The following is a 56643-nucleotide window of genomic DNA, read 5'->3' on the forward strand; positions in this document are numbered from 1 at the left end:
GTCGAAGGCCACGATCTCGTAGGAATGGTGATCGCCGACGCTGAAGACGCCGGTGGCGACGGTGCGGCCGTCGACTTCGGTCTCCTCGCAGTCGTCGTCCTTGTCGCCTTCGCAGCTCAGCAGGTACGGCTCGGGTCCGGTAGTCTCCGGCGCCAGGCCGGGGAGCCAGCCCCCCGGGAGCGTGTACGTGACGTCGACGCCGACCGGGACATCGGCCTCGTCGGCGATCGGCAGTGTGAAGGCGCCTTCGTAGACGCGCAGGACCGACCCTTCGGCGTCCCCGCGTTGGCCTGCCGCCGCATCGTGCTGCTCGACCCCCGGGTGCAGCGCGTCGAGCTTGTCCTCGACCTCGTCCATGGTGGATTTCGCGTCGTCGTGGGCCTCGAATGGCCACGACCCGTCCCGGGGCCAGCCGGGCGGGATGTCCAGCAGCTCGTCGACCGGCACGAGTTCGCTGGTGTCGTACTCGATCTGCGGCATCGCGAGCATCGCGTCCTTGAGGTCCTCGACGTCCATCTCGCGGCCCTGGTCCTCGCAGTCGAGGTCCCATGAGGACCGCAGTGCGGAGCCGTTGGGGTACACGACGGCGGCCTCCAAGGCGCAGCCGTGGTCGGCGACCATGAGGGTGCGGCCGTCGTCGAGCTCCTCGGTGGTGAACTCGGGCGCCTCGCCGGTCCAGGACGCCTCGTCGGAGATGAGGTGCTGCGGGAACGCGACGTCGCCGGTCGGCCCGGGCTCGGCGGTCCAGCCGCCCGGAGCGAGCGCGTTCACGGTGAACGAGGACCGCTCGGCCTCCTCGTCGCCGTCGCGGGAGACGAGGCCGCGCAGGTAGACCTGGCCGGAGTTGCCGGTGTCGGTCCAGGGTCCGAACTGGAGCGGCAGGTCGTGGTAGCCGAGTTCGCTGAGCGCGCCGTAGTAGCCGGTGCCCTCGCCCATCGCGTCCCGGATCTCGTCGTCGGAGGGCCGGTCGTATTCGAGCTGGTCCTCATCGAGGAAACCGGAGTCGACCGCGAGGTCGCCGAAGGCGTCGCGCAGGGCCTCGTCGAGTTCCGGCTGGCGCCGGTCCCAGGTGTCGGCGGCCGGGCCGAGGTACCCGGCCATCGCCGGGTCGAAGCCGAGCGGGGCCCCGGCCGGGAACTCCTGGCGGCCGGGGACGCCGCCCAGGGAGAAGACGAGGACGGCCGCCAGGCAGGCGATCGCGGCGGTCGCGGAGCCGAGGGCGGCGCGGGAGCGGCGGCGGGCGCGGTAGCCCGCCTTCACGACCGCGTCGAGGTCGAGGGGCGCGTCTTCGGCGCCGGTGTCGGGGCGGGCCCGCCGGAGCAGGGTCGCGGTGTCGTCGTGCTGGTCCATCGGTTGCACTTCCCTTCGTTCAGGCCCTGACGGGTTCGGATTCGGATTCGGCGAGGAGGCCGCGCATCTTCGCGAGGCCCTTCGCGCACTGGCTCTTCACGGTCCCGGTGGTGCACCCCATGGCCGCGGCGGTGTCCTCGATGGACAGGTCCTCCCAGTAGCGGAGCACGAGCGTCGCCCGCTGGCGCGGCGGCAGCCGGTCGAGCGCCGCGACGACCGCGAGCCGCTCGTCCACGCCCTCCTGCGGGTGGTCGGCAGGCAGGTCGGGGAGGTCGTCTCCGATGCGCTCGCGCCTGACCCAGGCGAGGCGCCGGTGGGACAGGTAGGTGTTGACGACGATCTTGCGCACGTACGCGGGGGCACCGACCGGGTCGACGCGCCGCCACACCGCGAACGCCTTCGCGAGGGCCTTCTGCACGATGTCGTCGGCCTCGAACCAGTCGCCCGACAGCAGGTACGCCTGCCTGCGCAGGTTGCCGCGATGGGCCGAGGCGAACGACCGGAACTCGGCCTCTTGCTGCTCCTTGCTCTTCACTGGGCCTCTCTCGAACGACGGGTGCGGGCGGGCCGGGCCCCGTCGCGGTGGTGGATGCGGGGGCCCCTGCGATGTACATAGGCGGGCGGGGGCGCGCGGGGTTGCCCGGAATCGCGACGTGTTCCAGGTCTCCGTCCCGGGCTGTCACACTCGGGACGGCTGCCCCGTCATAGTTTCGGACACAGTCGACCGAAGGAAGGGAACGAGACGATGGACATGCAGCGTGAGGCGGACGGGACGGCGATCCGGGGGCTGTTCGGATCGATCGTGGAGGGGTTGCGCGCCAAGGACCTCGACGCGATCGGGCGGCTGTACTCGGAGGACGTCGTGTCCTTCGACGTCGAGCCGCCGCTCCAGCACGTCGGGATCGACGCGAAGCTGAAGAACTGGGCGAACGTCTTCGCCGTGTTCGCCGAAGTGGACTACGAGCTGCGGGACCTGCGGCTCACCGTGGACGAGTCGATCGCGTTCGCGCACGGCTTCGGGCGGCTCAGCGGGAAGCTGAAGAACGGCGCCGTCGCCGAGGGCATGTGGGTGCGGGCGACGTTCTGCCTCGCGAAGTCGGCGGAGGAGTGGCGGATCGTGCACGACCAGGTGTCGGTGCCGTTCGACATCGCCACCGGCAAGGGAGTGGCCGACTTGGAGCCGTAGGGGAGTCGCCGAACCGGCTCAGTGCCCGGCCCACTGCCATTCGAGGATCTGCGCCCGCATGAGACGGGCCGCGGCGGACAGGCGGTCGCCGTCGGTCCAGTGGAGACTGAGGGTGCGGTGGCAGTGAGGGTCGTCGATGGCCGCCCACGCGACCTCCGGGGTCGTCCAGGTGACGCGGGCGATCGCGGGGAACAGGCACACGCCGATGCCGGAGCTGACGAGCACGAACGTGGCGGCGGTCTCGTCGGTCTCGCAGACGATCCGCGGCTCGCGGTTGCGGTCGGCGAACAGCCGGTCGAGGAGGCGGCGCTGCCATAGACCGGGCCGGGTCGTGACGAACGGCTCGTCGGCGAGGTCGTCGGGGGACACGCGCCCCGCGGAGGCGAGGCGGTGGCCGGGCGGGGTCGCGAGCCAGACCGGTTCGACCGCGACCACGGCCGACTCGGTGCCGGGAGCGGCGACCGGCTGCGAGGCCAGGCACAGGTCCACCTCCTGCGCGAGCAGGGCCCGCTCCATCTCGGCGGGCGCCATCTGATGGAGGTGCAGCTCGACCTCGGGGTGCGCGGCGGTGAACGCCGCGATCGGGCCGGTCAGCGGCAGGAACGTCTCCGAGGCCAGGCGCACGCTGCCCGCGCCGCCGCTGAGGGACTCGGCGACCGCGCGGCGCCCGGCCTCCAGTTCGCCGACGGCCCGCTCGACGTGGTCGCGGAAGAGGCGGCCGGTGTCGTTGAGCTGCAAGCGACCCGCGCGGTCGAACAGGGGCGCGCCGAGCTCGGCTTCGAGGCGGGCGATGCTCCGGCTCAACGAAGGCTGGGCCACGCGCAGCTCGGCGGCGGCGCCGCTGAGGTGCTCCAGGCGGGCGACCGCCAGGAACTGGCGCAGGGTGTTCAGGTCCACGAGTGCTCCTCATGCCGTTCGAATCATAACATCATAGCGATATTGGTCTTTGAAGTATTAACCGCATCGTCATAACGTTGGCGGCATGCAACGAGAACTGACGATCGACGCCCCGGCCGCGGCCCCCGCGACGCCGGAGCCGCCGGCGGAGCGGACCGCGGCCAGCGGCTGGGTCCTGCGGGGCGTGTCGACCGCGTACCTGGTCGCCGGGTTCGCGCAGCCGGTGTTCGCCGGGGTGTACCTGAGCGGCGACTTCGACGGCCTCGCCTGGCACATGCGCGGCGCGGACCTGGTGTCCTACATAGCGATCGCACACCTCGTCACCGCAGGCGTCGTGTGGGCGAGAGCGCGCCGGGCCTGGCCGTTCTGGGCCTCGCTGGCGCTCGTGACGGGCGTGACCGCGCAGTACTTCGCGGGGATGTGGGGCGAGCTGTGGCTGCACTTCCCGCTCGGCGTGGCCCTGGTCGCCGGGATCGCCGGGATGTTCGCGGCGGTGTGGCGGCGCCCGCTTCCCAGGCGCCGCAAGGAGGTCCGGTCCGATGGGTGAGTGGAGCCTGCCGGTCTCGCGGCGCCGGGCGCTGGCGATCGGCGCCGGGATCGGGGCGGTCGCCGCGGGCGGGCTGGCCCTGTCCGCCGGGTGGGCCCGCCGCCCCGCCGAGACCGGGGACCAGCTGCGCAGCGCCGTGCCGCTGCCCGAGCCGTTCACGGTGCCGCTGCCGGTCCCACCCGTGCTCGCGCCCGTCGAGTCCACTGCGGACGGCGACCGGTACGAAATGGTGCAGCAGGAGATCGACGCGGAGATCATCCCCGGGTTCGCGACGCGGCTGTGGACCTACGACGGCGTCTTCCCCGGCCCGACGATCGAGTCGCGGCGCGGAAGGCACACCACTGTCCTGCACCGCAACGAACTCCCGGTCCCCACGGTGCTCCACCTCCACGGCGGCCGCACCCCCGCGGCCTCCGACGGCTACCCGACCGACCTCGTGCTCCCCGACGCCTGGACCGGCCACGCGGGACACAGCATGGCCGACGACCGCGCCGCGGTGTCGAACGTGCAGCGCGAGTACGGGTTCCCGCTCGACCAGCGCGCGGCGATGCTCTGGTACCACGACCACCGCATGGACTTCACCGCCCCGGCGATCTGGCGCGGCCTCGCCGGGCTCCACTTCGTGCGCGACGACGTGGAGGACGCCCTCGACCTGCCGCGCGGCGACCGTGAACTGCCGCTCATGATCGCCGACCGGGCCTTCGACGAGGACGGCCAGCTCGCCTACCCCGCAGTCGACCCGAGCCTCACCGGCGAGCACGGCGTCACCGGGCCCTACCTCGCCGGAGTCCTCGGAGACGTGGTCCTCGTCAACGGCGCGCCCTGGCCCGAGCACGAGGTGGACACCGGCCTGTACCGGCTGCGGGTCCTCAACGGCTCCAACGCGAGGCACTACGAGCTCGAAGCCGTGGCCGACGACGGCGGCACCGTGCCGCTGGTGCAGATCGGCGCCGACCAGGGCCTCCTCGCCGCGCCCGTACGCCACGAGCGGCTGCCGATCGCGCCCGCCGAACGCTACGACCTGCTCGTCGACTTCGGCGGCCTGCCCGTCGGTTCGACTGTGCGCCTGCGGAACCGGCTCGGGAGCGGCGGCACCGCCGACATCATGCGGTTCCGCATCGCCCGCGAAGGCGCCGCCGCCGCGATCCCCGAGACCCTCGCCGACGACCTCCCCGAGTGGGATCGTTCGGAGGCGGCCGTGGTCCGCGACCTCGCGTTCCGGGCGGGCCGCATGGACGACGGGCGGCACGGCTGGCTCATCGACGGCCTCCCGTTCGACCCGGCCCGCACCGACGTCACGGCCCGCCTCGGCGACGTCGAGGTGTGGCGGCTCGTCGCCGACGTGCACCACCCCGTCCACCTGCACCTCGTGGGCTTCCGGGTCCTCTCGCGCGGCGGCGGGGCGCCGCTGGCGCACGACGCCGGGCTCAAGGACACGATCTCGCTGCGCCCCGGCGAGTCGGCCGAGATCATCACCCGCTTCGACGGCTACCGGGGCCGGTACCTCTTCCACTGCCACAACGCCGAGCACGAGGACATGGGCATGATGGCGAACCTGGAGATCGTCTGACCCGGACCCAGGGGCGGCACCGGCACCGCCTGAGCCACCACCCGAACCGGGACGCCGCCCCGCGCGGCGCCCCGGTTTTCCCGTTTGCCGCAACCGTTCCCGCATGCGAGGATCGGCGGATGTCCGACGCTGAACCGACCGACCGCATCGGCCTGCTCCGCTGGCAGTTCGACCTCACCTGGGCCCTGTTCGAGTACCACCTCGAACGCCTCGAAGACGAGGACTTCCTCTGGGAGCCCGCCGCCGAGACCTGGACCCTCCACCCCGTCGCCGACGGCTGGGAGCCCGACTGGGCCGACACCGAGCCCGACCCCGTCCCGGTCCCCACCATCGCCTGGCTCACCTGGCACATCGGCTGGTGGTGGACCACCGCCACCGCGCACGTCCGGGGCCGCGCCCCGCGCGACCGCGCCGACGTCAAATGGCCCGGCCCCGCCGCCGGCGCCGAATGGCTCCGCGGCCACCGCGACGACTGGCTCGCGGCCCTCGACGCCCTCGCCGACGCCGACCTCGACGCGCCCTCCGCGTACCCCTGGCCCGGCGACGCCGGACTCACCGTCGCCCACCTCGCGGCCTGGGTCAACGCCGAGCTCATGAAGAACGCCGCCGAGATCGGCCAGCTCCGCCTCGTCCGCGCCGCCGCCTGAATCCGTGGGGCGGATGGCACACTCTGGGGATTCTGGGGAGCCCGCGCCCTCGTAGAGTCGTCATCAGCAACCCAGCGACACATTCAAGCGGAGGATGAGCACCATGAGCGAATACGACGTGACCCCGGACGAGACCGACGCCGGCGTCGAGGACGAGTACACGACCGAGGACGAGAGTCTCGGCGGCCTCCCCGGCGTCACGGTCGAGGAGACCTTCGACCTCGACGGCGACGGCTACGCCGACAGCACCATCACCGCCGACGGCGTCACCTACATCGACTCGGACGGCGACGGCCAGGCCGACGGCATCGCGGTCGACTACGACGGCGACGGCGTCTCCGACGAGCTCCTCGTCGACATGGACGGCGACGGCAGCTTCGAGACCGCCGTCTACGACACCGACGGCGACGGCGTCGCCGACACCTTCGAGTCCGACACGGACGGCGACGGCGTCGTGGACCAGGTCTCCTACGACACCGACGGCGACGGCTACGTCAACCAGGTCGTCACGGACACGAACGGCGACGGCTACGCCGACGTCGTGGCCACCGACTACGACGGCGACGGCCTCGTCGACGAGATCGAGATCGACTCGGACGGCGACGGCGCCTCGGACACGACCCTCATCGACTCCGACGGCGACGGCTTCCTCGACACCGTCTACACCGAGACCACCCCCGAGGGCGACTCCTTCCAGTCCCAGACCGGGCAGGTCATCTAACCCTTCCGGCCACGCGCCGGAACCGCTTGAATCCCGGGGGCCGCACCCGCGGCCCCCGGGGCCCGCCGAGAGGACCCGAATTGATCCCCGACCCCACCGTCCTGCACCCGATGGCCGGACAGCCGCGCGTCGTGTTCCTGAAGCCGCTCATCGAATCCGAGAAGATCGAGGTCGGCGACTACACGTACTACGACGACCCCGACGCGGCCACGGAGTTCGAGGAGCGGAACGTCCTCTACGCGTACGGCCCGGAGAAGCTGCGCATCGGCCGGTACTGCGCGCTGGCGACGGGCACGCGGTTCATCATGGCCGGGGCCGACCACCCGATGGTCGGGGTCTCGACGTTCCCGTTCGCGATCTTCGGCGGCGACTGGACCGAGTCGACGCTCGACATCGTCATGAACGTGGAGAGCCGCGGCGACACCACCGTCGGCAACGACGTCTGGCTGGGCTACAACACCACCGTGATGCCCGGCGTGACCATCGGCGACGGCGCGATCATCGCGAGCGGCGCCGTCGTCACCGCCGACGTCCCGCCTTACACCATCGTGGGCGGCAACCCCGCCAAGCCGATCCGCAAGCGGTTCAGCGACGAGGAGATCGAGCTGCTGCTGCGCGCCGCGTGGTGGGACTGGCCCGTCGAGCTCGTCACCGAGCACGCCCGCACGATCATGTCGGGCACGCCCGCCGACGTCTTCGCGATCGCCGAGGCGAACGGCCTCACCTGACGTTCGCCAGTAGATCCGCGATGACCTCGTAGCCGCGATCGCGCGCATGGTCGAGTGCGGTGCGGCCGTTGCGGTCCCGGATCGCGGCGTCCGCGCCCGCGTCGAGGAGCAGCGCGACGATCTCCTGGTGCGGCTCGCCGCCGTCGCCGAGCGCGACGGCTTCGAGCAGCGCCGTCCAGCCGTTGTAGTTGACGCGGTCGACGACCGCGGCGATGTCCGTGGCCGCCAGGACCTCCCGCACGTAGTCGGCGTGGCCGCGCTCCGCGGCCGGGTGCAGCGGGCTGCCGCCGCGCCGGTTCGGGACCTCCAGGTCCGGGGCCGCCGGGAGGATCGCCCGCATCATCGCGACCGACCCGGTGACGCCGCACGTCACCCACGGCGTGTCCCCGAGGTCGTCGCGCGCGTCCGGGTCCGCGCCATGCGCGACGAGGACCCGCGCCGCTTCGACCCGGTCGGCGAGCGCCGCGAGCATGAGCGGCCCGCGACCCTCCTCGTCGCGCACCTCGACTTCCGCGCCCAGGCCCAGCAGCCGGGCCGCCTCGTCGGCGTCCCCGGCGTCGGCGGCTGCCAGCAGCCCGCGGTTCCAGTCCTCGACGTCCCCGGGTGCGGGCCGCGCGGAGCGCCGCGTCTCCTCGACCGACCGATGGCGCGGCTCGGGGACCAGCGCGCAGGCCGCCAGCGAACCGGCTCCGGCCGCGAGCACGAGCCTGCGCCCGATCCCCTTGCGCGCCTTCACTAGCTGTCCAGGTCTTCGAGGGCCGCGAGGCCGGCGAGGGCGATCTCCTCGTCGATGTCGCCGCTGGGGGCGCCGCCGACGCCGATGCCCGCGATCGGGGCGCCGTCGTAGGTCACGGGCACGCCGCCCGCGAGGAACAGAGTCCCGGGGATGTCGGCGATCGTGGCGCCGTTGCCCTTGGCCGCGTTCGTCAGGTCGCTGGTGGCCTGGCCCCACGACACCGCGGTGTACGCCTTGGCCTCGGCCGAGTCGGGGCTCTGCGGGCCCGCGCCGTCGCCCTTGACCATGGCGATCGTGTTGCCGTTGCGGTCGACGATCGCGACGGTGACGCGCTGGTCGAGCTCGGCGGCCTTGTCCTGGGCGGCGTCGAGGACGGCGAGGGCCGCTTCGTGGGTGAGGGCGTTCGCGCCGCGAACGCCGCCGTCCTGGACCTCGGCGACCGCGACGGCCTCGATCGGCTCGGCCTCGGCGACCGGCGCGGCGTAGGCGCTCGCGCCGACGATGCCGCCGACGACGGCGAGTCCGGCCACGGCCCCGACGGCCAGGCGCTTGCGGAGGTTGATCGCGTTCATTGGTGCTCCTTCGGTTCTCGCGGCGGCGGTTCCGCCGCGGCACTCGGCCAAGTCTTCGGCCGCGGGCACCCTGGTGCATCGAGCGGCGGTTCTATCCCGTCTCCATCCTTTGATCGATGCGGCCGTCGGACCCGCCGGGCATCCTTGCAGCGAAGCGCCCGCGGCCGGGCGCGCGCGGGCCTACGCTGGCCCCCGGGGAGGAGGAAGGGGCCGTGGGAGAGCGCTCCTGGCTGAACGGCGCTATGCACGCCGGGTTCTTCCTGCTGCTCGCCGCCTCCGCCGCGCGCGTGGTCGCCCGGCACGAGCTCACCGACCGGCTGACGGTCGCGGCCCTCGCGGTGGCCGCGCTCCTCGCGCTGCTCTACGGCGCGGGCGTGGTCCTGTGGCGGCGGCTCGGGCCCGCACTGCCGGTGTGGCTCGGCCTCGTCATCGGCGTGGCCGTCGCGCTGGTGCTCCTGGCGCCCTCGTTCGCGTGGTGCGCCGTCCCCCTGTACTTCCTGTGCCTGCGGCTGCTCCCGACCATCGGCGTCGTCAACGCCGCAGTGCTGCTCACCGCGGCCGTCGTCGTCGGGCAACTGCGCATCGCGAAGGTGGCCGACCCGAGCCTGGTGCTCGCGCCGATCGGCATCGCCGCCGTCATCACCGCCGTGTTCTGGGCCCTCCAGTACGAGATCCGGCAGCGCCAGCGCCTCATCGACGACCTCGTGGCCGCCCGCGACTCCCTCGCGGCCTCCCAGCTGCGCGCCGGGGCGCTCGAAGAGCGCGGCCGCCTCGCCCGCGAGATCCACGACACGCTCGCGCAGGGGCTCTCCAGCATCAGCATGCTGCTCCAGGCCGCCGACCGGTCCTGGGGCACCGACCGTTCCCGGGCCCTCGCCGCTCAAGCCGCCGCGGTCGCCGACGAGAACCTGGCCGAGGCCCGCCGCTTCGTCCGCGACCTCACCCCCGCGCGGCTCGAAGGCCGCAGCCTCGCCGACGCGCTCCGCGACCTGTGCGCCGACACCGAGCGCCGCGCGGGCCTGCGCACCGTCTTCCGCGAGGAGGGCGAGCCCGCCGGGACCGGCGAGGCCGCCGCCGCGGTCCTCCTGCGCGTCGCCCAAGGGGCGCTTGCCAACACCGTCGAGCACTCGGCCGCCTCCGAAGCGGTCGTGACGCTCTCGCACCTGGGCGACGCCGTCGCCCTCGACGTGCGCGACGACGGCCGCGGCTTCGACCCCGACGACCTCGACCCTGACGGCGCCGCCGCGTCCGGCCGCGGGTTCGGCCTGCCGGGAATGCGCGAGCGCCTCGCGCGGGTAGGCGGGAGCCTCGCGGTCGAGTCCCGTCCCGGCGAGGGCACCGCGCTCGCCGCGTCCGTCCCGCTCGGTGAGGAGCCGTGATGCGCCTGTTCCTGGTCGACGACCACCCCGTGGTCCGGGCGGGCCTGGCCGCGCTGGTCGACGGCGAGCCCGACATGGAGGTCGTCGGGGAGGCCGCCGACGCGGCCGCCGCGCTGCGCGGCATCCGCGGGTGCGCGCCCGACGTGGTGCTCATGGACCTCCAGCTCGGCGGCGGCCCCGACGGGTTCGCCGTCGCCGAGGAGGTCGCGAGGCTCCCCGACGCTCCGCGGGTGCTCGTCCTGACCACGTACGAGTCGGACGCCGACGTGCGCCGCGCCGTCGCGGCCGGCGCCACCGGGTACCTGCTCAAGGCCTGCCCGCCCGAGGAGCTGTTCGCGGCGATCCGCGCGGCCGCCCGCGGGGAGTCGTCCCTGTCGCCCAAGGTCGCCGCGCGCGTGATGGACCAGGCCAGGTCCGGTCGCCCGGCGCTGACGGCCCGCGAGTCCGAGATCGTGGGCCTCCTCGCCGAGGGCCTGGGGAACCGGCAGATCGCGCAGCGCCTGTTCGTCACCGAGGCCACCGTCAAGACCCACCTGGTCCACATCTTCGCGAAGCTCGGCGTGGACTCGCGGACCGCGGCCGTCGCTGCCGCCGTCCAGCAGGGTCTGATCCGGCGCTGACCTGGGATTCGGTTCGTGTCCCTGACATGGGCACCCTGCCGTTATACGCTCGGGTGACGATCGGGGGCGGTGGCCGACGTGGCACCAGGACAGCACGATTCGGGGCGCGCGGACTACCGCGGACTCGCCCCGCTCTTCACGGAAATGGCCGGACTTGAAGCGGACGACCCGCGCCGCGCGGAGCTCCGCGAGCGGCTGATCACCGGGCACCTGCCGCTCGCCGAGCACATCGCGCAGCGCTTCTCCGGCAAGGGCATCGTCAAGGACGACCTCCTCCAGGTCGCATCGATCGGGCTCATCCACGCCGTCGACCGCTTCGACCCGTCCCTCGGCAGCGAGTTCCTGTCGTACGCCGTCCCCACGATGATGGGGGAGGTGCGGCGCTGCTTCCGCGACACCGCGTGGCCGATGCGCGTGCCGCGCCGCCTCCAGGAGCTGCGCCTCGCCATCAACCGGGCCGCCGGGGACCTCGCGCAGGAGCTGGGTCGCCCCGCCACGTGCGCCGACCTCGCCGCGCATCTCGGGCTCACCGAGGCGGAGGTGGACGAGGGGCTCGAAGCGCGCCAGGCGTACTGGTCGGTCTCGCTCGACGAGCCCGAGTACCGCGACCCGGGCCGTGCGCCGCTGTGCGAGACCATCGGCGCCGAGGACGTCGCGCTCGCACTCGTGGAGGACCACGAGGCGCTGCTGCCGCTGCTGTCCGACCTGCCCGAGCGCGAGCGCCGCATCCTGGCGCTGCGGTTCTTCGAGGAGAAGACCCAGGCCCAGATCGGCGAGGAGATCGGCATCTCGCAGATGCACGTCTCGCGGCTCCTCAAAGGCGTGCTCGAAGAGCTCCGGGAGCGGCTGGAGACCGCGCCGCGGTGAACGCTGAAGATCGGAAGTTTCAGCGGACTTCCGGCCTTTTAAATCGAAACATTTCGATGTATTGTGATCGGGAACATTTGGAACTTCCAACCTCCTGGAGGAACGATGGCATCCCGCTCCGACGACGCCCGCGCCCCGCGCCTGGGCCGCCGCTCCCTGCTCACACTGGGAGCGCTTCCGATCATCGGCGCCCCCCTCGTCGCCGACGCGGCCTCCGCGCAGACCACGGTCCTCATCCAGCCCTCCATCGGGCAGCAGACGATCCAGGGCTTCGGGGGGATGAACCACACGGTGTGGATCAGCGACCTCACCGCGGCCCAGCGGGACACGGCGTTCGGCAACGGCGCGGGGCAGCTCGGCTTCTCGATCCTGCGCATCCCCGTCCACGAGGACCGCAGCAACTGGAGCCGCGAGGTCGCCACCGCCCAGCGCGCGGTCGCCCTGGGCGCCAAGGTGCTCGCCTCCCCGTGGAACCCGCCCGCGTCCATGACCGAGACCTTCTCGGGCGGCAAGCGCCTGCGCTACGACCAGTACGGGGCCTACGCCCAGCACCTCAACGACTTCGTCGTCTTCATGCGCAACAACGGGGTCGAGCTCTACGCGATCTCCGTCCAGAACGAGCCGGACTACGCGCACGACTGGACCGCGTGGACCGCGGCCGAGATCGTCCGCTTCCTCAAGGAGAACTCCGGGGTCATCAGCACCCGCGTGATGGCGCCGGAGTCATTCCAGTACCGCAAGAACCTCTCCGACCCGATCCTCAACGACGCCGCCGCGCTCGCCAACATGGACATCCTCGGCGCGCACCTGTACGGGACGCAGCCCGCGGACTTCCCCTACCCGCTGTTCCAGCAGAAGGGTGCGGGCAAGGAGCTGTGGATGTCGGAGGTGTACTACCCCAACTCCAGCGACTCGGCCGACCTGTGGCCCGGCGCCCTCGACGTGGGCGAGCACGTGCACCGCGCGCTGGTGAACGGCCGCTTCCAGGCCTACATCTGGTGGTACATCCGCCGCGGGTACGGGCCGATGCGCGAGGACGGCCAGATCAGCAAGCGCGGCGCCAACCTCGCCCACTACTCGAAGTGGGTCCGGCCGGGCTACCAGCGGATCACCGCGACCGCGAACCCGCAGTCGGGCGTCTACATCTCCGCGTTCAAGAGCGGGTCCAGGATCGTCATCGTCGCCGTCAACAAGAACGCCTCGGCCGTGTACCTCCCCTTCACCCTCGAAGGCGGCGGCACGGGCTCCTTCGCGACCTGGGTGACCACGTCGAGCCAGACCCTCGCGGCCTCCAACGCGGTCCCGATGACCAACGGCTCCTTCGGCTCCCAGCTCCCCGCGCAGAGCATCCGCACCTACGTCCTGAACTAGTCCCCGCGCGCGAGCACCGCCAGGTACTCGTGGTGCCCGCGGAGCATCCCGGCGTCTCCGGCATGGTCGGCGGCGAGGTCCAGCGCCTCGCCGCCGGCCACGATGGCCTTGAGGACCAGTCCGGTCCCTTCGAGGAGCAGCATCAGGTCCGCGGGGCTGTAGCAGCGCAGCCGCTGGGTGATCACCCGCTCGGGCTCGGCCGCGTCCCACCACGAGTCGACCGCGACGGCCGCGACCGGGTCGTACGCCATGCGCTGGCGCAGCTCGTGCCGGTAGCCCCGCTCGGGCGCCGGGTGGAGGGCCTCGGTGTCGCCGTCCCAGCGGGCCCAGACGAGGGGGTTGCACACGTCGACGAGCGCGTTCCCTTCGGGTGCGAGCCATCCGGCGATGCGGCGCAGGAGCCTGCGCTGGTCCGCGTCGGTGCCGATGCCGAACCCGTTCCAGTACGTGACGGCGTCGAACGGCCCTGCGACGGCGACGTCGTAGAAGTCCCCGCGCACGACCTCCAGCCGCCCGCCGCTCCGGGCGGCATGGGCCTCGGCGTAGTCGGCGCGGTCGCTCAGCTCGACGGCCGCGACCCGGTGGCCCGCTTCGGCGAACGCCGCCGCGGTGTTCCCGTAGCCGCACCCGAGTTCGAGGACCCGGTGCGGGCCCGGCCCGCAGATCGCCTCGAACCGCGCGACCCTCGCGCGGTCGCGCTCGCCCACCGCCGATTCGGCCTCGCCCCACCACCGGCCGGTGCGCGAGTAGAAGTCCTTCGCCCATTCCATGAGGCGAGGTTAGGAAGCCCTGGGCTGCAAGGCAAGCGCTTATCGACTCAGGCGAGGTCCACGGGCCGGACGCTGAGCTTCTCGGCGATCCGGGCGAGGGCGGCGTGGTCGTCGGCGTCGAGGAGGTCGAGCGCGGCCTCGCGGACGGCCCGCACGTGGACGGGCGCGGCGGCCTGGACGAGCCCGTACCCCGCATCGGTGAGGGCCGCGATCGTGTAGCGGCCGTCCTCGGGGTCGGGCGAGCGCTCCATCCAGCCGCGCTGCTCGAAGCGCTTGACCACGTTGGACAGGCGCGAGAGCGAGCCGTTCGCCAGGAACGCCAGCTCGCTCATGCGCAGGCGCCGCCCGGGGGCCTCGGAGACGTGGCTGAGGACCAGGTACTCGAAGAGGGTCAGCCCGCACTCCTTGTGGAGCGGGCCTTCGAGGCGCGGCGGGAGCATGTAGACGAGCGAGACGAGCCCGGTCCAGGCGTCCTTCTCGGCCGGGTCGAGCCAGCGGACCTGCTCGGACGCGGCGGTTCGGGGAGTCTCGGCCATGGCCGCAGTCTAACCGGCGGCCGTGACTTCACGCTTGAAGTCAAACCTGCTACGATGACTTCAAGCATGAAGTCAATCGGAAGGGGTCGCCATGAGCGAGCCGCAGTTCTTCATCACCCCCGGGGCCGGCGAGAAGCTGCACGGGATGCTCGGCTACAGCCAGGCCGTGCGCATCGGCGACCGCGTCGAGATCTCGGGCCAGGGCGGCTGGAACGACGACCTCGAATTCCCCGAGGACCTCGAAGATGAGATCGTGCGCGCCTTCGACAATGTCGAGCGCGTCCTCGCCGCGGCGGGCGCCACCTGGGCCGACGTGGTCCACGTGAACTCCTACCACCTGCCCGACGACCCCGCGTACATCGGCGAGCGCCCCGGCCGCGTCATGGCCGAGCAGTTCCGCAAGCGTATGAACGGGCGCGCCCCGATCTGGACCGAGCTCGGCGTCGCCGCCCTCGGCGCCCCCGGGATGCGCGTGGAGATCCGGGTGACCGCGGTCGTCGCTTAGCCCGCGAAGGTCCGGCGGTACGCGCTCGGCGTGACCCCAAGGGCCGCTTGAAAGTGCAGGCGCAGCGACGAGGCCGAGCCGAACCCGGCGCCGGCCGCCACGCGGTCGATCGGCTCGTCGCTGCGCTCCAGCAGGTGCCGCGCCCGCTCCAGGCGCTGGTGCAGGAGCCACCGCTGCGGCGACGTGCCGACCTCCTCGCGGAAGCGCCGCGTGAACGTGCGGACGCTCATCGCCTCGCACTCGGCGAGCTGCCGCAGCGTCAGCGGCTCGTGGAGGCGGGCGAGCGCCCACTCCCGCGCCCGCCCCGTCGAGGCCGACCCCGCCTCGGGTACCGGCCGCTCGATGTACTGGGCCTGGCCGCCGTCGCGGTGCGGCGGCACCACGGCCCGCCGCGCCACCCGGTTCGCCACGGCCACACCGAAATCGAGCCGCGTCATGTGCAGGCACAGGTCGAACCCGGAGGCCACGCCCGCCGAAGTGAGCACGCGCCCGTCCTCGGTGTACAGCACCTCCGGCTCCAGCCGCACCTTCGGATAGAGCCGCCGGAACCGCTCGGCCGCGTCCCAGTGCGTCGTCGCCGACCGCCCGTCGAGCATCCCCGCCGCGGCGAGCACGAACGACCCCGTGCAGATCGACGCGATCCGCGCCTCCGGCCGGATGCGCTCCAGCGCCGCGGCCACGTCGGCAGGCAGCCGCCCCGCCGTCCACGACTCGTCCGACTCGTGCGCCGAGGGCACCACGACCGTGTCGGCCTCCGCGAGCGCCTCCGGCCCGTGCTTGACGTTCACGGTGACGTCGGCGTCGGTGCGGATCTCGCCCGGCTCGGGCGCGCAGGTGACGACCTCGTACAGGTGCTCCCCGCCGGACTTCGCGGAGCCGAACACGCGGTGCGGGATGCCCAGCTCGACGGGGAGGAGCCCGTGCCGGACCAGGACCGCCACGCGGTGCCGCCCGGGATGCCGAAAGACGCTCATGGCCCGATCTTCGCACATGTTGGCCTGCGGGCCACTGGCCGCCCGGCCGCGGCTCGGCGAAGCTGTATCCATGTCCATCGCAGCCCCGGAAACCCCCGAGCAGACCAGACGCCGCACCGTCCACCGCGCGTGGTGGGTCGCCGCCGTCAGCTTCGTCGCCCTCGTCGGCGCGGCCGCCTTCCGCGCCACCCCGAGCGTCTTCATCGAGCCGCTCCACGCCGAGTTCGGCTGGTCCCACGGCACGATCTCCGCCGCCATCTCCGTGAACATCCTGCTCTACGGCCTGTTCTCGCCGTTCGCGTCCGCGCTCCAGGAGCGGTACGGGATCCGCCGCGTCGTGGCGATCGCCCTGGGCCTCATCGCCCTCGGCGGCGGCGCCACGGTCTTCATGACCGCGTCGTGGCAGCTGGTCCTGTGCTGGGGCTTCATCGTCGGCATCGGCACCGGGTCCATGGCGATGGCGTTCGTCGCCACGATCACCAACCGCTGGTTCATCGCCCGCCGCGGCCTCGTCAGCGGCATCCTCACCGCCGGCGGCGCGGCCGGGCAGCTCGTGTTCCTCCCGCTCGTCGGCCTCCTCGTCGAGGGCCCGGGCTGGCGCGCGGCCTCGCTCCTGGTGGCCGCCACCGCACTCGCGATGGTCCCGCTCGTCCTCCTCGTCGTGCGCGACCGGCCCGAGGACGTGGGCCTCACGCCCTTCGGCGCGGGCCCCGACTACACGACCCCCGCTCCCTCGACGCAGGGCGCGGCGAAGCGGGCCCTCGGCGGCCTGTGGCAGGCCAGCGGCTCCCGCGCGTTCTGGCTCCTGGCAGGCACGTTCGCGATCTGCGGCGCCTCCACGAACGGCCTCGTCGGTGCCCACTTCGTGCCCGCCGCCCACGACCACGGCATGCCTCTGACGGCCGCCGCGTCGCTCCTGGCGGTCATCGGTGTGGTCGACCTGATCGGCACGATCTTCTCCGGCTGGCTCACCGACCGGTTCGACCCGCGAATCCTGCTGGCGGTCTACTACGCGCTCCGCGGCCTCTCGCTGCTCGCGCTCCCGACCCTGTTCGCGGGCGACGTCAAGCCGCCGATGCTGTTCTTCATCGTCTTCTACGGCCTCGACTGGGTCGCGACGGTCCCGCCCACGATCGCGCTGTGCCGCGAGCACTTCGGCGAGGACGGCGCGGTCGTCTTCGGCTGGGTCCTCGCCTCCCACCAGGTCGGCGCGGCTCTCATCGCCTGGGGCGCGGGCTTCGTGCGCGACGCGACCGGGAACTACGACCCGGCGTGGTTCACCGCGGGAGCGCTGTGCGCGCTCGCCGCGGTGATGTCCCTCGCGATCAGACGCGTACCAGTCGCTGCAACTGCGTGACGTGTGCGGGTTCGAGTTCGTCGAGCGAGGCCACGCCGAGGAGGCGCATGGTCCGCTCGACTTCCTCGCGGAGGATGGCGATGGCGCGGTCGACGCCCTCGCGGCCTCCGGCCATGAGCCCGTAGAGGTAAGCGCGGCCGATCATGGTGTACCTGGCGCCCAGGGCCACTGAGGCGACGACGTCGGCGCCGGACATGATGCCGGTGTCCAGGTGCACCTCGATGTCGCCGCCGACCTCCTTGACCACGTGGGGGAGGAGGTGGAACGGGATCGGGGCGCGGTCGAGCTGGCGCCCGCCGTGGTTCGAGAGCGTCACGGCGTCGACGCCGAGGTCTGCGCAGCGCTTCGCGTCCGCGACGGTTTGGACGCCTTTGACGACGATTTTCCCGGGCCACTGCTCTTTGATCCACGCGAGGTCCGCGTAGTCGACCGTCGGGTCGAACATGGTGTCGAGCAGTTCGGCGATCGTCCCCGACCAGCGGTTGAGCGAGGCGAACGAGAGCGGCTCGGTGGTGAGCATGTCGAACCACCAGGCCGGGCGCGAAGCCATGTTGAAGAACGTCTTCGGGGTGATCGCGGGCGGGATCGAGAAGCCGTTGCGCTTGTCCCGCAGGCGGGCCCCGGCGACGGGCACGTCCACCGTCACCAGCAGCGTGTCGAACCCGGCCGCGGCGGCCCGCTCCACGAGGGCCATGGACCGGTCGCGGTCCTTCCACATGTACAGCTGGAACCAGTGGCGCCCTTCGGGACCGCCCGCGGCGGCGACGTCCTCGATCGGGGTCGTCCCCATCGTGGAGAGCGAGAACGGGATGCCCGCCGCGGCGGCCGCGCCTGCTCCGGCGGTCTCGCCTTCGGTGTGCATCATGCGGGTGAACCCGGTGGGGGCGATGCCGAACGGGAGTGCCGTGCGCTTCCCGAGCACGTCCCAGCCGGTGTCGACCTTCGAGACGTCGCGCAGGATCGCGGGGTGGAACTCGATGTCGGCGAACGCCTGCCGCGCCCGCGCGAGCGAGAGCTCGCCCTCGGCGGCGCCCTCGGTGTAGTCGAAGGCCGCGCGCGGGGTGCGCCGCTTGGCGATGGCGCGCAGGTCGGCGATGGTGAGCGCGGCGTTCAGACGCCGCCGCTTCGCGTTGAAGTCCGGTGTTTTGAAACGTATCAACGGCAAGAGGTCGTGGGGCCGGGGGAATTGTCGTTTCGTCATGGGAGGGCCTATCGGATGCGATGGTGAGGAGTCCGTCCGGGCCATTGTCGCCCGCCCCGAAATTGCTCCGTGACCGGACCCGTCCGCGAGCCGCTCGGCTCCGAATCGTGGTCGACCGGAGTTGACAAACCGAGCGGAGCATGATGATGTCCACAAGGGGGAATCCATCGGCCTGGGCCACAGGCGGACACCGGCGTACGGCGGTAGAGGAGGCGAGGATGCCCGCGCTCGAACAGCTGCTGCACGGCACGGCGCTGGGCGACGACGACGCGTTCGCGCGCCTCTACGACGAGGCCGCCCCGCGCGTCTACGGCCTGTGCCTGCGCGTCCTGCGCGACCCCGCGCAGGCCGAGGAGGTCGCGCAGGAGGTCCTCGTCGAAATCTGGCGCACCGCGACCCGCTTCGACCCCTCCCGCGGGTCCGCCGGCGCGTGGATCTCGACCATCGCGCACCGCCGCGCCGTCGACCGCGTCAGGTCCGCCCAGGCCTCCGGCGACCGCGAGCGCCGCGCCGCAGCCCAGTCCGAACCCGAGTACGACGCCGTCGCGGAGGCCGCCGCGACCCGCCTGGAGCACCGGCAGGTCCGCCGCTGCCTGGGGACCCTCACCGAGCTTCAGCGGCAGGCCGTCACCCTCGCCTACTACGGCGGCCACACCTACCGGCAGGTCGCGTCCCTGCTGGGCGCCGCCGTGCCCACCGTCAAGTCCCGCATCAGGGACGGCCTGCTCAAACTGCGCGACTGCCTGGAGGTGGCCCGATGAGCGCCGACGTCCACACTCTCATCGGCGCCTGGGCCGTCGACGCCCTCGACGATGACGAGCGCGCCGAAGTCGAGCACCACCTCGGCGAATGCGAATCCTGCGCCCAGGAGGCCGCCGAGCTGCGCGAGGCCGTCTGGCGTCTCTCCGACGTGACGATCGCCGACCCGCCCCCGCGGCTGCGCGCCCGCGTCCTCGCCGAGGTCGCCCGCACCCGCCAGGAGGCCCCCGAACCGCCCGCGGCCGAACCCCGCGCCGCGGCGCCGCGCCTGCGCCGCCACCGCGGGTTGCCGCGCCTGCGCCTCGCGCTCGCCGCCGGGGCCCTCGCCGCGGTCATGGCCGTCGTCGGCGGCATCGTCACCTGGTCCGTCATGCGCGACGCCGGACCGTCCCGGTCGGACCAGATCGCCGCGGTCCTCGAATCCGGGGACGCCGCGATCGGGTCGATCGCGGCCGACGGCGGCGGCAAGGTCAGCGTCGTGTACTCCGAGCAGCTCGACAAGGCCGTGGTGGTCCTCGCCGGGCTCGCCGCGATCGGCGAGGAGCGGTCCTACCAGATCTGGATGGTCGACCCCGAAGGCCAGGTCTCCGCGGGCGTCATGGACCCGGGCGACCGCTCCGCGACGATGCTCGTCGAAGGGCTCGGCGACGCCGAGCTCATCGGCGTCACCCAGGAGCCCGCAGGGGGTTCCGAGACGCCGACCCTCCCGCTGGTGGCAGGCGTCCCGCTGGAGGACTGACCCCCAGCCGACACGGGCCCGGCCGAACGGCCGGGCCCGCTTTCGCACCCGCCGGGAAAAACATCCGGAATTCTTTCCCCGCCGACCCATCCGCGGCCCGCCCGCCCCCGAATGAGGGGCATGAGACCGACCATCGCCGCCGCACTCGCCGGCATCGCCTGCGCCGCCGTCGCGGTCGCGACCGCGCAGCTCGCGGCCGCCGCCGTCGACCCCGGCAGCGCCCCGGTCGCGGCCGTCGGCGCCGCGGTGGTCGACGCGGTCCCCGAACCCGTCAAGGAGTTCGCGATCCGCACCTTCGGCGAGTACGACAAGCTCGCACTCCTGGCCGGGATCGGCACGGCGATCGCCGCGCTCGCCGCCGCGACCGGCGTCGCCGCCCGCCGTCGCCCCTGGACCGGGTACGCGGTCCTGGCCCTCCTCGGCGGGGCGGGCGCGGCAGCCGCCCTCGCCCGCCCCGCCGCCTCCCCGTCGTGGGCGGTCCCGTCCCTCGTGGGCGCCGCCTGCGGCGCGGGCGTCCTCGCGATGCTGCTCCGCGAACGCCCGGACGGCTCCGCCGCGCCCGGCCGGGCCGTCGACCGCCGGGGCGTCCTCATCGCCCTCGGCGGCGCCGGGCTGGCCGGCGCGGCGGGCTGGCGGCTCACCGGCACCTCGGACCTCGAAGACGCCCGCGCCGCGGTCGACCTGCCCGCGCCCGTCGACGTCGGGCCCGCGGGCGCCGGCCTCGACGTGGACGGCCTCACCCCCTATCTGACGCCGAACGCCGACTTCTACCGCGTCGACACCGCCCTGGTCCTGCCGCGTCTCCTCCCCGAGGACTACCGGCTCCGCATCACCGGCCGCGTCGCGAACCCCATGGAGCTGTCCTATAGAGACCTCCTGGACCGCGGTCTGGTCGAACGCGAGATCACGATCTCCTGCGTCTCCAACGAGGTCGGCGGGAACCTCGCCGGGAACGCGCGCTGGCTCGGCGTGCCGCTCGCCGACCTCCTCGCCGAGGCCGGTCCCGAACCCGGTGCGGACCAGGTGGTCTCGCGCTCGGCCGACGGCTGGACCGCGGGCACGCCGACCGCGGTCTGCACCGACGGGCGCGACGCGCTCGTGGCCGTCGGCATGAACGGCCGCCCGCTCCCGCTGGAGCACGGCTTCCCGGTGCGCATGATCGTCCCCGGCTTGTACGGGTACGTCTCGGCCACCAAGTGGCTCGTCGAGATCGAGCTGTCGTCCTTCGCGGACTTCGACGCCTACTGGGTCCGCCGCGACTGGGACGCGCAGGCGCCGGTCAAGACCTTCTCGCGCATCGACACGCCCAAGCCGCTCGCCACGGTCGCCGCCGGGCCAGTCACCGTCGCCGGGGTCGCCTGGGCCCAGCACCGCGGCATCGCCCGCGTCGAGGTCCGCGCCGACGGGGGCCCCTGGAACGAGGCCGAACTCGCGCCCGTCATCGGCGACGACACGTGGCGCCAGTGGAAGTGGACCTGGGACGCGTCTCCCGGCCGCCGCACCTTGGAGGTACGCGCCACCGACGGCGACGGCGCCGTCCAGACCGCGGAGCGGGCCGCGCCCTTCCCGAACGGTGCCACCGGATGGCACTCCATCGTCTTGAACGCCGAATGAACCGCGGGGCGCGACCGCGCCCCGAACCGACAGAGAGGCAAGACCATGAACACTCGACTGCTCACCCGTGCAGGCGCCGTGCTGGCCGCGGCCGGATGCGCCTTCGTCTTCACCGCGTGCGGCTCCGGCGACGAGACCTCGAACGAGGACGCCACGTCCAGTGCGGAGTCGGCGCAGGAGGAGACCACCGAGGAGACGCCCGTCTCCGGCGAGTTTGGCGCCGCGTGCTCCGCGGTCCCCGCCGACGGCGAGGGCTCGTTCACCGGCATGGCCGACGACCCGGTCGCGACCGCCGCGAGCAACAACCCGGTCCTGTCCACACTGGTCACCGCGGTGACCGAGGCCGGGCTCGTCGACACGCTCAACACCGCCGAGGACATCACCGTGTTCGCGCCCACGGACGACGCGTTCGCGAAGATCCCGGAGGCGGACCTCCAGGCCGTCCTGGCCGACACCGAGACGCTCACGTCGATCCTCACCTACCACGTGGTCGCCGGGCGCCTCGCGCCCGAGGACCTCGCGGGCGAGCACGCGACCCTCCAGGGCGGGAACCTGACGGTCGAGGGCTCCGGCGAGGACTTCACCGTGAACGGCGAGGCCGCCGTGGTCTGCGGCAACGTCCAGACCGCGAACGCCACCGTGTACATCATCGACACGGTCCTCATGCCCGCCCAGTGATGTCCGGGGCCCGCCGCACGGCGAGTCCCGGAGTGCAGGCCGCCCGGACCCGGTCCAAAGCGGGGCGGCCTGCTTCGAGAGACGACGGGGCCGGGCGCCCGAAAGGGGCGCCCGGCCCCGTCGTGCCGCTACCCGCAGGTCCAGGTGACGGCCTTGAGGATGTGCCAGCCGTACTCGTCCTCGCCCGCATAGACGTGGCCCGCGATGAGCGAGCCGTCGGGGCTGATCTCCACGGCGGAGTCGCCGAAGTAGTTGTCGGCGGGGTCGGTCACCCCGGGCAGCTCGACGGGCTTGCCGTCGACCTCCTGGTAGGCCGCGAACGGGTCGGTGTCGCCGACCGCGGTGCCCTCGCCGTTGATCCCCGCGGCGGTGCCCAGGCCGAGCACTTCCGCGGTGCCGTCGGCGAGGTTCCAGCGGATGCCGGTGGTGGCGTCGGGCGTGTTGAGGTAACCGCCGATCCAGCCGTCGGTGATCTGGTTGGGGTACGAGTGCGCGGTCGCCGGGTCGACGCCTTCGGGCATCGGGAGGTCCTCGCCGGTGCCGTCCGAGTGCCACACGTACGGCTTGAAGTTGCCGGTGCCGGCCTCCTCGTAGAAGCCGACGACGGTGCCGTCGGCGTCGATCGCGCGGGCCTGCCCGGAGGTCGCATTGGCGGGCAGCGCCAGCACGGCGGGCTCCTTCTCGCCGTCGCGCCAGATCACCGGCGTGTTCGGGAACTGGCCCTGGAAGCCGACGATGTCGCCGTCCTCGTTGACGCCGTAGGCGGCCCCGCCGTCCTCGGCGGGCAGTTCGGCGACCTTGCCGTCGCGGTACACGTACGGCAGCTCGACGCCGTCGAGGAAGGTCAGGCCGACGCCCAGGCCCGCGGAGTTGACGTCGGCGACCTGCTGGTCCTCGCCGGGGATCGGCACCTCGGTCATCTCGCCGTCCTGGAACAGCAGGGGGTACCGCTCGTAGCCGCCCTGCCCGGCCGGGTAGGCCCGGTAGGCGATGACGGAGCCGTCGGGGCTCATGCCGGTGACGAAGCTGAAGTACAGGCCCTTGGGCATCGGCAGCTCCTGGAGGATGCACGCCTCCGGCTGCGCGGCGGCCGCGGCCTGGGCCGGGAGGACTGCGGCGCCCGCGGCCGCGGCGAAAGCGACCGCCGAGACGGCCGCCTTGCGCCAGGGGGATTCGAAGGGGTGTCGGACGGAGTCGGTCACGTCGTGGTCCTTTCGCGTGGGGGCCCGGGGCGATGGCCCCGGGCATACCCAAGACGCCGGACGAACCGTCCTAAGTTGCACGCAAGCGCGTGAACCCCCTCAGACCTCGATGTGCGAGCCGATGATCATCGTGCGCTCGCGCGGGAGGCGGAAGTGCTCGGCGGCGTCGGCGGTGATGTGGGACGTGGCGATGAACAGGTGCTTGCGCCAGGTCGCCATCGTGCGGGCCTTGCCGGGCTTGAGCTGGATCGTCGACAGGAAGTACGTGGCCCGGTGGAGGTTGAGGCGGCGGCCCTCGGCCTGCTCGGGCTCGATCCCTTCGAGCGCGCGCGGCACGTCCGGGGTCTCCATGTAGCCGAAGCGGGCGGTCACGTGCATGACCCCGTCCCGGTCGTCGCCGAGCTGGTCGACGGTGAGCCGGTCGTCCTCGCCGACCCGCGGGACCGGCTCGGTGACCACCGAGAGGATCACGATCTGCGAGTGCCGGGCGTGGTTCTGCTCCAGGTTGGAGCGCATGGCGAGGGGCGCGGAGTGCTTGCCGCGGTCGAGGAACACGGCGGTGCCGGGGACGCGCGCGACCTTCGGCTCGCCCTCGCGGAGCTTCTCGACGAACTCCAGGAGCGAGCCCTCGCGGCTCTCGCGCTCGAACGTGACGACCTCGCGGCCCTTCTGCCAGGTGATCATGACGGTGAACGCGAGCACGCCGATGAGCAGCGGCAGCCACGCGCCGTGGATGATCTTCGTCGAGCTGGCCGACAAGAACGCCAGGTCGATCGCGAGGAGCAGGCCGCCGCCGAGCGCCAGCGCCCAGCGCGGCGCGCCCCAGCGGATGCGCGCGACGTACAGGAACAGCAGCGACACGATGGTGATCGTCCCGATCACGGCCATGCCGTACGCGAACGCGAGCGCCTCGGAGGTGCGGAACGCGAACACCAGGACCAGCACGGACACCATGAGCAGCCAGTTGATCCACGGCACGTAGATCTGCCCGTACTGGTGCTCGGAGGTGTGTGCGATCCGCAGCCGCGGCAGGTAGCCGAGTTCGGAGGCCTGCGAGGCGACGGAGAACGCGCCGGAGATGACGGCCTGCGCGGCGATCACGGTGGCGACGGTGGTGAAGACCAGCAGCGGGATGCGCAGGAACTCGGGGGCGAGGAGGAAGAACGACCCGGCGACGTTCCCGGAGTCCTCCAGGATGAGCGCGCCCTGGCCCATGTAGTTGAGCATCACCGACGGGAAGACGACGGCGATCCAGGCGCGGGAGATGGGCTTGCGCCCGAAGTGGCCCATGTCGGCGTAGAGCGCCTCGGCGCCGGTGAAGGTGAGGATGACGGCGGCGAGCGCGAAGAACGCGACGCCGAAGTTCCCGAACACGAAGTCGATCGCGTAGGTGGGGGAGAGGGCCCGGAGGATCTCGGGGTTCCCGGCGATGCCGCCGATGCCGAAGAGCGCGAGGGTGGCGAACCAGACGGCCATGATCGGGCCGAACCAGCGGCCGATGACGTGCGTGCCGCGCTTCTGGAACGCGAACAGCAGCACGATGATGACGGCGGTCGCGGGGATGATGGCCGCTTCGAGGCCCGACGACACGGTCTTGACGCCCTCGACGGCGGAGAGGACCGAGATCGCGGGGGTGATCATGGAGTCGCCGAGGAACAGGGCCGCGCCGAAGATGCCGAGCGCGGCGAGCGCGAACGCGGCCTTGCGGCCGCGGCTGTCGACCTGGCGGCGCAGGAGGGTGATGAGCGCCATGATGCCGCCCTCGCCGTCGTTGTCGGCGCGCATCGCCAGGCCCACGTAGAAGACCGTGACGATGATCGTGACCGACCAGAAGATGAGGGAGACGATCCCGAAGACGTTCTCCGTGTTCACCGGGACCGGGTGCGGGTCGCCGGGGTTGAAGATCGTCTGGAGGGCGTAGATGGGGCTGGTCCCGATGTCGCCGTAGACGACTCCGAGTGCGCCGAGGAACAGCCCCATGCGCAGCGGCCCGCCTTTCAAGGCATGCGCGTGCGCCGGGTCGGCCGGTTCCTGGTCCAGCCTGCCCTCGCTGGTTTGAGCGGTCACGTGTGCTCCCTTCCGGTGCCGCACGCTAGCGCGAACCGGGGGCCGATTGCCCGGTCCGGAGGCCGTTGACGCGAATCCATACGCGTTCTTGACGCCCGTTGTGATGTTCCATACGCGTTCTTGACGCATGTCTGAAAGGTTTCGGACGGCGAACCGGGGGTCCGTGTCGGTCCTCGGGGGCACCATTGACGGCATGTCCCGTCGAGAGCCGAACACCGCGCCGCACCCGTCGCTCGCGCGGTTCTCCCCGGCCACCGCCTCGTGGTTCGCGCAGACGTTCGGCGACCCGACGCCCGCGCAGCAGGGTGCGTGGGAGGCGCTCGCGGAGGACCGGGACGTCCTCGTCGTGGCGCCCACCGGCTCGGGCAAGACCCTCGCCGCGTTCCTGTCGGCTCTTGACGCGCTCGCGACGGCCCCGGTGCCCGCCGAGCCCAAGGAGCGCTGCCGCGTCCTCTACATCTCGCCGCTGAAGGCCCTCGGCGTCGACGTCGAGCGCAACCTCGCCGCGCCCCGCGACGGCATCCGCGCCGAGGCCCGCCGCCTGGGCCTGCCCGAACCGGACGTGCGCACCGCGATCCGCTCGGGCGACACCCCGCAGGCCGAGCGCCGCTCGATCGCGAACCGGCCCCCCGACATCCTCATCACCACGCCCGAGTCGCTGTTCCTGATGCTCACCTCCGGCGCCCGCGACGCGCTCGCGGGCGTGGAGACCGTGATCCTCGACGAGGTCCACGCCGTCGCGGGCACCAAGCGCGGCGCGCACCTCGCGCTCTCCCTTGAGCGCCTGGACGCCCGCCTGGCCCGGCCCGCGCGCCGCATCGGCCTCTCCGCGACCGTGCGGCCCGTCGCAGAGGTCGCCCGGTTCCTCTCGCCGCGCCACGACGTGGCGATCGTGCAGCCGCCCTCCGAGAAGCGCTGGGACCTGCAAGTGGTCGTCCCCGTCGAGGACATGGCCGCGCTCGGCGACGCGCCCGTCGCGCCCACCGCGTCCGCGGCCCGCTCGGCCGGGTCCATCTGGCCGCACGTGGAGGAGCGGATCGTCGACCTCGTCGAGGCCCACCGCTCGACCATCGTCTTCGCGAACGCCCGCCGCGTCGCCGAACGGCTCTCCAACCGCCTCAACGAGATCGAGTACGAGCGCCGCCACGGCGAACCGCTGCCCGAGTCGCACGGGCCCGCCGCGGCCATGGGCGGCTCCGGGGCCGCCGCCGGGGCCCCGCCGGTCCTGTCGCGCACCCACCACGGCTCGATCTCCAAGGAGCAGCGCGCCGAAGTGGAAGGCGACCTCAAGGCCGGGCGGCTGCCCGCCGTCGTCGCCACCTCCAGCCTGGAACTGGGCATCGACATGGGCGCCGTCGACCTCGTCGTCCAGGTGGAGGCGCCCCCGTCGGTCGCCTCCGGCCTCCAGCGCGTCGGCCGCGCCGGGCACCAGGTCGGGGCGGTCTCGCGCGGCGTGTTCTTCCCGAAGGTCCGCTCCGACCTCATCCAGTCCGCGGTCGTCGCCGAGCGCATGAAGGCGGGCGCCATCGAGGCGCTCCGCGTCCCCGCCAACCCGCTCGACGTCCTCGCCCAGCAGCTCGTCGCCATGGCCGCCATGGACGAGTGGGACGTGGGCGACCTCCTCGACCTGGTCCGCCGCGCCGCCCCCTTCGCGACCCTCCCCGACTCCGCGTTCGACGCGGTCCTCGACATGCTCGCGGGCCGCTACCCCTCCGACGCGTTCGCCGAGCTGCGCCCGCGCCTGGTCTGGGACCGCAACGCGGGCACCGTCACCGGCCGCCCCGGCGCCCAGCGCCTCGCCGTCACCTCCGGCGGCACCATCCCCGACCGCGGCCTCTTCGGGGTGTTCTTGACGGGCGCCGCGACCGGACGCGGCGGCGGCCGCGTCGGCGAACTCGACGAGGAGATGGTCTACGAGTCCCGCGTCGGCGACGTCTTCACCCTCGGCACCTCCTCGTGGCGCATCGAGGAGATCACCCGCGACCGCGTCATGGTCTCGCCCGCGCCCGGCGTGCCCGGCCGCCTCCCGTTCTGGCACGGCGACGGCCTCGGCCGCCCCCTCGAACTCGGCCGCGCCCTCGGCGCATTCGTGCGCGAACTCTCCAGCATGGACGACGAGGCCGCGCACGCCCGCCTCGCCGCCGCCGGACTCGACGACTCCGCCGCCCGCAACGCCATCGCCTACCTCGCCGAGCAGCGCGAGGCCACCGGCCTCGTCCCCGACGACCGCACCGTCCTCATCGAGCGGTTCCGCGACGAGACCGGCGACTGGCGCGTCGTGATCCACTCCCCGTTCGGCGCCCAGGTCCACGCCCCCTGGGCCCTCGCCCTCGGCGAGCGCCTCCGCGACCGCCACGGCCTCGACCCGCAGCTCATGCACCACGACGACGGCATCGTCCTGCGCCTGCCCGACACCGGCGACGCCGAACCGGCCCTCCACGCCGACGACCTCGCCTTCGACCCCGCCGCGATCGGCGACACCGTCACCCGCGCCGTCTCCGGCTCCTCGCTCTTCGCCTCCCGCTTCCGCGAGGCCGCCTCCCGCGCACTCCTGCTCCCGCACCGCCAGCCCGGCAAACGCCAGCCCCTGTGGCAGCAGCGCCTGCGCTCCTCGCAGCTCCTCGAAGTCGCCGGGCGCTTCCCCACCTTCCCGATCATCCTCGAAGCCGTCCGCGAAGTCCTCCAGGACGTCTACGACGTCCCCGGCCTCACCGACCTCATGGCCGACCTCCAGACCCGGGACGTGCGCCTCGTCGAGGTCACCACCGCCGAGCCCTCCCCGTTCGCCCGGTCCCTCCTCTTCGGCTACGTCGCCCAGTTCATGTACGAGGGGGACACGCCGCTCGCCGAACGCCGCGCCGCCGCCCTCTCCCTCGACTCGCGCCTCCTCGCCGACCTCCTCGGCCAGGTCGAGCTGCGCGACCTCCTCGACCCCGGCGTCCTCGCCGACGTCGAAGCGGAGCTCCAGCGGCGCACCTACCCCGCCCGCGACGCCGAGAGCGTCGCCGACCTCCTCCGCGTCCTCGGCCCCCTCACCCCCGCCGAACTCGCCGAACGCGGCGCCGAAGCCGCCTGGGCCGAGACCCTCGAAGCCGCGGGCCGCGCGATCCGCGTCGACATCGCCGGGCACACCCATTGGGCCGCAGTCGAAGACGCCGGACGGCTCCGCGACGCCCTCGGCACCGCGATCCCCGCCGGACTCCCCGCCGCGTTCACCGAACCCGCCGACGACCCCCTCGGCGACCTTCTCGCCCGCTACGTCCGCACCCACGGCCCCTTCACCACCGCCGACGCCGCCGCCCGCTTCGGCCTCGGCGGGGCCGTCGCCGAGCGCGCCCTCCGCGACCTCGGCCTCGTGGAAGGCGAGTTCCGGCCCGGCGGCGAGCACCGCGAATGGTGCGACGCCGACGTGCTGCGCCGCCTGCGCCGCCGCTCCCTCGCCGCGCTCCGCAAGGAGCTCGAACCCGTCCCGCCCGCCGCGCTCGCCGAGTTCCTGCCGCGCTGGCAGCACGTCGGCGGCAAGTCCGCCGAGGACGACCGCCTCGAAGGCGTCGACGGCCTCGCCCGCGCGATCGAGCAGCTCCAGGGCGCGGCCGTGCCCGCCTCCGCACTGGAGTCCCTGATCCTGCCCTCGCGCGTGGCCGACTACCGCCCGGCGATGCTCGACGAGCTGACCGCCTCCGGCGAGGTCCTATGGGCCGGTGCCGGTTCGCTCCCCGGCAACGACGGCTGGATCGCGCTCTACCCGGCCGAGACCGCCCCGCTGCTCCTCCCGCCGCCCGGCGATGCACCGACCGGCCTGCACGCCGCGGTCCTCGACGCGCTCGACGGCGGCTACGGGCTCTTCTACCGCCAGCTCGCCGACCGCGTCCGCGAGCACACCGAAACGAACGACGCCGATCTCACCGCGGCCCTGTGGGACCTCGCCTGGACCGGCCGGGTCGCGAACGACACGCTCGCGCCGCTGCGCGCGCTCCTCGGCTCGGGCCGCACGGCCGGATCGACCGCACACCGGGCCCGCCGCGCGGCCCCGCGCGCCCGCTACGGTGGCGGCTGGCGCGACCTGCGCCAGCAGCAGGGCCCCGTCAGCGGCCCCACAGTGGCCGGTCGCTGGTCGCTCCTCCCCGCACCGGAACCGGACCCTACGGTGCGCGCCCACGCGCTCGCCCACACGCTGCTCGACCGGCACGGGGTCGTCACCCGCGGCGCGGTCGCGGCCGAAGGCGTCGAAGGCGGCTTCGCGAAGGTCTACCGGGTCCTGTCGGTCTTCGAGGAGTCCGGTCGCGCCCGCCGCGGCTACGTCGTCGAAGGCCTCGGCGCGGCCCAGTTCGCGATGGAAGGCGCGGTGGACCGCCTGCGAGCCATGGCGAACCGTGCCGACGGCACGGCCGTCGTCCTCGCCGCTTCCGACCCCGCGAACGCTTACGGCGCGGCCCTGCCCTGGCCCGACACCGACGGCCACAAGCCCGGCCGCAAAGCCGGGTCCCTCGTGGTCCTCGTCGGCGGCGACCTCGCCCTCTACGTCGAGCGCGGCGGCCGGACCCTCATCGCCTGGCCCGCGACCGACGCCGCGGACCTCTCGGCCGACCCGCGCCTGAGCGCCGCCGCCGCGGCCCTCGCCGACGCCGTGCGCGAAGGGCGCACCGGGCCGCTCCACATCGAACGCGTCAACGACGCCTACGCCCCCGGCTCCACGCTCGCCGCCGCGTTGCAGGAGGCGGGCTTCCACGCCACGCCGCAGGGGTTCCGGCTGCGGTCGTTAGGGACGCAGCAGCGCCAGGTCCTCGCCCCACGAGTCGAGGTCGTCGCCGAACCCTGCGGCGCGGGCCCTGCCGTCGACCTCGGCGAACAGCTCGCGCTGGCGGTCGAGCGATCCGGTCGCCGCGACGGCGCGGAGCGACTTCAGCAGTGCCGCGGTCTCCCAGTCCGGCAGCGGGAACCGCTCCAGCTCCCACTCCAGGTACCGGTTGTAGGGGCGCGGGCGCCGGTCGACCGCGAACAGGTGGTCGAGGAGGTACCCCAGGCTCTCGGTCGCGTCGAGCCGGGCGGCGAGGACGAGGTCGTCGCGGTGGTTCTTGGCCGACCGGTAGAGCAGGTTCACGTAGCCGTCGAGGCTCTCGGACGCGAGTGCGCGGGCCGCTTCGGCGCCGAGCGTCCGCTTCTCGGCGACGAGTGCGGCGATCCCGCCGTCGAGCCGGTCGAGGACGACCTTGCCGCGCGCCAGCGCGTACCTGGCGAACCCCGGCATCCCCGCGGCCCGGAACTGGGTGTGCGTGATGACCACCAGGTCGAGCTTGTCCGTTCGGTGCCCATGCAGCGCTTGCAGTTCGCTCGCGGCGCCGTCGGCGAGCACGACCCACAGGTCGTGGTCGGAGCGCTCGGAGGCGAGCCCGTCGTGGGCGTGCGATCCGATGAGGACCAGCCCGACGACCGCGGGGTCCGCGGTCGCGGTGCGAACGAACTCGTCGTACGTCAAGTCGGTCACCGGCGCCGCCCGATCCTCATCCAGTAGTCCTCGCGGCCGGTGTCGACCGGGAGCGGTTCGCCGCGGAACCCGTTGAGCCGGTTGAGCATGTACTCCATCGGGCCCGCCTGGGAAGACTGCCGGTAGAAGTCGAGGGCCCAGAGGCCGTTGACGATCACGAGGCACCGCAGCCGGTCCTCGACCGGCTCGCCCGCGAGGAGGTCGAGGTCGTGGTCGGCCTGGACGCGGGTGCTCGGCATGACCGGGGCCCACAGCACGTACCGGGCGAGCTCCCACATGGGATCGCCGTACATGGCCGCCTCCCAGTCGAAGACGCCCGCGATGCGGTCGCCTTCGACGGTGAAGTTGTCCGGGCCGAGGTCGCCGTGGACGAGCCTTCGGACCTCCGGGAGCCCGTCGGCGATGCCGAGGGCGGTCGCGGTGAGCTCCTCGGTCATCGCGATGTCGTCGAAGGAGCCGAGGGCGTTCCAGTCGGCGGGGAGCAGGGCGCGGAGCTGCGCCGCCCAGGTGGGGGCGGCCCCGTTCCCGGTGGCCGGGTCGATGGAGCCGTACCCCTCGGTCCCGGCGAGGTCGACGGCCGCGATGTCCTCGATGAGCGCCCGCACGACCGGGGCCATGCGGTGCTGGTGCGCCGCATCGGCTCCGGTGAGGTGGACGCCGCCGACACGGGCGGAGACGCACGCGTACGCGCCCTCGCCGACCGGGCCGACGTGCAGCACCTCGGGGACGGGCACCGGCGTGCCGCGCAGGCGGTCCGCGATCCAGGCGTCGCGGTCGAAGCCGTCACGGCGCGGCGCGATCCGCAGGACGAGGTCGCGGCCCCCCGCGCGGAAGCCGAACGCCTGCGAGACCTCGCCTTCGGTCAGCGGGGTCCAGTCGCCGATCGGGCCGAGGAGGTCGCGCATCGCCTGCGCGGCCTCCTCGCCGGAGAGTGCGGTCTTCACCGGCTCCACGGTAGGGCGTGGAGCCGGTCGCGCCAATCGGTTTTCCGCGTCACCAGGTGACGGGCAGTTCGCCGACGCCGTAGAAGTTCTGGTCGGTGCGCAGGGGGACCTGGGCGGCGGGGACTGCCAGGTGCAGGCCCGGGAGGCGCCGGATCAGCCGCTCGAAGGCGATGCGCATCTCGACGCGCGCGAGCTGCTGGCCGAGGCACTGGTGGACGCCGTGGCCGAACGTCATGTGGCCCTTGGCGTCCCCGGCGACGTCGAAGACGTCGGGTGCGGTGAACTGCTCGGGGTCGCGGTTGGCGGTCTGCACCGAGACGGTCATGAACTCGCCCGCCTTGATCTGCTCGCCTTCGAACTCGAAGTCCTCCCCGGCCTGGCGGATGATCCCGGTGTGGATCACGCCGACGTACCGCAGCAGCTCCTCGACGGCGTTCGCCATGAGCTCGGGCCGCTCGCGCAGGAGGTCCCACTGGTCGCGGTTCTCCAGGAGCGCCATGGTGCCGAGCCCGATCATCTTCGCGGTGGTCTCGTGTCCGGCGACGAGCAGGAGCAGCGCCATGCCGATGACCTCCTCCTCGGTCAGGTCCCGGTCGGCGGCGAGGTCGGAGAGGAGGTCGTCCTGCGGGTCGGCCCGCTTGGCGGCGACGAGGCCGGCGATGAAGCCCATGACGCGCTCGCTCGCGGCGGCCTTCTCCTCGGCGGAGACGGTCATGGTCATGATCGTGGCGGCGTCGGCGGTGAAGCGGCCCTGGTCGGACCGCGGCACGCCGAGGAGTTCGGAGATCACCAGGGCCGGCACGGGGAGCGCGAACTCGGCGACGAGGTCCGCGCCGCCGCCCGCCGCCTCCAGCGCGTCGAGCCGCTCCTCCACGATCTCGGCGACGCGCGGCTCCAGCAGCCGCATGCGGCGGACGGTGAAGACGCCGGTGAGCTTGCGGCGCAGGCGGGTGTGGTCTGCGCCGTCCATCTCGATGAACATTCCGGGCGTGACGGGCAGGTCGCCTTCGTAGTCGCCCATCGCCTCGACCTGGGGCATGGGGACGGGGACCTTGAGCGGGGCGCGCAGGCGCGACCGGAACCGGGTGTCGGCGAGGACCTTGCGGCCTAGGCGGTGGTCGGTGACGATCCACCCGAGCGTGCCGTCGGGGTGGTAGCGCAGGCGCCGCAGCGGGGCCTCCCGGTGGAGGGCCATGAGCGCGGCGGGCGGGTCGTAGCGGGTCTCGCGGTCGAGCGGGATGCCGTAGGGGACGGTGTCGTTCATCGGGGTCTCCTGACCGTGCGTCGGTGCGTTTCCACGTATAAACATAATATACGTATACACGTTTTTGATGCAAGCACTGCCGCGCATGCCTGCCCGGACTCGTGCGAGAGGGGTCCCGCCGCGGCCCGCCCATAATCGGATCCAGTACCGCCTGAGAGGAACGCCCGAGATGAGCACACCAGTCTTCCCGCCGCAGATCCTGCCGCCGTGGGTCCGCAGCCTCGCCGCGGGCGTCCCCGAGGCGCCCGACGACGCCACCGAGCCGCTGCCGCCCGCCCCGCTCGGCACCGTGTACGCCCTGGGCGAGGACGTCGGCTGGGTCGTGCCGCCGCGCCCCTTCGAGCTCCTCTTCGGACGCGACGAGGCCAACGTCAACATCCCCATGGGCGTCAAGGACAAGCGCATCTCCCGCATCCACGGCCGCCTCATCTGCCACGGCGCGGAGTGGACGATGCGCAACGAGGGCCGCCTGCCGATGCTCCTGCCCGGCGACACCATGCTCCTCGCGGGCCAGGAGCGGCTCATCGAGCACTCCTACACGCCCGTCTACATCGGCGACCTCTCGGAAGCCGTGCACTGCCTGGAGATCCGCCTCATCGGCGGCAAGCGCACCCCCGACGACGGCGCCGCCGACGACGAGACCGCCGTCCCCGGACGGCACGAGCTGAGCCCGGTCGAGCGGCTCGTCCTCACCTCACTCGCCCAGCGGTACCTGCGCGGACTGCCGCGGCCCCAGCCGGTCTCGTGGCGCCAGGTCGCCGACGACATGCGACGCACCGCCTTCGCGCAGGACCGCAGCTGGAGCGAGGGCACCGCCGCCCGTGTCGTCTCCGCGGTGCGCGAGCGCCTCTCCAGCCCCGAGTACCGGCCCCGCGTCGCCGGGCTCCTGCGCGACGAGGTCCTCGGCGAGCCGCTCGGGAACGCCTTGAACGACAACCTGATCCGCGCGCTCCTCCAGAGCGCCACGCTCGACCCGGGGGACCTCGCCGCGCTCGACGGCTAGAGCTCCTGGTAGCACATGATGTAGTAGATGACGTCGGTCGCGGGGTCCCACTGCTCGCCGTCCGGCGTGCTGTCGCTCCAGTAGTACTCGAAGTCGGTGGCCCGCGAATCCCCGCACGCCAGCCACGAGGCGTCGTCGTGGTCGGGCTGCGACGGGTTCGGGTCCTCCGGGTTCACCACGATCCGGTAGTAGTACTCGGCCGCGTCCGGCGAGTCGCAGGCGACGACCACCCACGTCTCGTCGTTGTCGGTCGTGCACTCGCCCACCAGCGGCCGCCGCTCCACCTGCTCGTCGCCGGTCACCGGCGGCGGGGCCGTCGGCTCCGCGCCCTCCTCGACCTCCTCGCCCGAGGTCTCCTCCGCGGCGACGCCGCTGCCCCCGCCGTCGCCCTCCGGGCCGAACGCCGACCACGCCAGGACCCCCGCCGCCAGCAGCAGCGACAGCACCGGCACGAGCAGGTGCAGCCAGTGCAGCCGGGCCGCGGGCGCCGACCGGACCAGCTCGGTCCGCTCGCCGGGCTCCGCGCGCAGCCGCTCCTGGATGTCCCGCAGGATCGGCAGCGCCGACCCCGCCTCGGTCACCCCCACCGTCTGCGCCAGCGCGCGCGCCAGCTCCCCGCAGGACCGGTACCGCTGCGCCGGGTCCACGTGCATCGCCTTGGCCACCACCGGGTCCAGGGCCGCCGGGAGCTGCGGGTGCAGCATCGTCACCGGCGTCAGGTCGCCCTCGCGCTGCGCCAGCTCCGCGGCGCTGTCGTCGAGGTGGTCGAACGGCCGCTGCCCGGTCAGGCAGTGGTAGAGCACCGCGCCCAGCGAGTACACGTCGCCCGCCCGCTCCGCGTCGGTCGCGGGCCGCTCCGCGGGCACGCCGGGGGCGTTCGGGTCCGCCGGGCCCGCGCTGTACACCTCCGGCGCGGTGTACCGGCGCGTGCCGATGCTCTCGCCCGCCACCGTCAGGTCCGGGCCCATGCGGTCCTTCGCGACCCCGAAGTCGCTCAAGTAGACGTGCCCCTCGGCGCCGAACAGGATGTTGGCGGGCTTGACGTCGCGGTGCACCACCCCGCGGTCGTGCGCGTAGTCCAGGGCCCGCGCCGCCTGAAGCACCACGTCCACCGCGGCCGCCAGGTCGAGGCGCTCGCGGGCCAGGCGCCGCCGCAGGTCGTCCTCGGCCCACGGCATCACCAGGTACAGCAGGTCGTCCTCGGCGGCCGACGCGCGGATCAGGTACATGATGTTCGGGTGCTCCAGCTCGGTCATCAGCTGGATCTCCCGCAGGAACCGCTGCCGGTACCCCGGATGCATCGACAGGTACCCGGCCATCGCCTTCACCGCCACCCGGCGGTGGTGCAGGCGCAGGTCCTCGGCGCGGAACACCTGGCTCAATCCGGTGGTGCTCGGCGGGTCCGCCGCCAGCCGGTACTCCGGGAGCAGCTCGCCGAGCCTGCGGCGCACGGGGGCGAACGGGTCGGAGGTCTCGTCCATAGGAACCGCCTTCGGGGGAGGAGGGCACGGAACGGGCGGCGCGAACCGGTGCAAACCGGCGCCCCCCGCAACCGCCCTCCATGAAAGCAGACCGCGCCGCCCGCCCGCGGCACCAGGTCCGGGACCCCTCCCGCGCACTTCTGGTTAGACATGTACCCGAAGGCAAGGGACGCACCGGGACCGGGAAGGAGGGCGCGCCGTGATGCTCAGCGAGGGCCAGCGGATCGCGGGCCAGTACACCGTCGAGCGGTACCTCGGCCAGGGCGCGTTCGCCGAGGTCTACCGGGTGCGCCACCGGTTCCTCGGACGCCAGGCCATGAAGGTCTTCAAGCACGTCGGCAGCCGCGACGCCGCCGAGGAGCTGCTCGAAGAGGCCGTGCTCCTCTCGCGGATCGGCCACCCGAACATCGTGCGGGTCTTCGACGCCGGGATCGCCGAGACCCCCGGCGGCCGCTCCGCGTTCTTCACCATGGAGTACGTCCCCGCCGGGAACCTGGAGCAGTACTGGGCCGCCCGCGGCGACCGGTTCACCCGGATCGGGGAGGCCGTGGACCTCCTGATCCAGATCTGCGACGGCCTCGCCGTCGCCCACGGCGAGCGCCCGCCGATCGTCCACCGCGACCTCACCCCGCAGAACGTCCTCGTCGGCTTCGACGACGACGGCCGCCCCCGCGTGCGCGTCAGCGACTTCGGGCTCGCCAAGCGCACCGACGCGTTCACCGGCCTCGCCAGCGCCCGCGGCACCCTCGCGTTCAAATCGCCTGAAGCCCTGCGCTACCGCAAAGGCGACTCCCCGGCCGGGGACGTGTGGGCCGTCGGCGCCATCGCCTACCTGCTGCTCACCGACACGCTCCCGTTCCACGACGACAGCTCCCCGGTCGCCTTCTTCGGCGTCCCCCGCGACGCCCCGCCGCCGTCCCCGCAGATCCGCAACCCCGAAGTCGACGACGAACTCGCCCGGACCGTCCTCCACGCCCTGGAGCCGAACCCCGCCCGCCGCGCCGCCGACGCGGCCGAGCTGGGACGGCTGCTCCGCGGCTGGCGCAACCCAGAAACGAGGCAATGACCATGGCTGGCAAGGCACAGGCCCCGCACGCCCGCACCGGCGCGCCCCGGCGGGAACTCGACCGCGTGCTCGCCCCGCTCGCGGGCCGGGCCCTCTACCGCGACAACGTCTTCCGCATCACCGGCCTGCCCTCCGACGCGACGCCCCGCCAGGTCCGCCGCGCCCGCGAGGAGCGCACCAACCCCTACTACGAGCCGCCCGCCGCGACCCGCGACGCGCCGCTGCCGCCCTCCACCGACCCCGACGAGGTCCACCACGCCTTCGAGGGCCTGCGCGACCCCCTCGCCCGCCTCGTCCACGAACTGCTCTGGCTCCGGCCGAATCTCGGCCCCGACCACCACCACAACGCCGCCGTCCGCACCCACTGCGCCGCCATCGAAGCCGCCGCCGCGGGCGAGGCCGCCCCCGCCCTGTGGGCCGCCGCCCTCGCCTCCTGGGACCGCGTCTTCGCCGACCGCGACACCTGGCGCTGGGCCCGCCAGCGCGTGCGCGCCATCGACGACCCCCGCCTGGACGTCGACGTCGTGACCACCCTCAAGACCCGCCTCCCCGAGCTCATCGCGGCCGTCAGCTTCGCGCTGGCCGCCGCGGCGGCGGCCGACGGCGACACTGATGCCGCCGCGCGGCACGTCGCGCACCTCGACGAGGCCGGTTTCCGCGAGGGCCCTGTCAAGCGCGCCCGCCGCGCCGCCGTCGCCCCCGCCGAGGCCCGCGTCAAGGCCGCCTGCGAAGCGGCGGTCGAGCGCGGCGACGGGGCCGGACTCAAAGCGGTCCAGGCGCTCCTGTCCGACACGGCCGAGCCGCTGCGCGTCATCGAGGCGCTCCTCGGCCGCACCGACCCGCTCTCCCGCGCCTGCCGCGACGAGGTCGCCGGGACCGCCAACCGCTGCGCCGTGGGCTACTTCAACAAGCGCCGCAAGGACAACGGCGTCTCCCGCGTCCTGGAGCGGGCCCGCACGATCGCCGCATCCGACGCGGTCGCCGCGCTCATCGACGACAACCTGGCGGTCGTCAAGACCGAGCCGATCCTCGGCACGGTCGAGCCGCTGCTGAAGCAGAACAGGATCGACGCCGCGGCCGCGCGCCTGCGCGCCTGGCACCGCTTCACGAAGGACCCCGTCCGCAAGGCCGCCCTCGCGGAGATCCTCGCCGACCCGCGCAGGCTCTGCGGCGAGATCCGGGAGGCGAACCTCGGCGGCTGCCTGTTCTTCTTCGGCGCCAAGCAGTACGGCGCCCGCGACCACCGCAGCACCACCCCGGGCGTGCGCACCCACGTCACCACCCTGTACCTGACGTTCCTGTGGATCCCCCTGGTGCCCTTGAGCGCCCACATCGTCGGGTACGACACCGCCACCTGGGGCCGGGTCTACGGCGGCCGCGTCCCTCTCAGCGGCGCCGCCCGCGTCTACCGTGTGCTGTTCCTCATCGCCGCGCCCGCGCTGATCGCCCTGCGCTTTGCCGGACCGGGCTGGGCACTGTGGACGGCGGCGATGGCTGGAGCCGTTGCGGCCGTCGCGCTCTGCGGGCGCGCGCTCTCCTTCGACGCGTGGGCCCGCAAGCAGGAGGCGGCCCGATGAGCGTCCTCGCGTCCCTGCGCCAGCGCCGGTTCCCCGCCGAGTTCCGCATCGCGCCGCCCGGTCCGGTTCCCGACGAGGCACCGGAGCCGCCCGCGGCGGCGCCGGTCCCCGCGGACCCGTCGGACCTGACCGACCGCGACCTGTGCGAGATCGTCACGCAGCTGTGGCGCACCACCCGCAAGATCGACGACCGCGGCGGCGCGGTCGACGTGCCGCGCAACCAAAGACAGGCCAACCGGCATCTGCGCCAGGCGTGGGACCGCCTGGCCGAGGCGGGCATCCGCGTCAAGGACTACGACGGGGCCCGCTTCGACCCCGGTCTCGACCTCGAAGTCATCGCCTATCAGGAGGAGCCCGGCGCCGTCGGGCAGACGGTCCTGGAGACCGTCCGGCCGGCCGTCGTGCGCGGCGGCAGGCGCATCCAGGCCCCGCAAGTGATCGTCGCAATCCCGACCAAGGAGACCGCCCATGGCGACTTACCGCGAGACCGTCGACTTCGGCATCGACCTCGGCACCACCAACAGCGCCATCGCCCGCGCCGAGGGCGCCGACGCGGTGGTGGTCCGGAACAACCGCCAGCGCGAGTTCACGCCGTCGGCCGTGTACGTGGCCGCCTCGGGGGCCGTCATCGTCGGCGACGCCGCCCGCGACCGGATCGAGGCGGACCCCGACAACGCGTGCGCGGAGTTCAAGCTCCGCATGGGCACCCGCGGCGAGCACAAGCGGTTCAAGGCCTCCGGGCGGTCCATGACCCCGGAGGACCTGTCGGCTGAAGTCCTGAAGTCCTTGCGCACCAACGTGTCCAGCACCGACGGCGACGAGGTCGAGGCCGCGGTCATCACCATCCCGGCCGCCTTCGAACTCGACCAGTGCGACGCCACTGGCCGGGCCGCGGAACTGGCGGGCCTGCGCTTCGCGCCGCTCCTCCAGGAGCCGACCGCCGCCGCCTGGGCGTACAGCGTCAACAACGCCCCGCAGAAGGCGTTCTGGCTCGTCTACGACTTCGGCGGCGGCACCTTCGACGCCTCCGTCGTGAAGGTCCAGGACGGCGAGTTCACCGTGGTCAACCACGCGGGGGACAACTTCCTCGGCGGGAAGCGGGCGGACTGGGCCCTCGTCGACGAGAGCCTGATCCCGAAGGCGCGCAGCGCGCTCGGCATCGACCTCGACCGCGAGAACCCGCGGGTGCGCGGGAACATCGCGAAGCTGAAGGCGGCCGCGGAGTTCGCGAAGATTGAGCTGTCGCGCGCCCCGTCCGCGGAGGTCTACGTGGAGCTGCGCCGCGAGGACGGGTCCACCGCCGAGTTCGCGCACGAGCTGACCCGCGACGACGTCGACCGGGTCACGCGGCCGCTCGTGGAGACCTCGATCGAGCTGTGCCGCAAGGCCCTCGCCGAGAGCCGCACCCGCGCCGCCGACATCGAGCGGGTGATCCTCGTCGGCGGCATGACCCAGGTGCCGGTGCTGCGGGAGATGCTCGCCCACCCCGTCGAGGGGCTCGGCATCCCGCTCGACCACTCGCTGGACCCGGTCACCGTGGTCGCCCGCGGCGCCGCGATCTTCGCCGGGACGCAGCGCATTCCCAAGGCCGCCAGGGCCGCCCGCCCCGTCGAGGTCGGCCAGGTGCGCCTGGACCTGGAGTTCGCGGCGGTCGGCCAGGACGTCGACCCGCTCGTGGGCGGGCGCGCCGCGGCCGATACCGAGCGCGACTGGACCGGGTGGACCGTCGAGTTCGACGACACCGAATCCGACGAGGGCTGGACCAGCGGGAAGGTCCCGCTGCGGCCCGACGGCGCGTTCAGCACCCGCCTGTTCGCGCAGGAGCGCACCAGGACCACGTTCGCGATCACCCTGCGCGACCACCGCGGCGCGGCCGTCCCGACCGACACGCCGAGCCTCACCTACCGGCACGCCGACCTCGTCGGCTCCGCGCCGACGCTGAGCCACTCGATCCGGGTCGGCTACGCGGACAACACGACCGGGGTGATCCTCGCGAAGGGCACCGAGCTCCCGGCGAGCAAGACCATCGTCGCCTACACCACCGTGGCCGTGGACCGGAGCGCCGGGACCGGCCTGATCCTGGTGCCGCTCGGCTCGGGGGAGCGGCCCCGCGCCGACCGCAACACCGTCATCGGCTCGCTCGCACTGCACCCGACCGAGGTGCGCCGCAACGTGCCCGCCGGGAGCGAGGTCGAGGTGACGGTGCGCGTGGACACGAGCTTCGCGGCGAGCGCCGTCGCCTACGTGCCCGTGCTCGACGAGGAGTTCGACATCGACATCGACCTGTCCCGCTCGACCGCGCCGGGCCTTCCCGAGCTGCGCGCCGACCGCGCCGAACTGGAGCGCCGCTACGACGGGCTGCGCGAGGACGTGTCCGACACCGACGCGCCCGAGGCCCGGAACCTGCTGCACCGCTTCGAGTCCCAGGACGCCCTCACCGAGATCGACCGGCTCCTGCGCCAGGCCGAGGTGGACCCCGACGCGACCGCGACCTGCCAGGTGCGGCTGCGCGACGCCCACACCGTCCTCGACGAGGTGGAGGAGCACCTCGAACTCCCGCGCGCCGTGGACGACGCCGAGGCAACCCGCAAGGCGGTCAGGGAGATCGTCAAGGAGGCCGGGCAGGCCGAGCACCGCACCGACCTGCGCCGCGCCGAGGCCGAACTCGACGCCGCCATCGCCGAACGCGACCTCGTGCTCGTCCGCCGCCAAGCGGAGGAGCTGCGCCACCTCGCCGTGCGCCTCCTCGACGAGACCGGGCGCCTCCCCGTGGTCGTCTTCAGCTCCCTCGAACACGAACTCGCCGACCACCCCAGCCGCGAGGTGCAGCGGCACCTCGCCGAGGGCCGGCGCCGCCTCAACGACGGCGACGTCCACCATCTCGCCGCCGTCAACGCGAAGCTCCGCCCGTACCTGCCGGACGAGGCGGCCGGACTCGGCCTCGACGGCGGGCGCAGCACTGTGCGGGGAGGCGACCGCCGATGACCGCCGCGACCACCCGCGCCGCCCTCGCCGAAGCCGCCGGGCACGCCCGCGCCGGACGCTACGACCTGGCCCGCCGGGCCCTCGAACCCGTCGGCGACGACGCGGACGCGCTCGACCTCCTCGCCCGCGTCCACGCCCAGCAGGGCGACCTCGCCGCCGCCGACGGCTACTGGGCCCGCGTGCAGGCCCTCGACCCCGCGCACGAAGGCGCCCGCGAGGGCCGCCGCCGCATCCGCCGGATCTGGTCCCGCAGGCCCAAACCCGTGGCGCGCCGCGTCGGCGCGGTCGCCGCCGTGCTCCTCCTCATCGCCGCCGGGACCGCCGCCGGGCGCCTGCTCTCCCCTGCGCCCGAAGAGGGCCGCGCCGTCGCCGACGAGCTCGACCGCCTCGCGTCCGCAGTGGACGCCCTGGAGTCGACCGGGGCCCCCGAGCCGACCGAGGCACCGTCGACCGTCTCGCCGCTGGACCCGGTCCTCGCGTCCCTCCAGGACCCCCGCTGGACCGCGACCGCCGAGGACGGCCGCGTGTCCGTGGTCCTCGACGAGTCGCTGTTCCCGGACGGCGGCACCGCCCTCCCCGACGACAGCGGCGCCCTCCTCGCCGACCTCGCCGCCGCCGTCGAGGGCTTTCACGTCACCGTGGTCGGCCACACCAACGACATCCCCACCGGCCCCGGCAGCCGCTACGACGACAACGCCGCCCTGGGCCTCGCCCGCGCGCTCGCCGCCGCGCAGGCCCTCGCCGACGCTGACGGCCCGGCCCTCGCCGACATCGGCATCGCCACCGCCGGCGACGAGGACCCGCCCTACCCCAACGACACCGAGGCCGACCGCACCAGGAACCAGACCGTCACCTTCCTCGTGACCCCTTGACCGACCGGCGGCCGACCGTGGGGCCCGGCCGCCGGTCCCAACGTGACCCCGCACACCGCCGGTCACATCGGGGCGGGCGCATCCGTCATGGCAGTGAATCCGACGAACACTAAGGAGCACGCCATGGAAGCCCGCATCGACTACTACGCCAACCCCGTCGGCGCCAAGTTCGCGAAGCACCTCACGTCCGCCGCGCGGTCGCTCGAAGCCGCCCTGCCCGAAGGCATCGGCAATCTGGTGACCATCCGCGCCAGCCAGATCAACGGCTGCGGCGTGTGCCTCGACATGCACACCAAGGACGCCGTGCACGCCGGGGAGACCGCCGTCCGCGTCGCCCTCGTCGGCGCCTGGAGGGACGCGGTGGTCTACACCGAGGCCGAGAAGGCCGCGCTCGCGCTCACCGAGGCGGGCACCCGCATCGCCGACGGCGCGGGCGTCCCCGACGACGTGTGGGACAACGCGCGCAAGCACTTCGACGACGACCAGCTCGCCGCGCTCGTCTCGCTCATCGCCTCGATCAACGCCTACAACCGGCTCAACGCCCTCACCCAGACCCCGGCGGGGAACTACACCCCCGGCCAGTGGGGTTAGCGCACTCCGGCCGGGCCGGGCCAGGGTCTGTCCGATGGATCCGGACGGCCGCTATCCGGCCCGTTCGCCCGCTCGCCGCGTTGTCGGGGCCGCTGCATACAACACCGGTATGCAGCGGCCCCTCCGCCTTGCGAGCGAACGAACGGACTCGGATACCGACTCGCCGGGATCCATCGGACAGACCCTTGACCGAGTCCGCGCCCGGCCCGGCGCGGTCGCATAGGATCGGCCGCATGAGCACTGCGCTGGTCATCGGGTTGGGCGACATGGGGGAGCGGATCGCCGCGGACCTCGCCGCGAGCGGCTTCGTACGGCGGCTGGTCATCGCCAGCCGCTCCGAGCACAACGTCAATCAGGCGGCGGCGATCATCGCCAGCGCCTCCGACTGCCTCGTCGAGCCCGCGCCGCTCGACGCGACCCGCCTCGACGAGGTGGCCGCGCTCCTCGACCGGGTCCGCCCCGACGTCGTCGTCCAGTGCGCCTCGCTGCGCAGCCCGTGGGGCCTGGCCGACCGCGGCGACCCGGCCGCGAGCGCGATCGAGGCCGCCGGGCTCGCCCTGCGCCTGCCCTACCAGGTCCCCGTGGTGCTCAACGTGATGCGCGCGGCCAAGGAGGTCGGCCTGACCGCCCCGGTCGCGAACCTGTCGCTCCCCGACGTGACCGGCCCGGTCCTGGAGCGCATCGGCCTCGCGCCCGCGCTCGGCCTCGGCAACGCCGGGATGATCCAGCGCCGCGCGAGCGCCGTCCTCCGCGCCGAGGCGGGCGGGGGCGTGCCGCCGCTGGTCCGCGTCGTCGGCCACCACTCGCAGCTCACCGGCGTCATGACCGCCGACGACCCCGGCCCCGAGGACCGCGCCCGCGTCTACCTCGGCGAGGACGGCCGCCGCGAGGACGGCCTCGCCTACCAGGCGCCCGCGATCGACCCGGGCCTGCGCTGGAACTTCCTCACCGCCGCCACCGCCCTCCCCGTGATCGAAGCGCTGCTCCCGGAATCGAAGGTCCTGCGCTGGTCGGTGCCCGCCCCGGGCGGCCTGCCCGGCGGGTACCCGGTGCGGATCGACGGCGGCGCCGTCGAACTCGACCTCCCGCCCGGGACCTCCCTTCAGGACGCCGTGGCGTTCAACGAGCGGATGGCCCGCGCCGACGGCGTCGAGCGCATCGACCCCGACGGCACGGTCCATTTCACCGACGCCGCCCGCGAAGCGGTCGCCGGCCTCGCCCCCGACCTCGCCGAACCGCTCCCGGTCGCCGACATGGAGGCCCGCGCCGTTCTCCTCGACGAGGTCCTGGGCCTCTAGACCCGGACAACCGGTCAACCGGTTGGACGTTATGGTGGATTCCGGTGCGCACGCGCCTCGATTGAGAGGAATCCACATGGGCAGGCTCGACGGGAAGACCGCATTCATCACCGGGGCCGCCAACGGGATCGGGTACGCGGTCGCGGCCCGCTTCGCGGCCGAAGGCGCGCGCGTGGCCGTCGCCGACCGCGACGCCGACGCCGCCGCGAAGGCCGTCGCGCGGATCGGCGACCGGGCCCGCGCCATCACTGTGGACATCGCCGACGAGACCGCCGTGGCCGCCGCCTTCGCCGACCTCGCCGCCGCGGGATGGGCCCCCGACACGGTCGTCGCCAACGCCGCGGTCCAGCTGCTCGGCCAGGACGCGCAGGTCGCCGACCTCGACGTGGACGTGTGGCGCCGCACGATCGACGTCAACCTCACCGGCACGTTCCTCACCGTCAAGCACGCCGTCAGGACCATGCTGAAGTACGGCGGCGGCTCGATCATCCTCACCGGCAGCCCCACCGGGCTCAGCGGCGAAGGCAACGAGTTCGCCGCCTACAGCACCTCCAAGGCCGGCATCCACGGCCTCACCCGCACCACTGCGGCCGCCTACGCCCCCAACGGCATCCGCGTGAACACCGTGGTCCCCACCTACACCGAGACCAGCCTGGTCGCCGCCCTCTCCGACGACCCCGAGGCCCGCGCCGCCATCGTCTCCCGCATACCCCTCGGCCGCCCCGGCACGCCCGCCGACGTCGAGGGGATCATGGTGTTCCTCGCCAGCGACGAGAGCGCGTTCGCCACCGGCGGCCTCTTCCCCGTCGACGGCGGCATGACGGCACTCTGACATGGACACCTGGCGCACCACCTCCGCGACCTGGACCGCCGGCCCCTGGTCCCTCGCCCGCCGCGGCGCCGAACTCGCCGACATCGCCTACCGCGGCCGCCCCGTGATGCGCGCGATCCGCGCCGTCGCCCGCGACCAGGACTGGAACACCCCGGAATGGACGGTCGACGTCCTCGCCGACGACGACACCCTCTCCCTAGGGCTCCAGGCGGGCCCGCTGTCCGGCACGCTCACGGTCCGCGGCACCGCAGACGAACTGCTCATCGAACTCGACCTCGAAGCCGCGGAATCCTTCTCCACCAACCGGACCGGCCTCGTCGCCCTCCACCCGCCGCGCCTCGCCGGGACCGCCCTGCGGGCCACGCACCCGGACGGCACCGTGGAGGACACCGCGTTCCCCGCGGCCATCAGCCCGCACCAGCCGGTCTTCGACATCGCCGCGCTGGCCTGGGAGCACGACGGCCTCGCCGTTGAGGCGGTCTTCGCGGGCGAGGTCTTCGAGATGGAGGACCAGCGCAACTGGACCGACGCCTCCTACAAGACCTACTCCCGCCCGCTGGCACTCCCGTTCCCGTACGACCTCGCGGCGGGGGAGCGAGTCCGCCAATCGGTCACCTTGCACGCCAAGGAACTCCGACCGGCCGCGCCGCTCGCCGCCGACACCCGGATCGTCCTGTCCCCCGGCGGCGCCTTCCCGGAGACCGCCCTCGGCGCCGCCACCGGGCCCGATCCCGAGCCGGTCCCCGCGCCCCTCGGCACCGCCGTCCTCGTCGAACTCGACCTGTGGACCCCGAACTGGCCCGCCGCCCTCGAACGGGCCGCCAGTGCGGGCCTGCCGCTCGACGTCCGCGTCATCGCCCGTCCCGGCGCCGACCTCGACCTCCTCGCGGCGCACCTGGTGCCGCACTGGATCGCACGGGTCGGCCTGTTCGACCCCGACTCCCATGTCACCGCGAGCCTCGACGGCCTCCGCGCCGCCCTCGACCGCGCGGGCCTCCGGCCGCCGCTCGTCGCCGGGACCCGGGCCCACTTCACCGAGCTGAACCGCAACCCGGCGGCCGCACTCCCCGACGCCGACGCGCTCACATTCAGCACCACGCCGCTCTTCCACGACCCGAGCACCGAACAGCTCCTCGAAGCGGTGGCCGTGCAGCGCACGGTCGCCCTCCAGGCCGCCGCCTCCGGCCGACCCGTCTACATCGGACCGGTCACGCTCCGACCCCGCTTCAACAACGTCGCCGCCACAGCGAGCCTCGCGTCACCCCGCACCGACCTCGCCGCGGGCTACGGCCCCGAGTTCACCGGGGCCGCCGACCGGCGCCAGACCGACGACCCGCTCGCCGCGTGGACGATCGCCGCCGCCGCGGCCCTCGCCGTCCCCGGCGTCGCGGGCCTCGCCTGGTTCGAGGAGTGGGGGACCCGCGGCATCCGTTCCGCCGCAGGCGATCCGTACCCGGTCGCCGTGGTCCTGGAGACCCTCGCCGCCATGAACCCGGGGGAGCTGCTGTGGGGCGACAGCCCCGACGGCCTCGTCTGGGCCCTCGGCTCCCGCACCGGCCCTCGCACCCGCCTCGCCGCCGCCAACCTCGACCGCGAACCGCGCGCCTTCACCGTGGCCTTCGGCTCGGAAGAACTCCGCCTCACCCTCGGCCCGCTCGGCTGGGCCGCCATCGACTGACGCGGCGCGCCGGCCCGTGCGGGCCAGCGCGCCTGTCCAGGGTCAGACCGTGGTGGTCCACCAGTCGGAGTAGTCCCAGCCGTTGGCCGAGTTCCAGCCGAGGGACCAGCGGATGCGGTGGCCTTCGGTGAAGTCCTTGTTGCAGATGGTCCACGCCTTGGCCTGGCCGAGGGTGTCGATGCACTCGCCGGTGCGGGAGCCGTCGAGGTCGTACCAGCGGAGCTTCACGGAGTAGCCGTTGGCCGCGTTGTCCTTGACCCAGAGGATGTCGCCGCCGGGCTCGACGCAGCCCTCGACGTTGGGGGTGTAGCGGCGATCGGTGCAGGTGCCGGTCCAGTCGGCGTCCACGGCGTAGTTGATCTCGTCGGCGGCCATGGCCGGGGAGGCGATCCCGAGGACCGCGATCACCGAGAGTGCAAGCGCTCCCATAAGGGCGGCGATTCGCTGCTTCATTGCATTCCTTTCCGTACGCTCTGGCTCCCGCTCCGGTCCGATTCCGGGCGGGTCGCCGGGACACGCTGCGCGGCAGGGGGATCCGCGTCACACGACGGTGCCGCCTTGAAGACGCGCGAGCGCGGCCGCCGGTTGCTCCGGTCCCGAAACTTTCTGGGATCGATCCCATCGCGCCCGGCCCGACGCACCGCCTCGCTCAGTCCCTTGCAGCGGCCGTCAAGGGTTGAGCGCCGTCCGCAGCTCGCCGAGTGCCGCGCGCATGAGCACGGCCAGGTCCTCCGGCTCGTCCGCGGCGACCCACTGCACGTGGGCCACTTTGAACACCGCGATCCCGGCCTCCGCGGCGAGGCTCGCGGCGGGCTCGGCGACGCCGCGCTCCCGCAGGCCCGCGGCGAGCGCGGCGGCGAGGGACGCGAGCTTGACCGCCTCCCGTTCGCGCAGTTCGGCGTTGGCGGCGATCACGGCGTAGCGCCGCCGCGAGAACTCGTGCCGGTCGACGAAGAACGCGGCGGTGGCATCGAGGACCGCGGCCACGGTCTCCATCGGTGTCGCCGAGTCCGGCGCGGCCGCGACCGCGTCGGTGAGCCCGGTGTAGAGCGGGCTGGCGTCGGGGAACAGGACCTCGCGCTTGTCGCTGAAGTGGCGGTAGAAGGTCCGCTCGGTGAGCCCGGCGCGCGCGGCGATCTCGGCGACGGTGACCCGCTCGAACCCGTGCTCGGTGAACAGGTCCATCGCCGCCTGTTCGAGGCGCCCCCGCGCGTTCGGTTCCCACCTTGCCATGCCGCGATCATACCGATGTCAGGATCTGACATGACCGTGCTACGTTTGATGTCAGGAACTGACATCATGGAGGTCATCTCATGCGCGTCTTCATCACCGGCGGCTCGGGCTGGATCGGCTCCGGCGCGGTCCGCGCTCTCATCGCCGAGGGACACCAGGTCACGGGTCTCGCCCGCTCCGACGACTCCGCCGCCGCGCTCGCCGCCGCCGGGGCCGCCGTGCGCCGCGGCGACATCGGCGACCTGGGCGTCCTGCGCGACGAGGCCCTCGCGGCCGACGCCGTCGTCCACCTCGCCTTCCGCCACGACATCGCGTTCTCGGGCCGCTTCGACGAGGCCGTGGACGCCGACCGCGCCGCCGCCGAGGCGATCGGCGAGGCCCTCGCCGGGACCGGCAAGGCGTTCGGCCTCGCCTCCGGCGTCCCGGTCACCGAGGGCGCCGCCGCCACCGAGGCCGACGGCCACGACCTGGGCCCGGACGCGACCGGGCCCGCGCGCCGGTACGCCATCGGCGAGTACGTGCTCGGCCTCGCCGAGCGCGGCGTCCGCTCGATGGTCTTCCGCTTCCCGATCGTCTACGGCGCGGGCGACCCCGGCTTCACCGCCACGATGGTCCAGGTCGCCCGCGACAAGGGCCTGTCCGCGTGGATCGGCGAGGGGACCAACCGCTGGTCCGGCGTCCACCGCGACGACGCCGCCGACCTCGTGCGCCTCGCCGTCGAGCAGGCCCCGGCCGGGTCCACGCTCCACGTCGTCGGCGACGAGGGCGTCGCCATCCGCGACCTCGCCGCCGTGATCGGCAAGCGGCTCGGCATCCCGACCGGCTCGGTCGCGCCCGAGGACGCCGCCGCGCACTTCGGCTGGCTCGCGGGCTTCATCGGCGCCGACCGCGCCGCCTCCAGCGAGGCCACCCGCGAACTCCTCGGCTGGAAGCCCGAGCGCCCCGGCTTCCTCGCCGACCTTGAGGAGGGCCACTACTTCTAGGCCCCGCAAGTGCGTCCACTTCCCCGAGAACCCGGATAGATCCCTCATGAGCACGCATACTGGGGTGGTTTCGGGAAGGGGAGGTGGACGCCATGCGCGCGTTGACCGTCGAGCCCGGCGTCAAGGGATCGCTGGCGCTGGGGGACATGGACGAGCCGGTACCGGGCGAAGGGGAGCTGCTCGTCGACGCCATCGCGCTCGGCGTGTGCGGCACCGACCGGGAGCTCGCCGACGGCGAGTACGGCTGGGCCCCACCGGGGGCCGACCGGCTCGTCATCGGGCACGAGTCGCTCGGGCGGGTCCGCGAGGCCCCCGAGGGGAGCGGCTTCGCTCCCGGCGACCTCGTCGTCGGGGTGGTCCGCCGCCCCGACCCCGAGCCGTGCGGTGCGTGCGCGCGGGGCCTGTTCGACAACTGCCGCAACGGGAACTACACCGAGCGCGGCATCAAGGAGATCCACGGCTACGCCAGCGAGGTGTGGACCGTGGAGGCCGACTACGCCGTCAAGCTGGACCCGTCGCTCGCCGACGTCGGGGTGCTCCTGGAGCCGATGAGCGTACTCGTCAAGGCCTGGGAGCAGATCGACAAGGTGGGCGGGCGCTCGTGGTTCGACCCGCAGTCGGTGCTCGTCACCGGCGCCGGGCCGATCGGGCTCCTCGCCGCGCTCATCGGCTCGCAGCGCGGGCTCGACGTCCACGTCCTCGACCGCGCCCCCGACGGCGCGAAGCCCGAGCTGGTCGAGTCGCTCGGCGCGACCTACCACTACGAGGGCTTCCCGAAGGCGATCGAGGCGGTCGTCCCCGACATCGTCGTGGAGGCCACCGGCTCCGAGGCGCTCGTGTTCGACGCGATGGCCGCCACCGGGAACTTCGGCGTCACCTGCCTGACGGGCGTCTCGCCCGCGGGGCGGCGCATGAACGTCGACGCGGGCAGCCTCAACCGCGACATCGTCCTGGAGAACGACGTGGTCGTCGGCTCGGTCAACGCCAACCTCGACCACTGCACGCGGGCCGCGCAACTGCTCGCCGACTCCGACCGCGACTGGCTCCGCCGCCTCATCACCAAGCGCGTCCCCTTCGGGGACTACCAGGACGCCTTCCACGCCGGTTCGGGCGAGGTGAAGGTGGTCATCGACATCGAAGACGCCTGACGCGGACACACGGGAGGGGCGGGGCCGCGGCCCCGCCCCTCGGCGTATCGGTCCGCATACGGGATTGCCTGTCGACCGGCAGGTCCGTACGATCGGGGCCATGCATAAGAAAGCGCTTGCTCAAAGCGCCGTATTGCTCGACGGGGTCCATCCCGCCCGCTCTGTCCTCCGACTCCTCACCCGCCGCCCCTGGCGCCTGACCGCCGCGTTCGCCGCGTTCGCAGTCAAGGAGGTCCCGCTATGGTTCCTGCCGGTCGTCACCGCCGCGATCATCGACCTGGTCTCCTCGGACGGGTCGGTCGGCGAGGTCCTGGGCTGGCTCGCCGTCGCCGCGGTCCTGCTAATCCAGAACTACCCCAACCACATTGTCTACACGCGCAACTTCATGACCGTGGTCCGCGACACCGGTGCCGACCTGCGCAACGCGCTCGCCGCGCGCCTCCAGAGCCTCTCGATCGGCTACTACACGCGTACGAGCGCCTCGATCGTCCAGAACAAGGTCGTGCGCGACGTCGAGAACGTCGAGCAGATGCTCCAGCAGATGACCCACCCGCTCCTGTCGTCCACGATGGTCCTCGCGGGTGCGATCACCATGACCGCCGTCGCCGTCCCTCAGTTCCTGCCGATCTACGCGCTCACCGTCCCCATCGCGATCGGCCTGCGCGCGGCCCTCAAGCGTCGCTCGCGTGCACGCAACGAGCGGTTCCGCCGCGAGATGGAGGGATTCGCCGCGCGCGTCGGTGAAATGGCATCGCTGATCCCCGTCACTCGTGCGCACGGCCTGGAGCAGACCGCGGTCTCGCGCGTCGCCTCCGGCGCCGACGGCGTGCGCCGGGCCGGGCTCCACCTCGACATGCTCAACGGGCACGTCGCCTCGATCTCCTGGGTCACCATGCAGATCCTCGGCGTCGGCTGCCTCGGCCTCGCCGCGGTCTTCGCGATCACCGGATTCCTGCCGATCAGCCCCGGCGAGGTCGTGCTCCTGTCGACGTACTTCGCGCTGCTGACGCAGGGCCTGACGAACCTGCTCATGCTCATCCCGATCGGCGCCCGCGGAATGGAGTCGGTGCGCTCGATCGCCGAAGTCCTCCAAGACCCCGACATCGAGCAGAACGAGGGCAAGCGCGCTGTCGCGACCGTCGAGGGCCGCCTCGTCCTCGACCGCGTCTCCCATCGCTATGCCGGGGCCGACACCGAAGCGGTGCAAGAGGTCTCGCTCGACATCGAGGCGGGCACCACGGTCGCGTTCGTCGGCCCCTCCGGCTCCGGCAAGTCCACCCTGTTCAATCTCGTCCTCGGGTTCGTGCGACCCACCTCCGGGCGAATCCTCCTGGACGGCACTGACATGCAGGAACTCGACTTGCGCACCGCGCGGCGCTTCACCTCCGTCGTCCCGCAGGAGTCCGTCCTGTTCGAGGGAACGATCCGCGAGAACATCGGCTACGGCATGGACGCCAGCGAGGACCGGATTACCGCGGCTCTCAAGGACGCCAACGCCTGGGAGTTCGTGGGAGACCTCCCGGACGGGCTCGACACCATAGTCGGCGAGCGCGGCGCGCGCCTGTCCGGCGGCCAGCGCCAGCGTCTCGCCATCGCCCGCGCGCTTGTGCGCGACCCGCGGATCCTGCTCCTCGACGAGGCCACCTCCGCGCTCGACCCCGAAGCCGAAGAACTGGTCAAGGAGGCCCTCGTCCGCCTGATGCGAGGCCGCACCACCCTGGTCGTGGCCCACCGGCTCTCGACCATCCGGCAGGCGGACGTCATCGTGGTCCTCGACCGCGGCCGCATTGTCGAGCAGGGTTCCCACGCCGAACTCCTCGACGCCGCCGGCCGCTACGCCGAGATGCACCTGACCCAGACCGGCACCCGCTGACACCCGGTCCCGCCGGGCGCCCGGCGGGACCGGGCACCTCTGCTCTCCTCCGTCCCTTTCGGCCCTGCAGTCCCACCGATCGGGTGAATGGCGAGGTTCTGACAAGTTCTCTGCGCGCCAGGGGTTGTGGTCCGGCGTTCGCGTCGCTATCTTTACTGTCAGTGTGACAGTTATGGGAGGCATGATGGCAGATTCCGAAGACGAATGGGAGGCGCCCCGCATCCTGGTCGCGGTGGACTTGGTCATCCTCACGCTTCGCGCTGGCGAGTTCCACGTGCTCCTCATCGAACGCGGCGTCGAACCGTTCCGAGGTCAGCAGGCGCTCCCGGGCGGATTTCTCAACAACGCAAGCGAGCACGTCTTCGACGCCGCGCTCCGCGAACTCCGCGAGGAAGCCGACCTCGACGGCACCCGCCTGCACATCGAACAGCTCGGGGCCTACGGCGCGCCAGATCGCGATCCCCGCGGACGAGTTCTTTCGGTCGCCTACCTCGCGATCGCACCTGGCCTGCCCGAACCGGTAGCCGGCACCGACGCCTCCGCGGCCTCGTGGACCCTGGTTGAGAAGATCCTCAGCGGGGACATCCGGCTCGCATTCGACCACCGGGACATCCTCGACGATGCGATCGAACGCGCTCGCTCCAAACTCGAACACACCCCGCTCGCCACAGCCTTCTGCGGTGAGATCTTCACGATCGCCGAACTGCGTCGCGTCTACGAGGCCGTCTGGGGGTCCGAGATCGATGAGCGCAACTTCTACCGGAAAGTGCAGAACGTCCCGGGTTTTATCGAACCCGTCGGCATGGACAAGCGCGTGACCAGGGGACGTCCTGCACGCGTGTTCCGAGCCGGACCGGCAACAATCCTCCACCCCCCGCTTAGTCGTCCTGAACCCGCGACCGAACTAGAGGACATGCAATGACCGACACCGACACCGTCGTCGTCTTGACGGCGCTCAACCTCGAATACCAGGCGGTCCGCCGCCACCTCGTTGACGTTGAACGCCACCGCCACAGTGCGGGCACCCGCTTCGAGGTCGGCACCATCGAGGGCACCGGAGCCCGCATCGCCCTAGCCCTCACCGGTGTGGGCAACCCGACCTCCGCCGTGCTCGCCGAACGGGCGTTCAGAGAGTTCGAACCGGCGGCCGTGCTCTTTGTCGGCGTTGCAGGCGCGCTCTGGGAATCACCGGACCTCGGAGACGTCGTCGTAGCCTCCAGGGTCTACGCCTACCACAGCACCACCGGCGCAGACAGCGGACTCAAGGCCCGCCCTCGGGCCTGGGAGACCGCACACGACCTGTACCAGCTCGCGCAGGAACTCGCTCGCAACGACGCCTGGCGCAAGCGCCTCCCGGACGACGCAGGGGCACCGAACATCACGTTCGGACCGATCGCGGCCGGCGAGATGGTGCAGTACTCCAAGCGGTCCGTCGAAGCCGAATGGATCCGCCAGCACTATAACGACGCCATGGCCATCGAGATGGAGGGCGCGGGCGTCTCTCAGGCCGGGCACCTCAACGCCGCCCCGGTCGCGATCGTGCGCGGACTGAGCGACCGAGCGGGGGCCGACAAGACCGCCGAGTCCGATCGCGAGCTCCAGCCCCGCGCGGCCGCCAACGCCGCCGCATTTGCCGTCCACCTCGCGGCGGCGCTCCTCGAAGAACGGAAGGATCCCGAGATGGCACAACGGCGAACCGGCGCCAACGCTGCTGAATCCAGCACCTCGGTCAGCAATTGGTCATCAGGGAACGTCGGCATCCAAGCCGGCAGCGTCACCGAAAGCACCGTCTGGCTGCACACGCCCCCGGCTGCCGGCCTGGTCGACCGCCTCTCGGCGCTGGCGGAGATCCGGAATCTGCTCGACGTCGCCCGTCGCCAGGGCACGGTCGACGAGGACACCTACCAAGCCGCCCGCGTCGAGCTCGACTGCGCCGAGTCCGGCCTCCGCGACATTGACGAGTCCGGCAGCAAGCAGGCGCTGCTGTCACTCAAGCGGCTCCGCGGCCTCCTGGCCGACGCGACCGAACTCTCGGCGAAGCTCGCCGTGGTGATCGATGCGGTGAGCGCCCGGTCATGAACACAGCATTCACAACCCCCGTCCCGCCCCACGTCCGCACCTCCAATACTGCGAACGGCGGCAACGTCGGAATCCAGGCGGGAGTGGTCCACAACTCCACCGTCTACATGCTCCCCGACAACGCGACGCCCGAGGATGAGTTCGAACTCGGCTGCCGTTACCTGGCGGACGGCGTTCCGCCGAAGGCCCAGGAGCACATCGGTGCCGCGCTCGCAGGCGGATTCGACAACGCCAAGGTCCGTTTCCATTGGGTCCTCGCCATGCTGAGCAAACGGTCGTTCCGCGATCTCGAACGCCACGAACGCGAACGGCTCGTGCGGCTCGGGGCGCAGGTCCTCGTCCTTCCGAAAGACCGGTACAGGGAAGCGCTCGAAGCGGTCACCGAACTGATCGTTCAGCTCAGCCGCAGGGAACCTGACATTGAATCGGCCGAGAAGCGACTGCTCCTCCTCGACACCGATCTGCTGGACGCGATTCAAGATCACCTCATCCACGTCCTGTCCGGCGCGACGCAGGACAAGCTGTGGGACCGGGCGAGGCGCCGGGCGAGGGGCGAGCAGTTCGCAGCCGATCGCCTGAACAGAATCTGGGCTTATTTCCACCCCAACCCCATTGGAGCGCGCGCCCGTCGTCCGGACGCCCCGCAGTACGCGCGTGAGGCTCGCGCCGAGGGTTACGCGGCTCTCGGCGCCGCGGCAGCGGGCGCCGCCTACCTGGCCTGGGTGCTGGGTTCGAACGCGGAGTTCATCGGCATCCTGTCGGTCTGCATTGGATCCGTCGCAGGGTACTTCGGGGTGCGGGTGGGCTACGAATGGGCCTACAACTCGTCACGGATTAGATTGGAGGACGCCAGGAACACCTCCAGCCGCGCATCGCAGCCGCTGCGAGGCGACGGGTTCGCAAGCCAGGTGGGGCATTCCTTCGACCACTATTTCGCCAAATACCGGCCGAACGGTTGGGATTACCATGAATGGCTGGCCGAGACTGATGGGGTCCGCGGCCGGCTTCGGGACGAGATCGCCGAGGTGTACCGAGAGCAGACGACGCCGATCGGGCGCGTCAACTGGCTCATCGGATACCTCGCATCGGACGTGCGGCACAGGTGGCTCGACGGCACGCTCTACGCTTATCATGAGCGGCTTCGAGTCCCATTGCTGGTCAAGGCCAAAGCCACCGCCCTGCTTGCACTCGCGACGGTGGCGACGGCGAACGTCGTGATCCGGGCAGTCCCACTCGCGCCGTTCACCGCGACAATCGCCGCCGTGGCGCTCATTGCGAGAGGTGTCTTCGCCTGCCGACTGTGGTTTCACATCAAGTCCGAAGATCGACGGGCGGTCGACGACCAGTCCGACTACAACCGTCGTCTCGAAGAGCGGACTGCCGAGTACGAGCGCTGGAACGCGAAGCTCAGGGCCACTCGACCGAACGAGACCGAGATGGAGTCCTGGCTGACCTGCGACAAGACGATGCTCATCGACCAGGCGCTCAAGCATTACCGTCTCTCATGGAGCGATGTGATCACGCATGCGGTATTCCAAAGTCCCGTGCCAAAAAGCAAACGCGCGCGGAAGCTCCGCGGTCCGTGGCGCTACTCCAAGTACCGGCTTCGGCTGTTCCTCCTCACCAACGATGGCGTCCGGGAAGTGATGAGCGAGCTCGACTTCGAGCGGGCCGCCTTCAGCGGACAGGAGCGGAACAACTTCCGCTTCGACGCGCTCTCCTCCGTGTACGTCGCCGAAGAGCCCGACGCGACTCGGACGCTCAAACTGACCTTGACCAACGGCCCCACCAGGACGATCGACGTGACCGGGCCGGAGTCAGCGGTTTCGGAGCCGCTCGATTTCGACGCCCCTGCGGACGACCCTCGCGAGGTTTTGGAACTCAACCTCGCTACCGCGGGGTTCACCCACGCTCTCCGGCTGCTCGAAGGCATCGCCGCCGAAGGCAAGGAATGGATCAGGCAGGGGGACCTGCGCGAGGCGCCCGCCGGTTGAGAGCAACGCTGAAGTGCGGGGCTGGGAGATACCCGGCCCCGCACGCGGCTCAGAGGCGGTTGCGGCGGCCTCCCGTGCGGCCTGTCAGGCGGGCCGGGATCGCGGTGCGGGAGCGGTAGAACTTCACCGGGCTGCTGCTCACGGCCTCCTTGTAGGCGACGGCGGCGCGGCCCTTGAGGTACCAGCGGCTCGGGGTGTCGTCGGGGTTGGTGAACTGGATGACCGCGTCGCCCCGGCCGAGGGAGACGGGCTGGTGGATGTAGCCGAAGCGGAACGGCTTGGGGGCCTTGCCCTTCAGTTCGCGCACGATCGACTCGGCGGTGTGGGCGCCCGAGGGGATGCCGCTCTGGCAGGTGCCGTGGATGACGCCGTAGGCCTGGCGGATCGCGGCGGCGTCGCCGATCGCGTAGATGTTCGGGTGCGAGACCGACCGCAGGGTCGCGTCGACCACGACCCGGCCGGTCGCGTCGGTCTCGATCCCGGCCTCGGCCGCGAGCGGGGGCGCTTGGACGCCGGTGGTCCACAGCGTCACGTCGCTCGGGAGCCGTTCGCCGCCGTCGAGCTCCACCGCGTCGGGGAGCACCTGGGCGACGCTGACGCCCGTGCGGACCTCGACGCCGAGCCGGTCGAGCGCCTTCAGAAGGTAGACGCGGGCCTTGGGGCC

Annotated in this window: 48 protein-coding genes and 1 pseudogene (2 of these 49 running past the window's edge); 32 read left to right on the top strand and 17 right to left on the bottom strand. The window is 72.6% G+C overall.

Features of this window, described 5'->3' with window-relative positions; all coding sequences use genetic code 11:
* Both WA640_RS11785 and WA640_RS11790 read right to left on the bottom strand, forming a co-directional pair.
* A protein-coding gene (locus WA640_RS11785) for a hypothetical protein (RefSeq protein WP_335987841.1) crosses the window boundary here: on the bottom strand, nt 1–1350 show its 5' portion. 132 nt of this gene lie to the left of the window's left edge; 1350 of the gene's 1482 nt are visible here — the first part of the coding sequence; its start codon is at nt 1348–1350; its stop codon lies off the left edge, out of view.
* 19 nt (nt 1351–1369) lie between these two features.
* The gene (locus WA640_RS11790; RefSeq protein ID WP_335987843.1) at nt 1370–1885 is read right to left on the bottom strand and encodes a SigE family RNA polymerase sigma factor; all 516 of its coding nucleotides are present in this window, start codon (nt 1883–1885) and stop codon (nt 1370–1372) included.
* A gap of 210 nt (nt 1886–2095) precedes the next feature.
* On the opposite strand from WA640_RS11790, the gene WA640_RS11795 reads away from it, so the two are divergent.
* Nucleotides 2096–2536 carry a YybH family protein gene (locus WA640_RS11795; RefSeq protein ID WP_335987844.1) on the top strand — a complete coding sequence of 147 codons (441 nt, stop codon included), beginning with the start codon at nt 2096–2098 and terminating at the stop codon, nt 2534–2536.
* Between the two features lie 18 nt (nt 2537–2554).
* Here the strand turns inward: WA640_RS11795 and WA640_RS11800 are convergent, their stop codons facing one another.
* Nucleotides 2555–3433: a LysR substrate-binding domain-containing protein gene (locus tag WA640_RS11800; RefSeq protein ID WP_335987845.1), complete on the bottom strand. Its 879-nt coding sequence runs from the start codon at nt 3431–3433 to the stop codon at nt 2555–2557.
* Between the two features lie 85 nt (nt 3434–3518).
* Between WA640_RS11800 and WA640_RS11805 the strand changes: the two genes are divergently transcribed.
* The 5 genes from WA640_RS11805 (at nt 3519) to WA640_RS11825 (ending at nt 7646) form a co-directional block, all read left to right on the top strand.
* Nucleotides 3519–3980 carry a hypothetical protein gene (locus tag WA640_RS11805; RefSeq protein ID WP_335987846.1) on the top strand — a complete coding sequence of 154 codons (462 nt, stop codon included), beginning with the start codon at nt 3519–3521 and terminating at the stop codon, nt 3978–3980.
* The gene (locus WA640_RS11810; RefSeq protein WP_335987847.1) at nt 3973–5550 is read left to right on the top strand and encodes a multicopper oxidase family protein; all 1578 of its coding nucleotides are present in this window, start codon (nt 3973–3975) and stop codon (nt 5548–5550) included. Before WA640_RS11805 ends, WA640_RS11810 begins: the two co-directional genes overlap by 8 nt.
* 119 nt (nt 5551–5669) lie before the next feature.
* Complete coding sequence (locus WA640_RS11815) at nt 5670–6197, top strand: DinB family protein (protein WP_335987848.1); 528 nt, start codon at nt 5670–5672, stop codon at nt 6195–6197.
* Between the two features lie 103 nt (nt 6198–6300).
* On the top strand, nt 6301–6918 hold the full coding sequence (locus tag WA640_RS11820) for a hypothetical protein (RefSeq protein ID WP_335987849.1): 618 nt from the start codon (nt 6301–6303) through the stop codon (nt 6916–6918).
* 110 nt (nt 6919–7028) lie between these two features.
* Nucleotides 7029–7646, top strand: coding sequence for a CatB-related O-acetyltransferase (locus WA640_RS11825; protein ID WP_442904748.1), 618 nt, complete (start codon nt 7029–7031; stop codon nt 7644–7646).
* Here the strand turns inward: WA640_RS11825 and WA640_RS11830 are convergent.
* Together WA640_RS11830 and WA640_RS11835 are read right to left on the bottom strand one after the other, a co-directional pair.
* Nucleotides 7639–8220 (bottom strand): ankyrin repeat domain-containing protein, encoded by a 582-nt coding sequence (locus WA640_RS11830; protein ID WP_442904749.1) that lies wholly within the window; start codon nt 8218–8220, stop codon nt 7639–7641. The two genes, WA640_RS11825 and WA640_RS11830, sit on opposite strands and share 8 nt — an antisense overlap.
* 161 nt (nt 8221–8381) lie before the next feature.
* Entirely contained in the window at nt 8382–8954 is a 573-nt protein-coding gene (locus WA640_RS11835) for a GlcG/HbpS family heme-binding protein (protein ID WP_335987852.1), read from the bottom strand.
* A gap of 212 nt (nt 8955–9166) precedes the next feature.
* On the opposite strand from WA640_RS11835, the gene WA640_RS11840 reads away from it, so the two are divergent.
* The 4 genes from WA640_RS11840 to WA640_RS11855 all read left to right on the top strand — a co-directional run bounded on the left by WA640_RS11840 (nt 9167) and on the right by WA640_RS11855 (nt 13191).
* Entirely contained in the window at nt 9167–10333 is a 1167-nt protein-coding gene (locus WA640_RS11840; protein WP_335987853.1) for a sensor histidine kinase, read from the top strand.
* On the top strand, nt 10333–10953 hold the full coding sequence (locus WA640_RS11845; RefSeq protein WP_335987854.1) for a response regulator transcription factor: 621 nt from the start codon (nt 10333–10335) through the stop codon (nt 10951–10953). The genes WA640_RS11840 and WA640_RS11845 overlap by 1 nt, the downstream gene beginning before the upstream one ends.
* A gap of 78 nt (nt 10954–11031) precedes the next feature.
* A complete protein-coding gene (locus tag WA640_RS11850) occupies nt 11032–11820 on the top strand; it encodes a SigB/SigF/SigG family RNA polymerase sigma factor (protein WP_335987855.1) in 789 nt (262 codons plus the stop codon).
* Between the two features lie 105 nt (nt 11821–11925).
* Nucleotides 11926–13191, top strand: coding sequence for a glucuronoxylanase (locus WA640_RS11855; RefSeq protein WP_335987856.1), 1266 nt, complete (start codon nt 11926–11928; stop codon nt 13189–13191).
* Here WA640_RS11855 and WA640_RS11860 read toward each other — a convergent pair.
* Nucleotides 13188–13961: a class I SAM-dependent methyltransferase gene (locus WA640_RS11860; RefSeq protein WP_335987857.1), complete on the bottom strand. Its 774-nt coding sequence runs from the start codon at nt 13959–13961 to the stop codon at nt 13188–13190. The two genes, WA640_RS11855 and WA640_RS11860, sit on opposite strands and share 4 nt — an antisense overlap.
* 47 nt (nt 13962–14008) lie before the next feature.
* On the bottom strand, nt 14009–14497 hold the full coding sequence (locus WA640_RS11865) for a MarR family winged helix-turn-helix transcriptional regulator (RefSeq protein ID WP_106363588.1): 489 nt from the start codon (nt 14495–14497) through the stop codon (nt 14009–14011).
* A 91-nt stretch (nt 14498–14588) separates the two neighbouring features.
* Here WA640_RS11865 and WA640_RS11870 point away from each other — a divergent pair, with 91 nt between their 5' ends.
* Complete coding sequence (locus WA640_RS11870; protein ID WP_335987858.1) at nt 14589–15002, top strand: Rid family hydrolase; 414 nt, start codon at nt 14589–14591, stop codon at nt 15000–15002.
* Here WA640_RS11870 and WA640_RS11875 read toward each other — a convergent pair.
* Entirely contained in the window at nt 14999–15976 is a 978-nt protein-coding gene (locus WA640_RS11875) for a GlxA family transcriptional regulator (protein ID WP_335987859.1), read from the bottom strand. The two genes, WA640_RS11870 and WA640_RS11875, sit on opposite strands and share 4 nt — an antisense overlap.
* Before the next feature lie 70 nt (nt 15977–16046).
* Here WA640_RS11875 and WA640_RS11880 point away from each other — a divergent pair, with 70 nt between their 5' ends.
* Nucleotides 16047–17333 carry an MFS transporter gene (locus tag WA640_RS11880; RefSeq protein WP_335987860.1) on the top strand — a complete coding sequence of 429 codons (1287 nt, stop codon included), beginning with the start codon at nt 16047–16049 and terminating at the stop codon, nt 17331–17333.
* On the opposite strand, the gene WA640_RS11885 is transcribed toward WA640_RS11880, so the two are convergent.
* Nucleotides 17302–18534, bottom strand: coding sequence for an alpha-hydroxy acid oxidase (locus tag WA640_RS11885; protein WP_335987861.1), 1233 nt, complete (start codon nt 18532–18534; stop codon nt 17302–17304). The genes WA640_RS11880 and WA640_RS11885 overlap by 32 nt on opposite strands.
* A gap of 146 nt (nt 18535–18680) precedes the next feature.
* On the opposite strand from WA640_RS11885, the gene sigK reads away from it, so the two are divergent.
* The 4 genes from sigK to WA640_RS11905 all read left to right on the top strand — a co-directional run bounded on the left by sigK (nt 18681) and on the right by WA640_RS11905 (nt 22324).
* A complete protein-coding gene (gene sigK / locus WA640_RS11890; RefSeq protein ID WP_106363937.1) occupies nt 18681–19295 on the top strand; it encodes an ECF RNA polymerase sigma factor SigK in 615 nt (204 codons plus the stop codon).
* Nucleotides 19292–20032 carry an anti-sigma factor gene (locus tag WA640_RS11895; RefSeq protein ID WP_335987862.1) on the top strand — a complete coding sequence of 247 codons (741 nt, stop codon included), beginning with the start codon at nt 19292–19294 and terminating at the stop codon, nt 20030–20032. The genes sigK and WA640_RS11895 overlap by 4 nt, the downstream gene beginning before the upstream one ends.
* 120 nt (nt 20033–20152) lie before the next feature.
* Complete coding sequence (locus tag WA640_RS11900) at nt 20153–21646, top strand: molybdopterin-dependent oxidoreductase (RefSeq protein ID WP_335987863.1); 1494 nt, start codon at nt 20153–20155, stop codon at nt 21644–21646.
* A gap of 45 nt (nt 21647–21691) precedes the next feature.
* Nucleotides 21692–22324: a fasciclin domain-containing protein gene (locus WA640_RS11905; RefSeq protein ID WP_335987864.1), complete on the top strand. Its 633-nt coding sequence runs from the start codon at nt 21692–21694 to the stop codon at nt 22322–22324.
* 128 nt (nt 22325–22452) lie between these two features.
* Here WA640_RS11905 and WA640_RS11910 read toward each other — a convergent pair whose 3' ends face one another.
* Together WA640_RS11910 and WA640_RS11915 are read right to left on the bottom strand one after the other, a co-directional pair.
* Complete coding sequence (locus tag WA640_RS11910) at nt 22453–23526, bottom strand: hypothetical protein (protein ID WP_335987865.1); 1074 nt, start codon at nt 23524–23526, stop codon at nt 22453–22455.
* Nucleotides 23527–23625: 99 nt separating this feature from the next.
* Nucleotides 23626–25506 carry a potassium transporter Kup gene (locus tag WA640_RS11915; protein ID WP_442904750.1) on the bottom strand — a complete coding sequence of 627 codons (1881 nt, stop codon included), beginning with the start codon at nt 25504–25506 and terminating at the stop codon, nt 23626–23628.
* 280 nt (nt 25507–25786) lie between these two features.
* On the opposite strand from WA640_RS11915, the pseudogene WA640_RS11920 reads away from it, so the two are divergent.
* Nucleotides 25787–30352: pseudogene (locus tag WA640_RS11920) on the top strand (ATP-dependent helicase); the annotation flags it as partial.
* Nucleotides 30353–31074: 722 nt separating this feature from the next.
* Here WA640_RS11920 and WA640_RS11925 read toward each other — a convergent pair.
* Nucleotides 31075–32022: a phosphotransferase gene (locus WA640_RS11925; RefSeq protein ID WP_335987869.1), complete on the bottom strand. Its 948-nt coding sequence runs from the start codon at nt 32020–32022 to the stop codon at nt 31075–31077.
* Nucleotides 32023–32071: 49 nt separating this feature from the next.
* Nucleotides 32072–33286, bottom strand: a complete 1215-nt coding sequence (locus WA640_RS11930; protein ID WP_335987870.1) for a cytochrome P450 — start codon at nt 33284–33286, stop codon at nt 32072–32074.
* 169 nt (nt 33287–33455) lie between these two features.
* On the opposite strand from WA640_RS11930, the gene WA640_RS11935 reads away from it, so the two are divergent.
* Complete coding sequence (locus tag WA640_RS11935; protein ID WP_335987871.1) at nt 33456–34289, top strand: FHA domain-containing protein; 834 nt, start codon at nt 33456–33458, stop codon at nt 34287–34289.
* Here WA640_RS11935 and WA640_RS11940 read toward each other — a convergent pair.
* On the bottom strand, nt 34286–35770 hold the full coding sequence (locus tag WA640_RS11940) for a serine/threonine-protein kinase (RefSeq protein ID WP_335987872.1): 1485 nt from the start codon (nt 35768–35770) through the stop codon (nt 34286–34288). The genes WA640_RS11935 and WA640_RS11940 overlap by 4 nt on opposite strands.
* Before the next feature lie 202 nt (nt 35771–35972).
* Here WA640_RS11940 and WA640_RS11945 point away from each other — a divergent pair, with 202 nt between their 5' ends.
* The 8 genes from WA640_RS11945 to WA640_RS11980 all read left to right on the top strand — a co-directional run bounded on the left by WA640_RS11945 (nt 35973) and on the right by WA640_RS11980 (nt 46669).
* On the top strand, nt 35973–36836 hold the full coding sequence (locus WA640_RS11945) for a serine/threonine-protein kinase (protein ID WP_335988269.1): 864 nt from the start codon (nt 35973–35975) through the stop codon (nt 36834–36836).
* Nucleotides 36837–36838: 2 nt separating this feature from the next.
* A complete protein-coding gene (locus tag WA640_RS11950) occupies nt 36839–38413 on the top strand; it encodes a hypothetical protein (protein ID WP_335987873.1) in 1575 nt (524 codons plus the stop codon).
* 468 nt (nt 38414–38881) lie between these two features.
* On the top strand, nt 38882–41398 hold the full coding sequence (locus WA640_RS11955; protein WP_335987874.1) for an Hsp70 family protein: 2517 nt from the start codon (nt 38882–38884) through the stop codon (nt 41396–41398).
* Nucleotides 41395–42270: an OmpA family protein gene (locus tag WA640_RS11960; RefSeq protein ID WP_335987875.1), complete on the top strand. Its 876-nt coding sequence runs from the start codon at nt 41395–41397 to the stop codon at nt 42268–42270. Before WA640_RS11955 ends, WA640_RS11960 begins: the two co-directional genes overlap by 4 nt.
* A 123-nt stretch (nt 42271–42393) precedes the next feature.
* A complete protein-coding gene (locus WA640_RS11965; RefSeq protein ID WP_335987876.1) occupies nt 42394–42861 on the top strand; it encodes a carboxymuconolactone decarboxylase family protein in 468 nt (155 codons plus the stop codon).
* Between the two features lie 233 nt (nt 42862–43094).
* Nucleotides 43095–44159, top strand: coding sequence for a saccharopine dehydrogenase NADP-binding domain-containing protein (locus WA640_RS11970; RefSeq protein ID WP_335987877.1), 1065 nt, complete (start codon nt 43095–43097; stop codon nt 44157–44159).
* Between the two features lie 76 nt (nt 44160–44235).
* Nucleotides 44236–44991, top strand: coding sequence for an SDR family NAD(P)-dependent oxidoreductase (locus WA640_RS11975; protein ID WP_335987878.1), 756 nt, complete (start codon nt 44236–44238; stop codon nt 44989–44991).
* 1 nt (nt 44992) lies between these two features.
* Nucleotides 44993–46669 carry a hypothetical protein gene (locus WA640_RS11980; protein WP_335987879.1) on the top strand — a complete coding sequence of 559 codons (1677 nt, stop codon included), beginning with the start codon at nt 44993–44995 and terminating at the stop codon, nt 46667–46669.
* Between the two features lie 42 nt (nt 46670–46711).
* Here the strand turns inward: WA640_RS11980 and WA640_RS11985 are convergent, their stop codons facing one another.
* Both WA640_RS11985 and WA640_RS11990 read right to left on the bottom strand, forming a co-directional pair.
* Nucleotides 46712–47122, bottom strand: coding sequence for a hypothetical protein (locus tag WA640_RS11985; protein ID WP_146148030.1), 411 nt, complete (start codon nt 47120–47122; stop codon nt 46712–46714).
* A 216-nt stretch (nt 47123–47338) separates the two neighbouring features.
* On the bottom strand, nt 47339–47902 hold the full coding sequence (locus WA640_RS11990; protein WP_335987880.1) for a TetR/AcrR family transcriptional regulator: 564 nt from the start codon (nt 47900–47902) through the stop codon (nt 47339–47341).
* Nucleotides 47903–47982: 80 nt separating this feature from the next.
* Between WA640_RS11990 and WA640_RS11995 the strand changes: the two genes are divergently transcribed.
* The 6 genes from WA640_RS11995 (at nt 47983) to WA640_RS12020 (ending at nt 55979) form a co-directional block, all read left to right on the top strand.
* Nucleotides 47983–48885 carry an SDR family oxidoreductase gene (locus WA640_RS11995; RefSeq protein ID WP_335987881.1) on the top strand — a complete coding sequence of 301 codons (903 nt, stop codon included), beginning with the start codon at nt 47983–47985 and terminating at the stop codon, nt 48883–48885.
* Nucleotides 48886–48977: 92 nt separating this feature from the next.
* A complete protein-coding gene (locus WA640_RS12000) occupies nt 48978–50033 on the top strand; it encodes a glucose 1-dehydrogenase (RefSeq protein ID WP_335987882.1) in 1056 nt (351 codons plus the stop codon).
* Between the two features lie 100 nt (nt 50034–50133).
* Nucleotides 50134–51906 (top strand): ABC transporter ATP-binding protein, encoded by a 1773-nt coding sequence (locus tag WA640_RS12005; RefSeq protein WP_335987883.1) that lies wholly within the window; start codon nt 50134–50136, stop codon nt 51904–51906.
* Between the two features lie 172 nt (nt 51907–52078).
* Nucleotides 52079–52828, top strand: coding sequence for an NUDIX hydrolase (locus WA640_RS12010; protein WP_335987884.1), 750 nt, complete (start codon nt 52079–52081; stop codon nt 52826–52828).
* A complete protein-coding gene (locus WA640_RS12015; protein ID WP_335987885.1) occupies nt 52825–53985 on the top strand; it encodes a 5'-methylthioadenosine/S-adenosylhomocysteine nucleosidase family protein in 1161 nt (386 codons plus the stop codon). The genes WA640_RS12010 and WA640_RS12015 overlap by 4 nt, the downstream gene beginning before the upstream one ends.
* Complete coding sequence (locus WA640_RS12020; protein WP_335987886.1) at nt 53982–55979, top strand: hypothetical protein; 1998 nt, start codon at nt 53982–53984, stop codon at nt 55977–55979. Before WA640_RS12015 ends, WA640_RS12020 begins: the two co-directional genes overlap by 4 nt.
* A 49-nt stretch (nt 55980–56028) precedes the next feature.
* On the opposite strand, the gene WA640_RS12025 is transcribed toward WA640_RS12020, so the two are convergent.
* Nucleotides 56029–56643 carry the 3' portion of an NAD(P)/FAD-dependent oxidoreductase gene (locus tag WA640_RS12025; RefSeq protein ID WP_335987887.1) on the bottom strand. It continues 504 nt past the right edge of the window, so 615 of the gene's 1119 nt are visible here — the last part of the coding sequence; its start codon lies off the right edge, out of view; the stop codon is at nt 56029–56031.

Source organism: Glycomyces sp. MUSA5-2, from assembly GCF_037034145.1.
GTDB classification, from domain to species: Bacteria; Actinomycetota; Actinomycetes; order Mycobacteriales; family Micromonosporaceae; genus Glycomyces; species Glycomyces artemisiae.

What these genes read in the sequence shown, in the direction of transcription:
- WA640_RS11945 (WP_335988269.1), top strand. Translation starts at nt 35,973, where the DNA reads ATGCTCAGCGAGGGCCAGCGGATCGCGGGCCAGTACACCGTCGAGCGG.
- WA640_RS11795 (WP_335987844.1), top strand. Translation starts at nt 2,096, where the DNA reads ATGGACATGCAGCGTGAGGCGGACGGGACGGCGATCCGGGGGCTGTTC.
- WA640_RS11960 (WP_335987875.1), top strand. Translation starts at nt 41,395, where the DNA reads ATGACCGCCGCGACCACCCGCGCCGCCCTCGCCGAAGCCGCCGGGCAC.
- WA640_RS11930 (WP_335987870.1), bottom strand. Translation starts at nt 33,286, where the DNA reads ATGAACGACACCGTCCCCTACGGCATCCCGCTCGACCGCGAGACCCGC.
- WA640_RS11855 (WP_335987856.1), top strand. Translation starts at nt 11,926, where the DNA reads ATGGCATCCCGCTCCGACGACGCCCGCGCCCCGCGCCTGGGCCGCCGC.
- WA640_RS11985 (WP_146148030.1), bottom strand. Translation starts at nt 47,122, where the DNA reads ATGAAGCAGCGAATCGCCGCCCTTATGGGAGCGCTTGCACTCTCGGTG.
- WA640_RS11845 (WP_335987854.1), top strand. Translation starts at nt 10,333, where the DNA reads ATGCGCCTGTTCCTGGTCGACGACCACCCCGTGGTCCGGGCGGGCCTG.
- WA640_RS11895 (WP_335987862.1), top strand. Translation starts at nt 19,292, where the DNA reads ATGAGCGCCGACGTCCACACTCTCATCGGCGCCTGGGCCGTCGACGCC.
- WA640_RS11870 (WP_335987858.1), top strand. Translation starts at nt 14,589, where the DNA reads ATGAGCGAGCCGCAGTTCTTCATCACCCCCGGGGCCGGCGAGAAGCTG.
- WA640_RS11900 (WP_335987863.1), top strand. Translation starts at nt 20,153, where the DNA reads ATGAGACCGACCATCGCCGCCGCACTCGCCGGCATCGCCTGCGCCGCC.
- WA640_RS11970 (WP_335987877.1), top strand. Translation starts at nt 43,095, where the DNA reads ATGAGCACTGCGCTGGTCATCGGGTTGGGCGACATGGGGGAGCGGATC.
- WA640_RS11825 (WP_442904748.1), top strand. Translation starts at nt 7,029, where the DNA reads ATGGCCGGACAGCCGCGCGTCGTGTTCCTGAAGCCGCTCATCGAATCC.
- WA640_RS11875 (WP_335987859.1), bottom strand. Translation starts at nt 15,976, where the DNA reads ATGAGCGTCTTTCGGCATCCCGGGCGGCACCGCGTGGCGGTCCTGGTC.
- WA640_RS11880 (WP_335987860.1), top strand. Translation starts at nt 16,047, where the DNA reads ATGTCCATCGCAGCCCCGGAAACCCCCGAGCAGACCAGACGCCGCACC.
- WA640_RS12020 (WP_335987886.1), top strand. Translation starts at nt 53,982, where the DNA reads ATGAACACAGCATTCACAACCCCCGTCCCGCCCCACGTCCGCACCTCC.
- WA640_RS11990 (WP_335987880.1), bottom strand. Translation starts at nt 47,902, where the DNA reads ATGGCAAGGTGGGAACCGAACGCGCGGGGGCGCCTCGAACAGGCGGCG.
- WA640_RS11940 (WP_335987872.1), bottom strand. Translation starts at nt 35,770, where the DNA reads ATGGACGAGACCTCCGACCCGTTCGCCCCCGTGCGCCGCAGGCTCGGC.
- sigK (WP_106363937.1), top strand. Translation starts at nt 18,681, where the DNA reads ATGTCCACAAGGGGGAATCCATCGGCCTGGGCCACAGGCGGACACCGG.
- WA640_RS12005 (WP_335987883.1), top strand. Translation starts at nt 50,134, where the DNA reads ATGCATAAGAAAGCGCTTGCTCAAAGCGCCGTATTGCTCGACGGGGTC.
- WA640_RS12000 (WP_335987882.1), top strand. Translation starts at nt 48,978, where the DNA reads ATGCGCGCGTTGACCGTCGAGCCCGGCGTCAAGGGATCGCTGGCGCTG.
- WA640_RS12015 (WP_335987885.1), top strand. Translation starts at nt 52,825, where the DNA reads ATGACCGACACCGACACCGTCGTCGTCTTGACGGCGCTCAACCTCGAA.
- WA640_RS11810 (WP_335987847.1), top strand. Translation starts at nt 3,973, where the DNA reads ATGGGTGAGTGGAGCCTGCCGGTCTCGCGGCGCCGGGCGCTGGCGATC.
- WA640_RS11815 (WP_335987848.1), top strand. Translation starts at nt 5,670, where the DNA reads ATGTCCGACGCTGAACCGACCGACCGCATCGGCCTGCTCCGCTGGCAG.
- WA640_RS11955 (WP_335987874.1), top strand. Translation starts at nt 38,882, where the DNA reads ATGGCGACTTACCGCGAGACCGTCGACTTCGGCATCGACCTCGGCACC.
- WA640_RS11980 (WP_335987879.1), top strand. Translation starts at nt 44,993, where the DNA reads ATGGACACCTGGCGCACCACCTCCGCGACCTGGACCGCCGGCCCCTGG.
- WA640_RS11905 (WP_335987864.1), top strand. Translation starts at nt 21,692, where the DNA reads ATGAACACTCGACTGCTCACCCGTGCAGGCGCCGTGCTGGCCGCGGCC.
- WA640_RS11935 (WP_335987871.1), top strand. Translation starts at nt 33,456, where the DNA reads ATGAGCACACCAGTCTTCCCGCCGCAGATCCTGCCGCCGTGGGTCCGC.
- WA640_RS11975 (WP_335987878.1), top strand. Translation starts at nt 44,236, where the DNA reads ATGGGCAGGCTCGACGGGAAGACCGCATTCATCACCGGGGCCGCCAAC.
- WA640_RS11950 (WP_335987873.1), top strand. Translation starts at nt 36,839, where the DNA reads ATGGCTGGCAAGGCACAGGCCCCGCACGCCCGCACCGGCGCGCCCCGG.
- WA640_RS11885 (WP_335987861.1), bottom strand. Translation starts at nt 18,534, where the DNA reads ATGACGAAACGACAATTCCCCCGGCCCCACGACCTCTTGCCGTTGATA.
- WA640_RS12010 (WP_335987884.1), top strand. Translation starts at nt 52,079, where the DNA reads ATGGGAGGCATGATGGCAGATTCCGAAGACGAATGGGAGGCGCCCCGC.
- WA640_RS11865 (WP_106363588.1), bottom strand. Translation starts at nt 14,497, where the DNA reads ATGGCCGAGACTCCCCGAACCGCCGCGTCCGAGCAGGTCCGCTGGCTC.
- WA640_RS11835 (WP_335987852.1), bottom strand. Translation starts at nt 8,954, where the DNA reads ATGAACGCGATCAACCTCCGCAAGCGCCTGGCCGTCGGGGCCGTGGCC.
- WA640_RS11860 (WP_335987857.1), bottom strand. Translation starts at nt 13,961, where the DNA reads ATGGAATGGGCGAAGGACTTCTACTCGCGCACCGGCCGGTGGTGGGGC.
- WA640_RS11915 (WP_442904750.1), bottom strand. Translation starts at nt 25,506, where the DNA reads ATGGGGCTGTTCCTCGGCGCACTCGGAGTCGTCTACGGCGACATCGGG.
- WA640_RS11820 (WP_335987849.1), top strand. Translation starts at nt 6,301, where the DNA reads ATGAGCGAATACGACGTGACCCCGGACGAGACCGACGCCGGCGTCGAG.
- WA640_RS11995 (WP_335987881.1), top strand. Translation starts at nt 47,983, where the DNA reads ATGCGCGTCTTCATCACCGGCGGCTCGGGCTGGATCGGCTCCGGCGCG.
- WA640_RS11965 (WP_335987876.1), top strand. Translation starts at nt 42,394, where the DNA reads ATGGAAGCCCGCATCGACTACTACGCCAACCCCGTCGGCGCCAAGTTC.
- WA640_RS11805 (WP_335987846.1), top strand. Translation starts at nt 3,519, where the DNA reads ATGCAACGAGAACTGACGATCGACGCCCCGGCCGCGGCCCCCGCGACG.